Genomic DNA, 44,038 nt, shown 5'->3' with positions numbered 1-44,038 from the left:
GACGGTCCGCTCGCCATCTCGCAGCAGATCAACAATGCGCAGGCGAATGGGTTCTCCCAGCGCTTTTAACTTTTCTGCACATAAATCGGATTGGAGCCGATCTTTAGACATAACTGTACCATCGCCCGCAAAATGAAAGATCTCCCCCGTTCCATCGACGAGCTGAATTGCCGGGCAATCCGCATTCGCGGGGAATTCGATTCAGATTGTAGCAAAAAAATGGCGGCAGGACAGCTCCAGAAAATGCTCCGCGCGAGTTTCTGACACATTTCTCAGCGCAGTATTCCACAGCGAACCATACATCAATGGCCGTTAATAGAAGCGAATTCGACTGTACTGGCTGGCAAAACCCTGTTTAACTCTTATTCGGTTGACTGGCACAGGAGACCGGTCGTCTCAGCACCACCACCCCACAGGATTTTAAACATGCTCGCAGCCGATCTCCGGCAAATTTCAATTCTTGACAAAAAACAACTTACCAAAACGGTCTGATTCACCATAATGAAACAGAACAGGCATCGAATATAAGACGAACGATAGAAAGAGATATGAACTGGCTCGAATGGTATAACACGCTCTCAAAACCGGAATGGACGCCTGCCCCGGCGACCATCAGTCTGATCTGGCAGATTCTGTATCCGATCATTCTGATCTCGTTTGGTTATGTATTCATCCAGGCGGGCAGAGGCCGGTTTCCACGCAAGACAGTCATTCCTTTTGTGTTGAACCTGATTGCGAATCTGAGTTTCACACCTCTGTTATTCGGACTGAGAAACTTACCCCTGGCCACCCTGGATATTCTGATCGTCTGGTCGACCATTCTCTGGATGTGCCTTGCGGTCTGGCGATATTCCCGCTGGGTGGCATTGGCACAGGTTCCTTATTTCATCTGGGTCTCGATCGCCACCGTGCTGCAGATCAGTATATTCTGGTCGAACTGGAAAGTCTGAGCTGTTGAAGAACCCCGCAAATATCTCGTCTAACATCCGACTGGGACTCTGTTGCCAGTTCCTGAACGAGCCGATCAAATTCCGCAACACGACTGTCAAAGCCAGCAGCCAGATGGAACGCAAAGCTGCTTTGGAAAAGCTGTCCCGACTCTGCCGGGAAAATGCGCTGGCACTTCAGTCTTCACTCGAATTCTGTGCCGCCCATCGCATTGGCTGTTTTCGTATCAACAGCCAGATTCTGCCTTTGAAAACGCATCCGGAATGTGGATACCAGATGAGCGATCTGCCTGCAGGAGCAGAAATCGTCGAACTCTTTCAGAAATGCGGGGCCTACGCCCGCGAACATGATATTCGCACCTGTTTTCATCCGGATCAGTTTGTGGTGCTGAATTCTCCACGCCAGGATGTAGTCGAACGATCAATAGCGGAACTGGAATATCAGTCTGAAGTGGCGGAATGGGTCAATGCCGATGTGGTCAACATTCATGGCGGCGGTGGATACGGCGACAAGCCGGCTGCCCTCAAACGCTTTGCGAAAAACCTGAAGCATCTGTCTCCCCGGGCACGAAGCCGCTTGACGGTCGAAAACGACGATAAGACTTATACCCCCGCTGACCTGCTCCCCCTGTGCCAGGAAACCGGAATCCCCCTGGTCTACGATGCCCATCATCACCGGTGTCTGCCCGATGCCCTCTCTATTGAAGCAGCCACCGAGCAGGCGTTAACCACCTGGAACCGCGAACCCCTGTTTCACATCTCCAGTCCCCTGGAAGGCTGGCAGGGCCCCAGACCAAACCGGCATCACGATTTCATCGACATCCAAGATTTTCCCCTCTGCTGGAAGGGACTTCAGCTGACGGTCGAAGTGGAAGCCAAAGCGAAAGAACAGGCTGTATTGAATCTGATGCAGTTACTGCAGCGGTGTCGCACCTGATTTTTTCCCAAAACAGCAGATTCCAAGGCTGACCAGAAAAATCAGCCATTCTCCGACCGCCAGTGAATAGGTCATTGAAGCGATGTCGGCAAAGATCAGAAATCCAGCAGAGCGAAACAGAACCAGGCAGCCATGTATGATCACGCACACGACCAAAGCATAACGCGTGACTTCCCGCTGCCAGATTGGCCAGAAAAAGATGATCCCCAAAGCCAGTTCCAGCCCGCCGTAGATGACCAGGAACTCGGACTGTCCGGAACCGGGCTGCAGGGTAAAACCGACCGAACGCGAGGTCGAAGCGGGATCAACGCTGCACCAGAGAGCCAGCAGGAGATAGACCAGGCCCACTATCGCCAGGAAAAAACGTGCCATCAAAAACTCCTGATTCAGTAAAAACGACGGGATAGTGACAGACCACAGTCTACCATACGCGAGATATCCGCCTGTGGTCAATTCCAGGTGAACCTGTCCGCGGTTCGATTTGTCAGTTCTGCATCAGACACATTCCCTCAAAAACGGTTCAAGCGACTCCCTTTAACTGACGATAACATTCCGCATGAAACCAGCCATTCACACCTGTTGTCCCTGCTGCTGTCGAAGAACGGCTTTCGTTCTTTCGGGGGGCTTGTGTTGATTTCACTCCGGACTGAAACCAGTCCCACTTAAATCTTCCCACAACATCCGAAGAGTTGAAAGCCAAACGCTTTCAACTCTTTTTTTATTGGTTCACCCCAAATACATACTGGAAACATTGATGAGTCTCGAAGCCTGGTTTACGGTTACGATTGTCGGACTGCTGTTTATCGCACTGGTTAAAAATCTGGCGCCTCCCGATGTGATCTTTCTGGCAGCAACCACGGTGCTGGCAGTGGCAGGCATTATCACCCCGGAAGAAGCCTTTGCCGGCTTTTCCAATACGGGAATGCTGACGGTTGCCGTGCTGTTTGTGGTAGTAGCAGGATTAAGAGAAACAGGCGTACTGGATTATATTGGTCAGCATCTGCTCGGCAAATCCAGAACCGAACGCGGCGTGTTATTGCGGCTCTCTGGTGTTGTCTTGCCCCTGTCGGCATTCCTGAATAATACTCCCATCGTGGCCATGTTCATGCCCGTCGTACTGGACTGGAGCCGTCGCAATCAGGTCTCCCCTTCCAGACTGTTGATCCCACTTTCTTACCTGGCAATTCTAGGGGGAACCTGTACGCTGATTGGTACCTCGACCAACCTGGTCATCAATGGACTGATGATCGAAAACGGTATCCCCGGACTGTCCCTGTTTGAAATTGCCAGAATCGGAATTCCGTACGCAGTCATTGGCATCGCCTATCTGTTTGTCACAGGAAGCATACTGCTGCCGGAACGCAAAGAACTGCTGGAACAGTTGGGAGAAAGTCGGCGTGAATTTCTGGCGGAAATGCAGATCCAGGCTGGCTGCCGCCTGATTGGCCAGACAATCGAACAGGGCGGTTTAAGACAGTTACCGGGACTGTTTCTGATTGAGATTGACCGCAATGGTCAGATCATTGCACCCGCCCTGCCCGATCAGCGGCTCGAACTTCACGATCGACTGATCTTTACCGGAATCATCAGCAGTATTATCGAACTGGAAAAGATCCCGCAGTTGGTGCCCGTGGCCGACCCCGATTATGAAGTGTCGCCCCGCAAACAGCGTCGTCGCCGTTTGTGTGAAGCCGTCATTTCAGAAAATTCCCCGCTGAGGGGAAAAACGATCCGCGATGCTGAGTTCCGTGCCGTCTACGGGGCTGCAGTAGTCGCCGTGCATCGCTCGGGGAAACGGGTCGAAAAGAAAATCGGGGATATCACTCTGCAGTCCGGCGATACCCTGTTGCTGCAGACACAACCTCACTTTCAACGGGCGCATCGTCACGATCCGGCTTTCTACCTGATCAGCGATGTCGAAAACTGGCGTCCACTGCGATCCGACCGGGCCTGGATTGCTGTCTCACTTCTGCTGATGCTGATTCTGCTGATGACCACCGGCGTCATGCCCATCGTCCTCTCTGCGACTTTGACGGCGGTGCTTATGGTCGCGCTGGGCTGTATTTCTGCCGGCGATGCGCGACAGAGCGTGGAATGGCAGGTGCTGATCACCATCGCTGCCGCGTTTGGTGTGGGAACTGCTCTGCAGAATTCAGGAGCGGCAACCGTGATTGCTGCTTCCCTCGTCGAAGCGACTCGCGAATGGGGGCCGATCGCTGCCATCGCCGTGATCTATCTGCTGGGCTCAATCATGACCGAACTGATCACCAACAATGCGGCTGCCGTCCTGATGTTTCCCTTCTGCCTGGAAACCGCACGCCTCTACCAAGCCAGCCCCCTCCCCTTCCTGATGACCCTGATCCTGTCCGCCTCCGCCAGTTTCATGACACCTATCGGCTATCAGACCAACATGATGGTCTATGGCCCCGGCGGTTATCGCTTCACCGATTTCCTCCGGATCGGTACACCGCTCAACCTGCTGCTGTGGATCGTCGCAGTCGTCATGATCCCCTGGATCTGGCCGTTTTGAGATTATCCCGATTTAAATAGATACCACATGGATCCTTGCAATAGATCCTAGTGCTGTTTGATTGAGATAATTTTCGACATTTGAAGATCTCTTACACAGACACAATTGACCAGACAGCTCAAAATCCGGTAGAAAGAATCTTATCAATCTGTCCCATTCAGAATCAGATAAACGCACAAGGATGTGACAATTATATGACCAGCAACGTATTCTCCCCCGGTCCCACTCCCGACACCGTCAAAGCCGCGGATGGTACTATTCACACGATCCCGGTCGGCTGGTCTCTGTTGCCTCCCGGTGATGCCGGTTTGACGCGGCGGGTTAAGGCTGCTGGTGACTTCTGGAGCGTGCAGGAGAAGAAAGGAAGGCGAACCTTTTCCCAGGGCATCTGGGCACCTGAAGAGACGATCGAACGGCTGCGAGCAGAACTAAATGCGGAACGTGCCACCCCGGCGTATGCGAAAAAGCAGGCTGCCGCTGCAGAGCGTCGCGATAAACAACAGGCTGAATACGTCGAAGATTTTCATGAGTCGGTCCTCAACTTTCTGGCATTTCATCCAACGCACGCGAAACTGGCACAGCAACTTGCACTGGCGATTACCGCGCATGCTACCCCGGTCGGCAGTGGCACGGTGGCTCGCACGAAACGCATCCCCGTAGAACAACGGGCGGAAGCCGCCGTCATCGCCTGGATGAGGCATCAGACCACGGCCTACGATTCGATGAAAATCCCCCGTGTCAAAGGGAAGCGTCGCGAAGTCAGACGGATGCTGGCGCAACGCTCGAAAGAACTGTTGAACCACTATCGCAGTCAGTCCACGCCCCCTGCGCGTTGCCCCTTACGCCAGGCACTTTCTGAGAAAACGCCAGCTTCACATGTCGAGGCGGACAATCTGTCTTAATCGAATTTTTTCAGTAAGCTTTCATCTCCTGTCCTTTAAGCAGGGGCACCCTGCAGGATATCATGAAAGCAGAGTCATATTTTTTCGTCCTCGAACTGCAGGGAGAAAGAGCCAATGCACAAGCAACAGCTGATTGATACGGCCCATGCGCTCGTCGCCGACGACAAAGGCCTGCTGGCAATGGATGAAAGCACACCCACGTGCCACAAGCGTTTCGACAAACTGGGCATTCCCCAGACGGAAGAATATCGTTTTGCCTATCGCGAATTGATTGCGACAACTCCCGGACTGAGTGACTCGATCAGTGGAGCGATCCTCTATGACGAAACCATCCGTCAGTCGACTTCCGACGGTATCCCGATTGTCAATGTGCTGCAGAACAGCGGCATCATCCCCGGCATCAAAGTCGACGCCGGCGCAAAGGACCTGGCCGGTCATCCGGGAGAAAAAGTCACTGAAGGGCTGGACGGATTACGTGATCGACTGGCCGAATATGCACAGCTGGGTGCCCGTTTTGCCAAGTGGCGGGCAGTGATAACCATCGGCCCCGGTCTGCCTACGCCCGGCTGTTACGCCGCCAATGCCCATGCACTGGCCCGGTATGCGGCCCTCTGTCAGGAAGCGGGACTGGTGCCCATCGTGGAACCGGAAGTTCTGATGAACGGAGATCACAGTCTGGCCCGCTGCTTTCAGGTCACTGAAGATGCATTACGAGCTGTCTTTCGGCAGTTGTATCTGCAGCGTGTCCTGCTCGAAGGCATGATTCTGAAACCGAACATGGTTGTGCCGGGACTCGATTGCCCGATCCAGGAATCCGTCGAAGAGGTCGCAGCTGCTACCATCGAATGTTTTCAGCACAGTGTGCCTGCCGCCGTCCCAGGGGTAGCTTTCCTGTCAGGGGGGCAGTCCAGCGAACTGGCTTCCGCCCGTTTGAATGCCATGAATGTGAAATATCAGTCCCAGGTCCCCTGGGCGCTGTCTTTCTCGTTTGCCCGGGCGATTCAGCAACCGGCAATGGAACTCTGGGCCGGCAAAGCGGAAAATACGCAGGCTGCCCAGAAAGCGTTATACCATCGTGCCAGATGTAATCGTGAAGCACGCCGTGGCGAATACGATCCGCAAATTGATGCCGTCGACGCATCCTGAATTCACACTACTACGAGACAGTCAGCCAACAGGATTTCTCAGCATGCAAACGGGTCTTTATCGTCATTACAAAGGGAACAACTACACCGTGATTGGCGTTGCGCGACATAGCGAAACGGACGAAGAACTGGTCGTCTATCGACCGGAATACGGCGAACGGAGACTCTGGGTGCGTCCTAAAGCCATGTTTCTGGAGTCTGTCGAAGTGGACGGAGAACCGGTGCCCCGCTTTGACTATCTTGGACCTGCGGAAGAGTAACTGATTCCCCAATCACACAGTGTTATTCACCGGCAGTTTTACTCACCGGCAGCCCAGATGCGTACATTACCATCTGGTTCTACCTGTAAATGAATGACATTGGGATGACAGCAGACAGGACAGTCTTCGACATATTCCTGATCAGTGCCGGCTGTCAGATCGACGGGAATCACGATCTCCTCGCCACAGGCATCACAGAGATAACTGGCTTCATCCTGCATGGGATTCTCCTTCAAAATGTATTCTATCAAATTGCATCGGAGATGGGTATAATAGCATTCGCATTTTGTCGGCATCGGTTCCTGACCAGTAAAAGCAGGATCTGCTGTCGGTAGACAATAGATCAATCCCACTCAAATAAACTTATAACTATCGGAGAATTGCCAGATGGCAAAGAATAAACTGCAGAAAAAGAAAGAACGTGAGAAGCGGGTCGCCAAGAAGAAACTGGCCGAAAAAGCCACGCGGGCCGCTCAGGAAAAAACAACCCAGGAATCGCAAAAGAAGATTCCTCAGCGGGCGCAACTGATGCGTTCAGCAGTGCCGAAAGCCGAGAACCCTGCCAATACCAGTAAGAAAAGCACCTTCACACAGCGGCGTACAGGGGGTTGAACCGCCTGAGGATGACACATCGGTTCTACTAAAACCGACAGGACCGATCATCCAGCGATGACAGTTCATTCTGTCTGGAGAGCCTGCATGCGAGAAATTCTTCCCAACCTGCTCTGGATTGGCAATGCCCACGATGCGCGCGATGTAAAAAGGGTTCTGGACCTGGGGATTGCGGCTGTCATCGACCTGGCGCTGGAAGAACCGGCAGTCCCATTAACGAGGGAAATCATTTACTGTCGGCTCCCTTTGATCGATGGTGCAGAAAACCAGCCAGTCATTCTGGAAACCGCAGTCAAAACCGTAGCCCGGCTGATCAGTGAAGAAATACCCACACTGGTCGCCTGCAGCGCCGGGATGAGCCGTTCACCGGCCATCGTGGCGGCGGCGCTGTCACAGGTTCGGCACACTGATTTTGAAGCAGAGCTCAAACAGCTGGCACTGAATTATCCCAGTGATGTCGCTCCTGGATTGTGGAACAAGCTGAAAGAACTGCTGCAGGAAAGTTGAGACGTTCAGAATTCTACCGCCAGCATCAGGCATTGATCATGGGGCGGGTGGACCACTTGCAGGCGAGGATCGATTTTTCAATCTCTTCCCCGCAAATCGGTTTCGAATAATAATACCCCTGCCCCAGTCGACACCCCAGTCCCTGCAGAAGCTGCAACTGTTCGATATTTTCGATGCCTTCGCCAATCACTTCCAGTCCCAGTTTTTCTGCCAGAATGATCAGGGCATGAATCAGCAGGACTTCGCGGTCGCGATCGGATCGTTTGATAAATTCGCGATCCAGTTTTAAGACGTCAATGGGAAAATCACACAGGCAGGATAAGGAGGAATAGCCGGTTCCGAAGTCATCGACATCCAGCTTGACCCCCAGTTTTTTTAAATCATTCAAAGTCTCAATCGAAGCATCCCGGTCGTGCATGATAATGCTTTCGGTTACTTCCAGATGCAGACACTTCGCGGGAATGTCGTACTTTCTCAAAGCTTCTGCCACAATGGAAACCAGCGTGGGATGCTCCAGCTGTTTGCGGGACACATTCACATGCAGGTTCTCCGGTGCCTGTGTTCCCAGTGTTTTACGCCACTGGGCCAGCTGTCGGCAGGCTTCGTCTACGACAAAATTACCGACGGGAATAATCATGTCCATTTCTTCTGCTACCGAAATGAATTCGTCGGGGGGAATCAGGCCGCATTCGGGGTGAAACCAGCGAAGCAGCGCTTCCACGCCTCGTAACTCACCGGATCCCAGATCGATAATGGGTTGATAGAACAGTTTCAGTTCGTCGCGGGAGATGACATCGCGCAGCTGGTTCTCAATATAAAGTCGTTTTTGTGCTTTATCGCGTAACACACGGTCGAAAACAATCGGACGATCCTGCTTGGTGGCCTTGGCTTCATACATCGCTAAATCAGCATCGCTGAGCATTTCACTGGCGGTCTCGGAACGATGTTCGCTGGTCACAATGCCGATACTCGCGCTGGAATAGATCGTGTAACCGCCGAGAATATAGGGCCGCGCCAGGGTCTCCAGCAGTCGATTTGCCACCAGGATGGCATCATCGGGCGAGGAGAGATTTTCCAGCAGGACGACAAATTCGTCGCCCCCCAGTCGCGCTGCCTGGATTGTATCAGAGGCACGCACCGTTTTGCGGAGTCGGTCGGCAATCGCTTCGAGCAGCTTATCACCGACATCATGTCCCAGACTGTCATTGATCAGTTTGAAGCGATCAAAGTCCATGAACAACAAAGCAAAATGTCTGCCCGATTTGCGGTCAATGACTTTCTGAATAGACTCCAGAATCGAAACACGGTTCGGGAGTCCCGTCAGCGGGTCATGGTGCGCCAGATGCTGCAGACGCTGCATTAGTCGCTTCTGCTCACTGATGTCAATCCGCAGAGCGAGGTAACCATCAATCTTTCCCTGCTCATTAAACATGGGAACAATCGTCGTATTCACCCAGTACAGTTTGCCGTTCTTGGCTTTGTTACAGATCTCACCCCGCCAGGTTTTGCCGCGGCGGATCGTGCGATACATTTCTCGAAAAAACAGGTTGGAATGCTGATCGGAACGCAAAATGCGATGATCAGCGCCAATCAGTTCCTCGCGGGTATAACCTGAAATCTGACAGAAGTTATCATTGACGTCGAGGATCCTGCCCTTCGTGTCGTTGATCGCCACGATGCCGGCTTCATCAACGGCATCGCGAAATGCCTGCAGATAGCTCAATTCGGAATGAATGTCTGTCACTTGTTTAGCCCCTGCTTAGATCACTTTTGCTGAATGGCCACACCATCCAGACTGCGCTGTCTTTCTCTGTCACACTCCTGGAATACATCCGCTCTGCCTGTCTGGTCCGCAACAGGTGGAAATATTTCCATCGTGGACCGTGTTCAAAGTCTAGGACAGAATAAAAACACAATCCGATTATTTACCGCAGAGAAGAGAGATCACCCCGTCGATCGCAGGGTTAAACAGGATCATGCAGGTTGTAAGGCCTGTCTGCGGCGATTTTGAGCGGGAAATGACTCGCTAATGCAACAGGCGGCAGGGCAGTCAACCCGGGCCGGGGAAATCTGCCGGAAGAGTTCTCTCTATGAAAACAGCCCGGAAGACTTCCTGATGCAGGTCTTCCGGGCTCAATCGGATTCAATAATGGAACAGCTATTCTCAGCGGGTCAGTTTCCCCACCATTTCTGCCAGGGTTTTGCCGAGACTCTCCACATTCTGCTGGAGTGAAGCATCTTTCAGCTGGCCTTCGTCATCGAATGCCTGCCCTGCATTGGAAATCGCAATCTGATCTGGCAGGACTGTGACCTGGATATTACCCAAAATGGAGCGGACGTGAACCAGTCCCCTCAGGCCTCCCAGTCCTCCCGGTGACGCAGACACCAGCGCAGCCACTTTGCCCCGATAAGCCTGCAGCGGCGTTTCCCCTTCTGCTTTTCGCGAAACCCAGTCGATCGTATTTTTCAACAGGGGCGTAATCGAACTGTTGTATTCAGGCGAAGCAATCAACAGTCCCTCATTCTCAAAGAACAACTGTTTGAGCTGGGTGGCCTCTGCGGGGATCCCTTCTTCCCGTTCCAGATCTTCATTCATCAGGGGAAGCGGGTAATCTTTCAGATCGACGACAGTGACATCGGCACCGGCGGCACGGGCACCCGCGACAGCGATCTGCAGCGCCTGTCGGTTATAGGAATTTCGACGGGTGCTTCCCGCGAAGGCAAGTATTTTAGGTTGAGACATGCGAATCGATCCCTTCTGATTGGATGTATTAAGTTGAAACGGGTTCGTACTTTTTTTCGAACGGGTTTATGACACGGTTGCTGGTTCCGATCGGGACCGGGATGCCAGCGCATTGTCCAGACTCATTTTACCCGCTCCATTCGACATCACAAATAACATACTGCCCATCAGTGCCAGGTTTTTCATAAAGTGAATCATCTGCCCCTGCTTCGCCTGCGCATCTTCAATGGTCCAGAAGTCATGGAAATAGTAGGTGGCTAATAACAGGAACACAAACAGCAGACCGGCTCCCAGCCGCGCCTTGAAGCCGGCAATCAGCGACAGACTGCCTGCAATCAAAAACACGATTGCGCCCGCCAGCATGATTTTCGGCAGGGGCACGCCTTCCGCAGCCATATAGCCGGAGATACTGTCGAAGTTAGGAATCTTATTCCCGACAGCACTCATAAAAAATATCGTCGCCAGCATAATGCGACCGAGCAGACTCGCCAGACCTTGAACCGGGTGCGATGACATCACTTTCTCTCCTTGAATAAAATGGGATATTCTGTTGATTTCGTTTCGCTACTTATGCCAGATCAAACAGCATGATCTCGGCATTCTCTGTTGCGGAGATTGTCAACTGCTCCACATCGCTCACGGCAGCCCCGTCGCTGACCTCCAACGGCACATCATTCAGACGAACTGCGCCCCGCAATACCTGCAGCCAGGCATGACGCCCTTCCAACAGTGTATGAGCCACCTGCTGGCCGGAGTCCAGCTTCGACAGATAAATCCGCGCATCCTGATGAATCATCAACGCCCCTTCTTCTGCCTGGGGTGAAGCCACCAGCCGCAGCTGATTCTGCTGCTCGCTGTCGGGAAAACGTTTCTGTTCGTAACTGGGCTCAACTCCTTTCCGTTCCGGATACAACCAGATCTGATACAGGTGCACGGCTTCACTGTCGGAGGGATTAAATTCACTGTGAGTAATTCCCGTTCCTGCTGACATCCGCTGAAACTCGCCTGCATGCAGCACTTCGCCATTGCCCATCGAATCTTTATGTTCGAGTGCTCCTTCCAGTACATACGTGACAATTTCCATGTCATTATGCGGATGCGTTCCAAATCCCTGACCAGGCAGGACCACATCTTCATTCATCACCCGCAAGGCACGAAACCGCACGTGCTCCGGGTCCTGGTAGGTAGAAAAGGAAAACGTGTGATGCGTTTTGAGCCAGCCATGATCAGCGTGCCCACGTTCTTTTGACTTTCGGACCTGAATCATTATAAAACTCCTCTCATGAATAATACAAATATAGTTTACATGTAAACTATGTGGTTAAAAAAATTTAACCTGCAATTTCCCTGATTGCGGCGGACTTTCTGGCTTTCACCAGCAGTCGGCTTAACGTTTTAAGTTCTGTCCTGGTCAAGTGGCCGATTAACCGCTGATGCAGTTCCCGTCCCGGTTCATCAATCTCTTTTAATAAAGAGTCCGCTTTCTCTGTCAATGCGACATACACAACACGCCGGTCGGCAGTACACCGTTCCCGGGTCACCAGCCCCCGTTTCTCCAGTCGGTCAATCAGACCGGTAATCGCGGGGACGACCTGAATCATTCGGCTGGCAATCTCCAGGCTGGGCAGTGGCTGGCCTTCCCCACGCAGAATTCGTAATACATTATACTGAGAACTGGTCAGACCATATTTGCGAAACAACTTGCCGAGACGGTTCTGATACTGATCGCTGGTACGCAATACGTTCAAAACCGCCTCGACCTCAGGGGACTCGAAGGCCTGCTTCTTTTTCAGTTCCTGTTGCAGTTGTTTGTATGTCATGATTTATTCCTTACATATATACTTTATATATAAACTATCGTCACGTCAATATAGATTCTGGACTTTTTCTGAAAAGTTCGGGGATTACAACTGCCCTGGGGATTCCGAGGGAACCGTTTACATTTAGATCGTGTCATTTCTGGAACACAACTCTCCACAAGGATCTCAATTGGATGCACAAAAAGCCCTGGTACGATCTGAAGGAACTTAAATATCTGAATTCAGATTTGAGTCACAGAATCGGCAGTAATCCCCCCTTTCACGGCAGTTTTTCAGAACGGAACCGATTCAACATCCCAGGTCCTTTTTATGGCGCCGAAACAGACTCCTGTTTAACTGGCCCGGCTGAGGCACCTCAAAATATCATGGTCGATGAAAAGGGACAGGAATTTGTTTATCGTCAACCTGCCAGCCTCGCAGAATTGGAGTGTGTACTGAGAGCGACCGAGGTTGACCCTTTTGAAGGATATGGCGCCAATGGCGACCAGCATTGGACGCTCCCCCTGGTACGCGACTGGTGGAACACACGTCATGACCTGCTGGCCGAAATGGATTCCTTACGCAAATGGAATGATAACGTAGATGAATGGCATAGATATCTACACGGCCCGGCAATTGACTATCTCAGACAGTACGTTTTTTTTATTGAAGAAGGCAAACTGCCTCAAGTATGGGATTCATTGCCCATGTTGTAATATTTGAATACATACCGATTTTCGAATTTGCTTGTGAGTCCGAGAAGCGCATCCTAAAATGAAATATCTTCTCATCTCAATACATTTACTCGAAAGACGCTCTTGATTCATTTTCCTACTCTCAGAATAACAGGCATCGCGAAACCATTTTTGCTCAGTCGTCTGTTCGTAATCTGTCTCGGCATTGGGGTCATTCTGATACAAACAGGTCATTCAGATTGTCTGGTTATCAGGCTGTTGTCGATATTATGAAACAAATTTCCCTGTTCACCGCCGCTCTCCTGCTGGTTCTGCCAGCAACTTCAGCAGAAGCCTGTATGAACTGCGTGAACAGTGTCACTGATGCCCAGACGCCGTTTCTGAACGCTCTGACCGGCGTTTTTTTCGGCTGGCTGTGCCTCCTGCTGATATTCAATCGGCCGCTCGCTAAAGGAACCAGACGCTTTCTCTATTTTGGAGTACCAGTGTTCGTGCTGGGGTTTCTGCTGATCATTCCCCTGGGGGTTGGCCTGGTTGTCCTGTTCTGCTGGATCATTTATCTGTTGTACCGGATCCTGCAGGTTCTCATCAGGAAAGAAGCCACGATCCGGCAGAACCTGGTTCCGTTCGGCCTCAATACGGTGGCGCTGACACTATCAATGGTCCTGATTTTTGTCACAACAACCCAGGCGAATTCAACTCCCGGACTGATCCAATCACTGGGGCATGTTTCACCGTTCTACCCGGGAACCGTTCACAATCTGATGTCACGACTGATTCAGCGCGGACCGGGCGTCGTCGCTCCCTTAAGTGAGTCTCTGGAACAAAACCTGGAGAGCAAACAGGTCAATCCGCTCCTGGCGACGCGCATTGCCTACTGTCTGTCACAGATCGGCGATCCCCGGGCAGAAGCCGTTTTGAAACAGGTGGTTGAAGAACATATCAATCTGAACGACAATGAAAACACGAAATGGGAAGCCGCCGTCTGCTCTCTGTACGCCGAATGTGCCGGATCGCGGGCGGCACCGGTATTGCAGAAACTCCTGAATGATTCTGAAGAGCAGCCGACTGCCCCCCTGTCATTCATCCCCCTCTGTGCGCTGGTTCGAACCGGAGACTTAACTGCCGTGCACACGGTTCTCAATCAGGTCGAGGTATTGCAGCACCAGTTGGAAGACCCCTTTACGAACCGCGGTTCAGCAGCGATGATCAGGCTCACACTGCAGGCACTGGCGGAAGGTCAAAACCGGGACGATCTGAAAGCAAGTCCCATCTATCACCGCATGCTGCTGGGGTTGCGGCCCGATCACCACACCCAGACCGGCATCGTCTGGAATCAACAGTGGAACGGGGAACTCGACATACCCGCACTGAAAGATCACTGGTCGCAAATTCTCAATCAGCAATGGGTGATCGAACAACAGGCCGCCCAGGGGAATCCGCTGAATATCATTGCAGAGGACGATCTCCCTCTCGAAGCCAGGAAGCCGGATTAATTTGCCACTGACCTGGTCTCGCCTTCCTCTTCTGTTCCGGCCCAGTGAGGATCATTCAGACCGAGGTTCATTTTGAACTCCTTGTAGGCAGCAAAAATCACCGGAACAACAAACAGTGTCAGCAAGGCCACCGACATCCCGCCGATCACAGGCCAGGCCATCGCTTTGGCGACGTCAGAACCCCGTCCGGTCGAAAAGATCACCGGCAGCAGCGCAATGATCGTCGTAAAAGTCGTCATCAGGCAGGGACGGATGCGTTTGAGCCCCGCTTCCACTACCGCATTGCGAATATCAGTGGTATTCGTCAACCGCTTGCGTTTGAAAATCTGATCCAGGTAGGTGGCCATCACCACGCCATCATCAACGGCAATCCCAAACAGTGCAATGAATCCAACCCAGACAGCGGTATTGATCTGAATGTCATTGACTGCCAGCAGAATCATGCCCCCGGCAAAGGCAACCGGAATCCCGGAGAAAACCGCCAGTGCGATCGGAAAATTACGGAACTGCAGGTAGATAATAAACAGGTTGGTCAAAATCACCAGGGGCACCACCCACATCAGGCGGTTGTTCGCTTCCACCTGGTTCTGAAAGGAGCCCACTGCCTGCAGCGCATAACCCGCGGGGAGATCCAGTGCCCCCTCTGACTGGGCAGTCCGCAGACTCTGTTCGACGGCAGCCACCGTTTCCAGCGCGCCCTCCTGCCCCGATGAGGAAAACGAAACGTGCGCCACCAGGCGGGCATCTTCACTGTTGATCACACCGGGGCCCCAGGTCGTTTTCATTTCTGCCAGCAGCGAAAGAGGAATGATCTCGTCCGAATGTGTGACGACGGGCAGGCGGCTCAATTCATCAATCTGCTCACGCAGGTTTCGCTCATAGCGTACTCGAATCGGATAACGTTCGCGTCCTTCAACCGTGCGGGTAACATTCGATCCTCCCAGGGCTGTCTCGATGATCTCGTTGACCATCGCAGTCGACATCCCATACCGGGCCGCCGTTTCGCGGCTCACATCAAATTCGACATAGGGTTTTCCCAGCACGATATCCGGGTTTACCGTGGAGCCATTTACCTGGGGAATCTGTTTCAGGTGATCGGCAACGGCAATCGAAGCTTTCGCGAGCCCGTCCAGGCTGTCGCCGTAAATGCGAATGGCCATCGGCGCTTTGATACCGCTTTGCAGCATAATCACCCGTCCTTCGATCGGCTGTAAGGGAGAAGCTGGCGTAACACCAGGGAGAGTGGCGACGGCATTGATCTGTTCCCAGATCTCTTTTGAAGTCATTCCTTCCCGCCACTGCTCGACTGGTTTCAGCATCACGTAGGTTTCAATCATCGCAGCCGGCGCCGGATCGAGAGCCGAATCGATACGGCCGATTTTCCCGAGTACGTTTTCCACTTCAGGAATCTCTTTGATCAACGCATCCTGTGTCTGCAGTACTTCCATCGCCTGGGAGAAGCTGGCAGCAGGGTACAGGGTCGGCATATAGAACCAGCTTCCTTCATCCAGGGCAATCCAGTCGTTGGATGCCAGTCCTGGAAACAGGTGTTTGGTTTCAACCCAGCCGGGCACTTCATCGGCATCGACGCCCAGGAAGCCGGCAACCTTTTCAAACGGCTTCAGCACCATGGGCATACCGACCCAGGCCCCCATCCCCATTAAAACGACGAGAGTGGGAAACGAGAAAAAAAGCAGCTTATGCTGCATGAAGAAGCGCAGCGTGGGTTCATAGAGAAAATGAATCAGCTTCCCGATCGGATTTTCATCCACGGGCCGCAACCGTTCGCTCAATAACCAGTAGCTGCCGATCCCCGCAGCGAAGACTGCTACCAGAATTAATACCGTGGAATTGAGGGAGGTCAGACTGACTAGCGTCCCCCTCGCAGACCAGACCAGCATGCCACAAACCAGCGCAAACACAACCGAAATCAGGGCCCGTTGACGGTGAGTCCGTTGCTGGGATACCAGAAACAGACGGCTTAACAGCGGAACCAGTGTGATCGCCACGATCAGGGCCGCGGTAATGGAAAATGTTTTCGTCCATGCCAGGGGAGCGAAAAGTTTATAATCTCGCCCCGTCAGCATGAATACCGGAAAAAAACTGACGATGGTCGTCATCACGGCTGTCACCACGGCAGGAGCCACTTCCGCCGCTGCTGTATTAATCACAGTCAACCGCGCTGCCTTCCCTCCCGGTTTCCCTTTCGCTTCCCACTCCGCCAGTTGATCGTAGATCGATTCTGAAACGATAATCCCCATATCGACCATGGTCCCGATGGCAATCGCGATGCCGGCCAGTGACATGATATTCGCATCAATGCCGAACACATTCATGGCAATGAACGCCATCAGAACCGCGATCGGTAATGTGATTGCCACCACGAGCGAAGCACGCAGATGCAAGAGAAACAGCAAAATGACAACCGCCGTAATGATGACTTGCTGAGTGAGTGCCGTGCTCAGCGTGCCGATGGTCTCATTGATTAACCCCGTACGATCATAGATCAGATCAAATTGAACGCCTTTCAGGCTGGGCTCGATCTGCGACATTTTTGCCTTGATCCGGTCAATCACCTGGCGGGGATTCTCACCAAACCGCATCACAACCACTCCCCCCACGGCTTCGGCACCATTGAGATCGATAGCGCCGCGGCGAAACTCCGGACCGAGCTGCACACGCCCCAGATCGCGGATTCGAATCGGCACTCCCTCTCGGGAACGAACCACGGTCTGTTCAATATCGCTGATGGCCTTACCGGTATCCTGATCGGCGCCGATGAAGCCACGACCGCGTATGATATATTCCATGCCCCCTGATTCCACGGTTTTGGCACCGACATCAATATTTGATTTTCGTACGGCATCAATGACCTGGTCGAGGGGAATATCATGAAAGCGGAGTTTGTCCGGGTCGATTTCAATCTGATACTGTCTGACGTAGCCGCCCACGCTGGCCACTTCACTCACGCCGGGCACTGCCTGCAGTTCATATTTCACCACGAAATCCTGCAGGCTCCGCAAGTCGGCCAGGTTCATCTCGGGGGGAGGCTTCAACACGTAATAGAGCACCTGCCCTAACCCGGTGGCATCCGGTCCTAAAGTGGGTACGACCCCTTCCGGCAGGAGGGCAGCCGCGGTTCCCAGTTGTTCGGCAACGCGGGAACGGGCCCAGTAGAAATCGGTACTGTCTTTAAAAGTCACCTGCACAAAACTGTAACCGAACAGACTTTTCCCGCGGACCGATTCCGCATCGGGAACGGCCAGCATTGAAACCGACAGGGGATAGGTCACCTGGTCTTCAACATCTTTGGGAGAACGTCCCGGCCAGGCTGTGAAGACGATCACCTGGTTCTCACCAATGTTGGGAATCGCATCGATGGGAACTTCGCGCACACTGATCCACCCGAACCCGATCAGCAGCGCAGTCGCGCAAAGCATGAGCAGTGGTTCGCGGATGCTGAAAGATATCAAGGCGCGTAACATGCTTTATTCTCCTTGGGGCCTTGATAAGGTTTTGCTTTTCGTGCTCTCCGATTTCTGATCGGCTTTGGTACTGTTGGATGCCAGCGGGTCAAGAGTATTGACCAGTTTTCCACAATGCAGCATTTTGCTGCCGAAATAGGGATTCAACAGTTTGTCATCCTTCTGCAGCCAGTCTCCTTCGCCCTGTGATACCATCGGGCAGAAAAACTGATAATAAGGCTGTTCTGCACCGTCACCACGCACTTGAGAGGCCAGCTTGACCACCGCATGACTGATCAGTTTGAATTTTTTGCGGCCTTCCTCCAGTGAGAGATGATGCAGATGCCCTGCATTGGCTGCCACCTGTTCCAGTTCCTGGCGCAGGGTCTGCTCGAGTTGGGAATCCTGAGCAAGTTCTGTCGCCAGTTTATTGAGTGTCGTTGCCTGTTGTTCCGAGATTTTCTGGTCGGCAGCGAACTGCTCTTGAATCGTAAAATAGACAGAATACAGGCGCTCCAGAGTCTGGCCTGGTTGACCGGACAGTTTTTCAACAGGGAGGGAATCGAACTGCAGTGGCTCGTTTCGATAAGCGGGTTTCCGGTTGCCTGGTACATATTTTGTCGGGTCAATCAGACTGGGTTTCCCCGAGAGTTGCATTTGTGAATCGATCAGGAAGTTGCCGGCAGTGGCAACCTGCTCTCCCGGTTTGACGCCGTCCAGGATCACGGCACGGTCGCGTAACATCGGGCCGAGTGTCACATTCCTGAGCTCGAAACGTCCCGGTTCTGTTTCCACATACACGACACTGTGCTCCCCGGCCAGCAGCACGGCGGAACGGGGAACGGTGATGGCAGCACTCTGTTTGACGGGCTGTTCGGAATAGCCATAACGCGATGTCGGAACCAGCTTCATGCCACAAATGGGACAGTCGCCCGGTTGATCACGGATCACCTGGGGATGCATGGGGCTGATCCATTTTCCCGCCAGTTCGGAATCATACACCTTCCCCTGGGGACCAATGGGAACGGTGATCTTTGCTTTGGCATAATCACCGGGTCTTAACTGGCCATGCTCATTACGGAACTCCACACGGACGCCGACGGTTCTGCGCGTCTGGTTGACTGTCGGGTCAATGAAGACCACTCGTCCTTTCAGGGTCTTGCCCGGCAGGGACTGCAGCTCCGCTTCGACCACCTGCCCGAAGCGGATGCGGGAAGCATCTTCCGGGTAAAGTTCCAGCATCAGCCAGACCGTTGTCAGGTTGGCAATCCGGTAGATGGGATCACCCGCTTTAATATATTTTCCTTCTTCAGCCAGCTTTTGTGTGACGGTTCCACCAAAGGGCGCATAGATGGTGAGTCTCGATTCGGCTTTCCCGCTCGTCAGCAGTTGATTGATCTGCTCGTCGGTCATCCCCAGTTCAACCAGTTTCTGACGTGAATTTGTCACCAGTTTTTCCTGCACTTCTCGCACGGCAGCCAGTGATCCCGAGGTCATCTTTTTCAATGCATTGCCGGCTTCCAGTAATTCGATCTGGGCAGAATAAAGTTCCGGGCTGTAGACAACCGCCAGGTGATCCCCTTTATCAACTTCGACGCCGGTGTAATCAGCAAACAGTTTTTCTATTCTTCCATCAATGTAAGCGGCAATTGTTGCCTGCCGACTCTCGTCGATTTCGATCGAGCCTACTGTTTCAATGATCGAACTAACCGGCTCTGCTTTTACGGTTTCAGTCTGTATATTAGCCAGTCTGCGTTGAGTCGGTTCAATATTGATCGCCATCTGGTCAATATTGCTGCCCGACCTGGCAGCAGGAACCAGCGCCATGCCACAGATGGGACATCTTCCGGGAGCAGGCTGACGAATCTGGGGATGCATCGGGCAGGTATAAATCGACTGTTTGCCATCAGAAGACGTCGCGACGCCTGCTGGGGAACCGGCCTGAATCCAGCCGAGACGCTGGGCCACACCAGTCAGCACAATCAACAGCAGTCCCACAGCCAGAAATAATCCTGCGGGCAGCAGTTTACGCAGCCACCAGCGGCCCGATCTGGCATCAGGCGGTGAAGGCAGATTACCGGCTGGTGGCTCTGATTGATTATCCGCAGAATTCATCGTTCTACCTCTGATATTATTTTGAAATGAGCAGCTGGCCAGAAACAGTTCACCAGCATTGGACCGTGCCGGAAAAAGCTGACCAGCCACTCAAACTTCGATCCACTTAAAAGATCAACACAGATAGAGACCCCGGCTGCAGACACAATCCAGACCAGGACATTTAAACCGGAAAAAGAGGCTCAACAGACAGCACGCAACTGAGTCCAGATGACATCAGGCAGCGTAATCCGTATTAGATCAAAGCAACACAGTACAGAACCTGTGCATATCTTTGAGAGTGAGGAAAAGTGACAGCCACGTCACCGATTTGACAGGACGTTATTGCCGCTTGAGAAAAGCCCACGAAACAGGCAGGCTGCAGATTGAGATCATGCAACAGTATTTCCAGTGCGGTCTGCGAACGGTCAGGTAAAGCAGGCAGTTCATTCTGGCTGCAGGAACATCCGGTGGTCTGGAATTCGCATTTCCCATTCTCAGTTTGTCTGGCTTTCAGATGGCAGCAGACACTCTGAGCGGGTTCAGCAGGCCTTGTTTGACAGCAGCTGAGCTGGGCGGGATCTGTCTCTGAATTCGTTTGACAGCAGCAGGCAGACAGGTTTGCCGTGCAGACAGTCTGAGCGCACAGCATGACTGCTGTCAACCAGATCATTAAAGCGCGACACTTCCTGAACATGAAACGACACCTGCAGAATAGAGTAACAGACCTGCAGTTAAATATATCGCCTGAGATACTGGAAGTCCATACCGAACTTTTCCACTACTCTTGTGGCTGTTCCGGAAGTTCTGTTGCTGGTGCTGGTGCGAGTTTGACATCCTGGCCCGCAATACGACTCAGTTGCGACAGCGAAACAGCCAGCTCGCCGACTGCGGAATGATAACCGAGTTCCAGGGTGAGCAGATTCCGGTAGTCTCGAATCACACGATCAAATTCCACTGCGCCGCGCGAATACGATTCCTGGTCGGCTCTCAGCGTCTGACGCGCTTGTGGCAGAATCGTATGCTGATACAGTTTCGCTGTTTCATCCGCGCGGCGGGCTTCCGCCAGCAGTTCGGTAATCAGTGCATCATAGCGATCACGCAGTTCGGCTTCGTTGTCGGTAGAAGCAAGATGTTTCCAGGTCGCTTCGTCTTCCAGGGCATCATATTTATCACGCCAGAGTGGAATACTGACTTGCGCGCCCAGTGACCACGGATCCTCTCCAACCTGGTACAGGGGGGAAGCAGGTCGATTGTTATCAGTGAAAAAGTAATTCGCGGAAACCGTCAGTTCCGGTCGTCTGCTTAAATGGGCGACTTCGATTCCCCAACGCGATGCCTGCGTCCGTAACTGTGCGGCCTGTATTTCTGGCTGTGATCGCAATGTCGTCTCATAGATCTCCCGTGCTGATAAAACAGGAAGCGAGATTTCCAGTTCCCCAGGAACCGCAATTGGCAGATCGGCATCGCGAGCCAGCAGACGATTCACTTCCGCCTGGACCGCGACCCGCAGTTTGCGATAGGTCAGCAACCGCTCTTCCAGTTTGCTGAGCTCCAGTGTTCCCAGCAGCACATCCCCCTGGGTGGCTGTGCCTGTGGCAATCTGTGCATTGGCCACGTCGATCAATGACCGCAGCAGTTCCTGTTTGGCATTCGCGGTTTCAATCTGCTGATCAATCACATAAAGTCTGTACCAGCCTGTCCGCACGGCTGCAATCACTCGCAAGCGTTCTGCCATGTAATCGGCGCGCACTGCAAATGCTTCAAAGCAGGCCCGCTGTTCTTCCGCGTCTAATTTTCCCAGCCACGGAATCGCCTGACTGGCGCTCAGGACAGCACGTTGTGAACCAGAGGCAGTCTGAATGGGCGCCCCGAACACATTCGTCCCCACCTTGGGATCCGGCAGTTTATTCACATAACGACTGCGCGAAGAGGCTGCATTATACTCCCGGTAAAGCTTCACCAGCCGCGGATTCTGCTCGACGGCCAGCATCTCCAGTTCGACCAGAGACTGAGTCAGCGGTGGCTGTGGAATGACTACAACTGACCGGGCTCCCTCTGCAAATTCACCATCGAACGCTTCCGCACCAGTCTGCACGATCTCCGCCGGAGATTCCTGTTGTTCTTCAACCGGTATGTCTAAATCAACCGACGTGCGCGCAGCGGAACTCGCAACGTCCTCTGCATTCGCTGGAGCCGACTTCTGAACAGATGCGGTATGCGAGGCACAGCCTGTGATTGTTACGATCAAAAACAACAGACCGAAACCGCATACAACAAGCGAGGGATGATCCTTCATCCTGAAACCTTACTGAAATCCATAAGATCAATGTTCCCACACTGCAGGAAACTGATCATCAGTGGTCTGAATTAAAATGGCACGGTCCAGAGAGTAAATCGACCTGAAGAACAGTCCGTCTGTGTGAGTAATGCCGATTTCAAGGACCGTGCCGGAATTTTGTCAGGGTTCGTGCTGGTTATAGGGAAAGATGCAGTCAGGTAATGAGCGCCTGAAGTACGCCTGGTTTCCGCTGCCACCTGCTGAATCAATGCGGGACATCCGGTAAAAGTAAAACTTTGACAAACCGGAGCCGATGATAAAACGGATTAGTGAATCTGGATAAAAATTGACGGTTTAACCAGACTCGGATACACTGCCTGTCAATCCAGTGCCATAGCAAAGCGTGTCTTCCCTGCAGGGAAAAAACGTTCTAAACCAGAAGCGCAAACGTTTTATCTTTGACACTCCGCATGCACTTCAACCGGTAACCAGAAGCGAGACTGATGAATGGGAATGATCAAAGAATTTAAGGAATTCGCGGTTCGTGGTAACGTTGTCGACATGGCCGTGGGAATCATCATCGGAGCGGCGTTCAGTAAAATCGTCTCTTCACTGGTCAAAGATGTGGTCATGCCCCCTATCGGAATGTTACTGGGCAAAGTCGACTTCTCTCAACTGGCGATTGTACTCCGCGAGAAAACTGACACTGCCGAAGCGATTACCATCAATTACGGTCTCTTCATTAATACGGTCATCGACTTTGTGATTGTTGCGTTTGTCATTTTCCTGGTGATTCGTCAGATGAATAAAATGAAGCGGCAGGAGGCCCCCAAGCCGGATAACACAAAAGCCTGTCCCTTCTGCAAATCGACCATCGATCTCAAAGCGACACGCTGTCCTCAATGTACTTCCGAACTGGCAGAACCAGATGTCTGAAGCAAACGAAACCGTGCGGGATGTCAGTTCCCAACACACATCAAGGGAATCTGATTTGTCGAACAGTTTGACGGTGCGCATAAAAAAAGCCCTAACTCATTATAGAGAAAGGGCTTATCAGTGGACGATACTGGATTCGAACCGGTGACCTCCACGATGTCAACGTGGCGCTCTAACCAACTGAGCTAATCGTCCTGAGGTTAAGCAGGGTAAGCATCCCTGAAGATATCGTCAAGTTCCAGAACACTTTCTGTAAAAAAAACTGCTGAAAGGCACAGTCACTCGACGTGTGTGGCCGATCATAACAATTTCAATGGTTTCGCAGCATTTGATTGCAAGAGAGCGAACATTGACGGCGGCATCTGCTGTCGAATATAAAGACCGTACCTCCTTCGAACTGCCTGAGCAGTGAGCCCTTTGTAACGGCGACTGTGGTGGTTCCGACTTTAGATGAAATTCTGAAAATCGAATGATTCAAATCAAATTACCCGATGGAACCGTAAAAGAGTATGCCGATGACAGTTCTGCTTTAGATGTCGCCCAGTCCATCGGCGAACGACTGGCCAATGCCGTCGTCGCAGCGGAAGTGGATGGAACCGTTTGCGATGCGTTCCGCCCTTTAAAAGACATCACTGATTCCAATGAAATCTCGCTCCGTCTGCTGACCGAGCGCGATGCCGAAGCGCTCGGCGTCATGCGTCACTCCTGTGCGCACATTATGGCACGGGCCGTCATGCGTCTCTGGCCGGGCATTCAACTTGCCTTCGGGCCGACACTGCCCTATGGTTTCTATTACGATTTTGGCCTGGAACACACCATCAGCGAAGATGACTTCCCCAAAATCGAAGAAGAGATGAAGAAGATCATCAAAGAAGAAGAGCCCTTCGAACGGTTCTCACTTGATCGGGACGAAGCCGTCTCATTCGTCAATGAAATGGACCAGCATTCCAAAGCCGAACACATCCAGACCGGTCTTGCCGATCACGGAAAGCTCAGCTTCTATCGCCAGGGCGAATTTGTCGATCTCTGTCGTGGCCCGCATATTCCCAACGCCGGTAAAGTCAAAGCCTTCAAACTGCTTTCCATCGCCGGGTCGTACTGGAAAGGGGACGCGGGGAATAAACCACTGCAGCGTCTGTATGGGACTGCCTGGTTCAATAAGAAAGATATGAAGCAGTACCTGGAACAGGTCGAAGAGGCCAAGCGCCGCGATCACCGGGTGCTGGGCAAAAAGCTGGGGCTGTTCTCGATCAACCCCGAAGTCGGCCAGGGGCTCTGCCTCTGGCTGCCCAAAGGGGCCACCATCCGGGCGGTGCTGGAAGACTTCATCAAAGTCGAACTGACACGCCTGGGTTACCAGCCTGTCTATTCTCCCCATATCGGACGGGTCGAACTTTATGAAACCAGCGGTCACTTTCCCTATTATCGGGATTCCCAGTTTGCACCGCTGTTTGGTCACGATGCCGGCCAGCTGGTCGATTTCTGGGTGCGGAAGCTTGAAGAAGACAGCCTGTCTGCAGAAGACGAAGAGCTCTTCTTCAAGTCATCCCGGGTGATGAACTGCGACTTTGAATTTCCTCCCGGTGCAAGCCGAGAAGAGAGGCTCAAAATCCTCAAAGCCTGGGAACACAAACACGAGCGCTATCTGCTGAAGCCGATGAACTGTCCGCACCATGCGGAGATGTATAAGTCGATGCCGCGCAGCTATCGGGATCTGCCCGTGCGTCTGGCTGAGTTTGGCACCGTGTATCGTCATGAGCAGACCGGGGAATTGAACGGCATGTTACGCGTACGGGGACTGACCCAGGATGACGCGCACATTTTCTGTACTCCCGAGCAGGTCGAAGAAGAATTCCGTGCCACCCTGGAACTGGTAAAATTCGTACTGGCTTCCGTCGGACTGGATAATTTCCGCGTACAGCTCTCACTTCGCGAACCTGGCAGTGATAAATATGTCGGCAGTGAAGAAAACTGGCAGCATGCGGAAAACAGCCTGCGCAAAGTGCTCGAAGCCTCGGGCATGTCGTACAGCGAATGCGAAGGCGAAGCCGCCTTTTATGGCCCCAAAGCCGACTTCATGGTCTCCGACTGTATCGGCCGCGAATGGCAGCTGGGAACCGTGCAACTGGATTATAACCTGCCGGAACGCTTCAAGCTGGAATATACCGGCTCCGATAATCACCCGCATCGTCCCGTGATGATTCACCGCGCGCCCTTCGGTTCGATGGAGCGTTTCACAGGTATGTTGATTGAACACTTCGCAGGTGCATTTCCACTGTGGCTCGCGCCGGAACAGATTCGCGTCCTGCCCGTCAGTGATAAAACGCTGGACTACGCCAACGAAGTGGTGGCGCAACTCCGCAAGAACGGGTTCCGAGTGTCCATCGATACCCGCAGTTCGAAGGTCAACGCTAAGATCCGAGATGCCCAGCTGGAACTGATCCCGTACATGTTCATCGTCGGCCCTAAAGAAGCCGAACAGACTGCGGTCGCCGTGCGTGACCGTATCGACGGTGACCTGGGACCGATGCCACTGGCGGACGCGATTGCCAAACTGAAACAGGAAGCCGACGAACGGCTCGTGCGACAGGTGGCAGAAAACACGTTTGCCGGCGTCGAAGGACAGACAGAGAAAGCGAACGAATACTAACAAACGAAACAGGGCAACTCCGGGTCTGATCCGGGGTTGTCTCTGTTTCTGGTTTTGTACAGGGAAAGTTGTCTCCCTTGCTCGGCATTCTATCTCTGATCACTTTGATCTTTGCCCCTGATTGCGATATAAATAAATCACACGGGACTGGTTCCTGCCTGCAGGTTCACCATTCCGTATGCCCCCCGATTTCTGAATTGAATCTGAATATTTTCTTACTTTTACAGTGAGTTCCATGCCATGAGCCAGGCCGTAGGACAGCAGATTGAAGCCGACTTTTTTGCTAAATTCCCCACGTCGGCAAAGATGTATCAGCAGGCGTGCACCCTGTTCCCCAGTGGCGTGACGCACGACGGTCGCTACATGAAGCCGTTTCCGATTTATGTCGATCATGCATTGGGAGCCCATAAATACGATGTGGACGGCAATGACATCATTGACTACTGGAGCGGTCACGGCTCATTGATCCTGGGGCACAGTCATCCCGCGATGGTCAAAGCGGTTCAGGAACAGGTGGCGAAAGGGACCCACTTCGGTGCCTGTCACGAACTCGAACTGGAATGGGGCGAACTGGTTCGTCAACTGGTCCCATCCTGCGAAATGCTGCGATTTACCAGCAGCGGTACCGAAGCGACGATGATGGCCCTGCGTGTCGCGCGGATTGCAACCGGAAAAACCAAAGTCATCAAATTCGCCGGCCACTTTCATGGCTGGCATGACCTGCTGGCACAGGCGGCAGAACCACCCCATGATGACAAAACCTACGCCATGCCCGGAGTAACCGACGGCGTTTCTGAAGAACTGATCATCCTGCGTCCCAACGATCTGGATCTGGTCGCACGTGCGATTGCCGAGCACGACCCGGCCTGCCTGATTATCGAAGCCACGGGAAGCCGCTGGGGAGTCGTTCCACTGGCTGAGGGTTTTCTGCAGGGATTGAGAAAGCTGACAGAGGAAAAAGGCGTTCTGATGATTATGGATGAAGTCATCAGTGGCTTCCGTGTCGCTCCCGGCGGCATGCAGGAAGTGCGCGGTATCGTGCCCGACCTGACCTCGCTGGCCAAAATCGTCGCCGGTGGTCTGCCCGGTGGCTGCCTGGCAGGTCGTGCCGATCTGATGCAGGCGATTGCCTTTGACAATCCGTTCGGCCAGAAGATGAAACATCCGGGAACATATAACGCCAACCCCCTTTCCGCGGCGGCCGGCATTGCCGTCTTAAAGCAGATCGCTGACGGGGAACCCTGCCGCCAGGCAAGTGAAAGTGCCGCGAAACTGCGGGCGGGAATGAATGAAGTCCTCACCCGCAAAAATGTGGACTGGGTTGTTTACGGGCAATTCTCGATCATCAAGGTCTTCCCCGGCTACGACGGACCGCGGCCCACCGATGATTCCTTCGTCCCTTATGAGAACGACTTTGATCGACTCGATCGTAAACACGATGCACAACTGGGACATGCTTTCCGCTGTGCACTGCTGTTGAACGGTGTTGACTGGTTCGGCTGGGGAGCCATGACGACCGCGGCGCACTCTGATGCAGAGATTAAATTTACCGTCAACGCCTTTGAACGCGCCATTGATGCTCTGCGCAATGACGGGTATATCGAGTAGGGTCAAGTCGGGGAGATTGGAACGCGTGGAAGAAATCTGGAAACCAACGCCACAGCAGTTGGAACAGGCCATTCATAAACAGCTTCCCGACCTCATCGAACCTGATTTAAAAGCGTTGTTCGTCGGCACCAATCCGGGGTTGTACTCTGCTGCGGTGGGACATCACTTTGCCCGCCCCGGTAATCGCTTCTGGCCTGCCATGCATCGCGGAAAGATTACCGAACGACTCTATTCGCCGTTCGAAGATGATAAACTGCTCGCGCGGGGAGGCGGACTGACCAACATCGTCAGTCGCGCCTCGAAGCGGGCGGATGAACTTTCGAAAGCAGAACTCGACGCAGGAGCTGATATCCTGACAAAGAAAGTCCTGAAATTCTGTCCGCAAAAAGTTGTCTTTCTGGGAATCATATCCTACCGCAAGGCGTTTGGCAGGAATAAAGCCCAACTGGGACTCCAGGCAGAACGGATCGGTACGGCGGAGGTCTGGGTGCTTCCCAACCCCAGCGGTTTGAATGCCCACTACCAGATCCCCGAACTCGGGAAAATCTTTGCCAGGATGTGGCGCTAAAACCCACCCCATTTTACCTGTTTTACGCGATGAGTATGTTTTCCCCGCTGATGTTTTCTTTCGAGGGGAATTGATTGAATCCCGCGGATTTGTCTCGTCGATGAATCTTTCAGAGAGGTAGAGATGCTGCGCACCAGATGTCAGCAGTTTTTGAGTTCTCTCGTACGACATCACTTTCGTTCAGGTTAATTCATGCATCGTCAAATCCGATTTCGCTGGTCTCGAATCATGCTGTTGCTGCTGACCGTAGCGCTGCTGAGCCAGCAGGGGTGCGTGCATCGGAAGAAATACAGCCTGTCGAGCATGTGGATGGATTACAACACGCTCAGGGCGCCTGCCATCTTCTTCGAGAAACGGGAGCATTTCCCGTACAAGGCCGACCAGGTGTCATTGTTTCACTGGCAGTACGGGGTCACACCTGGTCGCAATGTGAAATACGTCCGTCCTGATCTGGTGGGTGGAAACTTGGCTTCCACGAACCCCTACGATGCCGTGATGAATGTGAGTGCCGAAACCGAAGTCTACCCGGCGGACATGCAACCCCTCCCGATGGGGGCAGCCAACAGCAGCATGAGTGTCGATACGCCGCACGGGACAATGCTGCCTCAGAAACCGCATCCGACAAAAGCACCGATCAAAAAAAACGCCCGCTTCTCAATTGAAACGATTCCGCCTCCCCCTGCTCCGCCGGTTCCATAATCGACGCCGCAGTTAACGGGTTACAGGCGAAACGCGGGGCGTGAAGACGGTAATCCAGATGAAGGGTTGCCCGCGTTCATCGATCACGAGTTTCCGGGTGAGACCATCCCGGCCAATGGCGTTTCGGATCAGGATGCCCCAGGTCGTCCTTTTTTTTGCGACGGTGACTTTGATCTGATCCAGGTCAACCCCTTTCTTATCAATCGCGTATTCATCGGCGATCATGGGAATGCCTGATGCTTTCGAAGCCGCCATTAACACATCCCGCAGCGGTACGTTATTGAGTTCGACCGGAATTAACTCAAAGTAACGGGGCGCGGTTTTCTGGCGGGAGAGTTTCAGATCCCAGCCGATGGGCCAGGGTGAATCTGTCTCCTCCCAGGGAGTCACCAGCAGTTCCAGTGAACCAGCGGGGGTCCGCAGTGGATAGAATGCAAGCCCGTACTGTTTGAGGGCAATCGCCAGCGCCGTCCCTTTGGCCAGTTTTTCCAGATCGGCTTTGATAGTGAGATCAGGAGAAGCTTCTGCCAGTCGTTTCTGTGCATCAACGTCGAAGCGGATCGGAAGTGAATCGGGGAAATCCAGTTTGTCGAGGGCCGCTTTTAATGTGAGGCCCTGCACACTGGCAGGAGATTTCTCAGCAAGCGCATCGAATACCGTTTTGAACTGCTCATTGGACAGGCCCCACAGCGGTTTACTGTCGGGTGAGCCTTGCGCTCCGAATGTTTTAAGTTCGTTGAGCCATTCTGTGAGCCGTCCCAGATCACCGCGGGTAAAGCGATGTCCGGGGAACTGAATTTCGCCATTTCCGCTCAGCGTGCCTGTCAGACGGACTTCACGCAGGGTGCCCCGCAGATCCTGTTCGATCGCCGGTTTGTCATCCAGTACGGAGCGGCGTGTGCGGATTGAGATTCCCAGATCGCGAAATGTCTGTCCCCACTGCTGGGCAAACAGCGCCGCGCTGTTATCTTCCATCAGCAGCGTGACGGTGACAGTGGTTTTGATCGGCGCGCCTTCGAACTTCTCCTGCTTCGGAAAGGTGAGCTGCGCAGACAGGTCCGCATTCGCTGAGAAGAGCACCAGGAGCAATACAGGGAGACTGATGAGCGATATTTTGTGTTTCATGGTTTGTGCAGGCTGTTGAAAGTCAGAGGGTCTGAAAAGGCGAGGCTTGAGCCTCAATGACTGATTGTAACAGACCGAATTTAATTTGATGAGAGCAATCTGGGAGTAAATCGCATGCCGGTTTTTTCGCTGAATCACGTAAAAAACCGGCGACAGGAGTTCCTCGAAAGAGCGCTACCATTGATTAATCGTCACTCCAACAGAGAAATCGCCTACTCACGCATTAAACGCGTGGATCATGTGTTCAACGTTGCCTTTCCACTCGGGATACTCGGTGCTGTTTTCTGACCAGAGTTCATTCAATTCCGAATTCTCGGAGAGCACGCGGTTCAATGCCAGTACACAGACTGGTTTCAAGTCGGTCACATCCAGCCCCCGATGGTTCTGGACCCATTCCTGAAACTTCTCCGGCGGATTGTCCCGGACTTCAAATAAAAGTGCATACACCGTTTCCGCAGCTCCCAGGATGGAACAGCAGTCATCATACTCCAGGTAACCATCGGCTGCTTCCGGCGTTAATGATTCGCGCAGAAACGGAACCGCCTTCTCAGCATCGTATAAATCTTCAGCCCAGTCACACGTGCTGTCATCTTCAAAAGTACGATATCCCCAGGCGCCCATCCGTTTCTCCACTCATGTTGTTTAACAATCTCAGAATTCTGTCTCTGGAGCTTTATGATATGGATTTTCTCAAAAAAACATAAGATGAATAATGAACTGTTACAAAAAATTAAGGCCGAATTCTCTACTGCGAAACAGAAATTAATAAAAAAACAACCCGGACTTTTGATCCGGGTTGCTGTCGTGTGAATTCGGGCTGATCTGTTTCGTTTGTGGACTATTGGTTGATCAGCGCTTTCACTTTATCAAGTTCCTGCTTCGCTTTCTGCAGGTTCTGTTCTGCATCAGCGATGTCTTTCTTTTCCGAAGCCAGTGTTTCTTCTGCATCGTTCACAGCTTCCTGTGCATCTTCTTTATCGGCTTCACTGGTTTCACTCAGTTTCTTTTTCGCAGCAGCAAGGGCCGCTTCAGCTTCAGTGACTTCAGCCTGTTCTTCTTTCAAAGCTTTTTCGGCTTCCATCACGTTTTCCTGTGTATTCTTCAAAGCTTCCACTTTCGTTTCAGCCAGTCGGTTTCGAGCAGCATTCACTCGCTCTTCCGCTTCAGTTTTCGCTTCGGCGACATCTTCTGCTTTGGCTTTTTTCGCCTGTGCCAGCGATTCGTCCAGTTCACGCTGAGCTTCCTTAACGTCTCTCATTTCTTCACTGACGTCAGCCGCTTCTTCGTTTCCGACACGCGCCTGTTCGACGTCTTTCATTTCTTCCTGGATATTTTCGGTACCCATACGACGGGCTTCACGCACCTCAGCGGTCCCTTCCTGTTCAGCCTGGGCGATCTCCTGCTGGGCTTCCATTTTAGCTTCGTCTACGTTTTCTCGAGCCTGCTCAATCGACTCGGAATTTGTCTCGCAACCGACCAGAACCAGAGCAGCCAGTGCGGTTGCAGAACTGAGTTTCAAAAATGACATGATTGTCTCCTCGTAAATGTTTAACAATATTTGGCTGGGGCATTCCCTTGTGACCTAAGTTTGTATCTGGTGATATCACCTGTCACCCACTTTGATGTAAAAATAGAGATGCAGTTTCCATGCCAGTACACGACAACACTGCATAAACAGGCATTTTGTCGGTGTTACCCTTAGAAAACGCCCCCCGGCATCGAACGGTCAGCATCCAGACGGGTCGTTCAGCGAACAGAAAACAGGGTTTTTAGTGGAAGCAAGAGAATGGAAGATATTATTTTCAGAAGACAATGTTTGATTCGAATTTCCACATTCCCTACGATTTGTCAGTCGAGATCCTGGAGTGAATCAGGCATCAGCTCCATCACATATAATCTGATCATGAAATGAGAACGATGCGGCAGTGTTTTTTCACCAGTTTGTTGATGTCACTCAGTTTATCGATTCTTCCCTCTCTGCTACGGGCGGAAACGACTCTGATCCCCTTTGGAAACGAGACCCGCTGGCGGTTTCAGGATGGCCTGCATCCCGTGCCTGCCAACTGGTTTGAGCCGCAATTTGACGATTCAAAGTGGCAATCCGGCGTCGCTCCGCTCGGGTATGGGGAATCGGACGTCAGTACCACGCTGAGCTTCGGCAGTGATCCACAACAGAAACCGATCACAGCCTGTTTTCGGCACTCGTTTTCTGTTAACAACGCCAGCCAGTTCAAGCAACTGGTCTTCATGATTCGCAGCGACGATGGCATGATTGTCTATCTGAACGGGAAAGAAATCATCCGACACAATCTTCCTGAAGGCCAGGTCACACAGGAAATGCGGGCTTTGAAACGATCCGATGGGCTGGAGGAACGACTATATCAGAATTTCAAAATCGAGACGCCACTACTGGTCACCGGCGCAAACGTTGTCGCAGTCGAAGTACACCAGGTAGACCCCCGCAGCAGTGACCTATTTCTGGACCTGACTCTGCGAGGTTATCGCGAAGGAGACTCCCTGCGTCCTCAACTGAAAGAAGCCGCGCGACAGGTAACCGTTGCCTATCATTCAAAACATTTTGTCGGGCCGAAAATCAGGATCATGGATGGCTACGTTGACGGCGGCCGGGGCATGAAACTGGATGAAAAAGGTCAGGCAACTTCCCGACGGGAGTTGATCGTTGTCGACCGCCAGCGTGATGCGGCTCTGAAACAGCACCTGGAATTCGCCCGCTCCGAAGAATTGAAGGCGTTAGAGCCATTCCAGCGGGCAACGCGACTGGCGAAATACGTGGACCAGAATATGTCACTCGACAAAGACAACCGCTGGAGCACTCCTGCCGTCGTGCTGCTGACCAGAGAATATGCAAACGAGGGAGTCCTGCTCGGCGAAGTCACCCGTATTTGTGGAGCCGGCGTCTGCCGCCATCGGGCGCTGCTGTTCAAACTGCTGGCCGACGAAGCGGGTCTGGACGTCTCGCTGGTTCGCGGCAATTATGGTGATGCCAGCCGCGCCGGAGGACATGCCTGGAACGAATTGTACCTGACTGACGGCAGACGCTTCATCATCGATACCATGCAGCGCCGCATCGAGTTACTGGGCACAGACGGCAGCCAGACCAGCAGCCGGTACCTCACCGTCAAAAATAAACCGGGGTACCCGAAATCAGAATCCGAAAAGCCAGATCAGCCCCCGGAATCGGCGAATTAACGGTTCCCCTGCTCTTCAATACAGGTTCTTCTTCAGCACATCCAGCGGATAAATCGTATCGCGCCAGCGGACGCCGCCGTTTTTGATCGTGATATATGCCGACCGCCAGATGGCAAAGGCGAGTGCCAGCGAAGAGAAGAACAACAGTGGCGTCACGCGGAGCCCCGAAGAAAATAGAACGGCAATCGTGGCATAACAGAGATGCAGCAGGCCGACGGTGATCAGAAAGCCGATCGTCTGTGAGAGTGGATACAGAAACGGGACGATAAAGGGTGCGATAAAAAACAGGAGAAAGACCAGTGTCGCCAGCGAGACCCGCAACAGCGAGTAGTGAAACGAGGCGAACGAGTTTTTTTCGACGCCGGTAATCACGCCCCACGCGGAAGGCTGCCAGCGAACCTTGAGCTGTTCGATGCCCAGGTAAAAGTCCTGTTTATAATAATAGTTCTTGATCAGTTTACCGAGTTTGATGTCATCCAGCACATCCAGCTTGATCGCAGCGTGCCCGCCAACCTGTTGATACACTTCGGTGCGGACCAGGTTGAAGGCGCCGATGCCAATATAGGCGAAGTGCCAGCGGGTCGGGATGAGCCAGAGAAACATGCCCCCGGTCAGCAGAAAGCCAAAGAAGGTAATGAATGCCATTTCCAGCAGACCGCCGCGCGCCAGTTGAGGCAGCAGGCAGAGATGATCGAGTTTCTGCTGCAGAAAGACACGTGTCGCTTCTGAAATCGCGCGGGGATTGAAAATAATATCACCGTCGGTAAACAGTAACAGTTCGCCCGTCGCCTGTTTTGCCGCCTGATGCATGGCGTGTGATTTCCCCAGCCAGTCCGCCGGCAGTTCTGTGATATGAACAATCTGCATGGAGACGCGGTCCTGCTCTGAGGCGGCTTGCGCGACCCGTTCCATGATCGCCCCCGTTTCGTCGGTCGAGCGATCATTGACGGCGATGATTTCCAGCCGGGGATAGTCGGATGCCAACAGCGAGTTGAGTGTCAATTCGATGGTTTCGGCTTCGTCTTTGGCGGGCACAATGACGGAGATCGCAGGCCAGACTTCAGGAGTCTCCGTCCCAGGCAGACAGCGGGTGATGCGTTTACGGATCATCATCAGTAACGAAGGCACCAGCAGGACCGCCCAGAAGACAACGGTGGCATACCCCCAGTAAGTGATGATCGAAGCCGGCATTAACGCTGTTCTTTCTGTTATTGAATCCGGCGGGCCAGCAGATCCGTGATCATCGAACCGATCCGTAATGACGAAGTGGCTGCCGGTGAAGGGGCATTTAAAACATTGATCATGCGATCCGATTCATCAATCATAAAGTCGTCCACGAGGGTTCCATCCGGCCCGAGTGCCTGGGCACGCACACCCGCGGGGGCCGCTTCGAGGTCGGCAGCTTTAATTTCGGGAATCAGCCGCTGCAGTTCATGCACGAACGCCGGCTTGCTGAAGGACCGCCACATCTCTTTCAGGCCGGTCTTCCAGTATTTGAAAGCCATCTTACGAAATCCTGGATAAGTGGCCGCTTCCAACAAATCGCCGATATTGATACGGGTTTTCGTATAGCCTTCTCTCGCAAAAGCCCAGACCGCATTCGGGCCGCATTCGACGCCGCCATGAATCATTTTAGTGAAGTGCACGCCGAGAAAGGGAAATTCGGGATTGGGGACCGGATAGATCAGGGCTTTGCAGAGATGTTCCGCCGCTGGTTTGAGTACATAATATTCGCCGCGAAAGGGAACGATTTTGCATGCGGGTTTCGCCCCCCCCATGCGGGCCAGGCGATCGCTGAACAGCCCGCCACAGTTGATGACCTGTTTTGCGGAAATGTCCCCCTGTTTTGTATTCACGGTAATCGAGTCGGCGTGATGCCGGATACCTGTGACTTCGGCCCCGGTCAGAATCTGGTTATCCTGCTCCTGAATACGTGCGGCCAGTCGCAGGGAGACCTGTGTGTAATCGACGATGCCGGTTTCGGGAACATGGATGCCTCGAATCCCGGCCACGTGTGGTTCCAGTTCCTTGACGCGGTCCTCCCCAATCATTTCACAGTGGACGCCATTCAACTGCCCCCGTTCATAGATGCGATCCAGGGCAGGAAACTCCCGTTCGTCGACGGCCACGATCACTTTGCCACATTGATCCCAGGAAATTTCTTCCGCGTCGCAGAACTCTTCCATCAGGCGTTTGCCTTCGCGACAGTTGATGGCCCTGAGCGAGCCCGGCTTGTAGTAGATTCCGGAATGCAGCACTCCGGAATTATGGCCGGTCTGATGTTGTGCCACCTGGTTTTCTTTTTCGAGAATCAGAATTGATTGACCGGGGAACCGCCGACTGATCTGCCAGCCGGTCGCCAGGCCAATGATTCCCCCTCCAATTATTACAACATCTGCTGTTTTCATGGATGACTTCTATACTCAAATGATCCACGGGGACTTATACTCAGAGTTCACAACATCATTCGCCGAGTCTCTCTCACCTTCAATGTATCATAACTTAGCAGGATCAAGGTTACAGGAAAACAATGGTTGAGCAAGTTCGCAGCTATTTAGAGCAACATCAGGATCAGGCCGTCAGTGAACTGATCGAATTCCTGAAAATTCCCAGTGTGAGTGCCGACTCGACTTTGAAGTCGGAAACGAGACGGGGAGCCGAGTTCGTACTGAAACAGCTGGCAGCGGCGGGCATCGAAAGCCGACTGGTGGAAACCGCCGGTCATCCGATTGTTTACGGGGCCTGGAAAAAAGCAGCCGGAAAGCCGACCGTACTGATTTACGGTCACTACGATGTGCAGCCTCCCGATCCGCTCGACCAATGGACGACACCTCCCTTTGAACCGGACATCCGCGAGGGACACATTTACTCCCGCGGCGCGACCGATGATAAAGGGCAGATGTATACGCACATTAAATCGGTTGAAGCCTGGATGAAAACGCACGGCGAACTGCCCGTCAACGTAGTCTTCGTGATTGAAGGCGAAGAAGAAGTGGGCAGCGACAACCTGGACCGTTTTCTCGCAGACAATAAGGATCTGGTTGCCAGCGATATCGCGGTCATCAGTGATACCAGCCAGTACGGACCGGGCATTCCTGCCATTACCTATGGACTACGGGGCATCCTGGCCTGCGAAGTGATTGTCCGCGGCCCCCGACAGGATCTGCACAGTGGTGTGTTCGGTGGTGCGGTAACGAACCCGGGCAATGGACTGGCAAAGATGGTCGCCGCCTTACACGATGACCAGGGACGGGTACAGATCCCCGGTTTTTATGATGGCGTACTGGAACTGACTCAGGAAGAGCGTGATCAGTTTGCCGCGCTGCCGTTTGAAGAAGCGACGTTCATGCAGAACCTGGGCGTGAATGCGGTCGCCGGTGAAGCAGGCTTTACCACGCTGGAACGCCGCTGGGCGCGACCGACGTGCGATGTGAACGGCATGATTTCAGGATACACGGGCGAAGGGCCCAAGACGATTGTACCGGCTCAGGCACGCGTCAAAATCAGCTGCCGCCTGGTACCGGACCAGGATCCCAAAGCATTGACGAAAGCGCTGGAACAGTTTCTGCGCGATCAGCTGCCGCCGGGACTGACGATGGAATTCATCGACTTCCACGGCTGCCGCGGTCTGGTCTTTGATTTCAACAGCCCTTACATGTCGGCAGCCCGGACGGCCATCGAGCAGGCATTCGGAACCGCGCCGGTCATGATTCGCGAATGAGGCTCGATACCCGTCGTCGAGACATTTCAGTCGCTGGTCGGCGTAGAAACCCTGCTGCTGGGCTGGGGACAGAATACGGACAACCTCCATAGCCCGAACGAACGCTTTTCGCTGGAATCATTTCGACAGGGAACCCTGGCCAGTGCCCTGCTCTGGCAGGAACTCTCGCAGATTCAAGTGTGATCGCTGGTTGAGATCCTGCTGGGAGTAAATGTTTTTTACTCTTACAGGGTCACTTCGCGAATCCACTGATCGCTTCGGTCGTTTCGCAGGCTGCCCGGTTTGCGTTCTTGGGAATCGTCCCTCATTTCCGGGTACTCAACGAAGACAGCTGCCAGTAATTTTTCCTGTTCGGGAATGCCGAGGTACTGGAACATCTCCGGTCCCTTCAGTTTTCCCCCACTCGACCAGTAGTTTCCCATACCGTGCGCGGTCAGCATCAGTAACAGATTCTGGACCATCGCTGAAGCCGCAGCCAGGTGCTCTTCGTCTCGTGCCAGTAACGTTTCACGTTCGACTTTTGCATCCTGCTGTACATCAGCAGCAGAGACCTCGGGCAACCAGGTCACGAGAACCAGCGCGCTACAGGCGGCTGCCAGCCGGGGCTCTTTTGAGGTGACGTTTAATTCATCGCGCAGGTAAATCGCCGCCTGTTTTGCCTGCTCATGCCATAAAACATAGGCGCGCCACGGTTCCGCTAAATTATCGACTTTGCGTGGATAGTGAAACGGAGCCCAGCCCGCGGTCTTAATCGCCTGGAGTACGATTTCACGATTGCGTTCTGCGATGTCAGCGGGAACAGGCCGATGTGCCTCAATATCACAGAGTACTTTTTCCGTCTTGCGATTTCGGATAATGGTTTCTACGGTCTCTGGCGTCGATTTGTCGGACATCGTCAATCCTCAAAGCTGCTTCGCGTAACAAAGCAGGCGTCTGTTATTTCGTTTTGATAATCACTGTGAATTGAAAGTGTATTTAACAGAATTTTCAGAGACAAGGACAGCGAGTGATTTTTGAAGACTGATATTATATTTCCTGTGTTTGCAAGAGACCTGCTCAAATCCCTGATCGAAATCGCTGCTGCCGGGTGGGAGACAAAACGCCGATCACTGGCGAAATCTACACGAACGATTTTCGCTGAAATCGTTTCGGCAGGAAATTCCGATCTGAGCTCAGTTGCTTTCTGGTACAATGAAAGGCCGACTCCCCATTTTAAACTGGGTCCCGGTTTACGATAGCGTCTCCAGGGATATATGGGCTGATAATAATAGATTGAAAGACGCGATAGTGAAATGTGACGCGATTCTTCATCAACGTCAAACCGAGAGTCAAGACATTTGCCCGAAGCTCCTGGTTGAAAAGATGCTTCATTTTGAGTCAGGCGCAGTTCTGTCGCGTTTCGAGGCTGAAAGTCACAGCTCAGGGCTCCCTAAGGGAACGGAATGCGTACCAAAGCGGGTTGACAGGTAGTGAACCTTTTGAACAAGAGCCGGAAAATGAGAGAAAAAAACGATATTACAAGAGACTTTTATAGTACTGAAATCGGCAGGGGGAAACTGTTCCCTATGTGAAATACCATGCTACGCGCGCGACGCATAACTCGTAGTTTCGGAAAGGGCGCGACGGCGTCAAGTCGAAAAAATGCACTGCGCATTGGTCCCCTGATTACACGGAATCAATTTCTACACCGATGGATTCGAAAGTCACGAAACTGGCGACGATTGAGAGTACCATGAAGGGCAAGATATGAAGTCCCGTTTCTCACGCGAAGAGACAGGGGACTTCCCCTGCATTGCCTGCAGAACTCAATGTATTTTCCGGTAAATCAGCTCAGACCAGTTCGGGCATGACTTTATACTGGTTCGTATCGACCAGATAGCGGGGGCGTCCCTGCAGGTCGGTGACGGTACTGGTTTCGACATTGATGCCCAGATTGTGATAGAGGGTGGCAAAGACTTCCTGGAAATGGACCGGGCGGTCTTCTGCATATTCGCCGAGTCGATTGGTCGAGCCGATGACCTTACCGGTTTTCATGCCGCCGCCAGCAACAACGGCAGTGGAGACACGAGGCCAGTGATCGCGGCCGGAGTTGGCATTGATCTTGGGAGTCCGTCCGAATTCACCCCAGACGACAACGGTGACATCATCCAGCATCCCACGATGTTCGAGGTCTTCCACCAGCGCGGTCACCCCCTGATCGAGCATCGGCATGTCTTCGCGACCGCGTTTGAAGTTACCGCCATGCCAGTCCCAGCGACTGAAGGCCAGCGTCACACAACGTGCCCCGGCTTCAATCAGACGACGGGCGGTGAGGAAATCATCGAGCAGTTTGGGGCCGCCATCTGCGCGGAGCTGTGAGGTTCCCCGGCCATATCGATCGCGGAGTTTCTGATCTTCTTTGGAGAGATCAAGGGCATCCGCCAGTTTGCTGGAGGTCAGAATGCCAAACGCCTGTTGTGTGAACGAGTCGAGCCCTTCCATCATGCCGGACGCATCGACTTTACTGCGGAACTGATCGAGAGAATTGAGTACTTTTTTACGGTTATCCAGTCGATCCAACGAGATGCCATTGAGGGTCATATCAGCCATGCCTTCACCATTGGGACGGAACGGCGCATGTGACAGACCCAGGAAACCAGGGTCTCCGGCGCGGGCCCATTCCATGTGCCCCATTTTAGGAGAGAGACCGAGGAACGGAGGAATGGAGGGGTCGACGGGGCCATACTTTTGCGAAAGGACCGAACCTAAACTGGGCCAGCCTCCCAGGGGCTGGTTTCCAAAGCGTTGACCGGTGAGACACTGAAAGGCATCGTGTCGACCATCCGAACCCACCATTGAACGGATGAAGGCGAACTTGTCAGCCATCTGTGCCATTCGCGGAAATTGATCCCCGATTTCAATGCCGGGTACGTTGGTGGAAATGGCGTTGAATTCGCCTCGAATTTCGCTGGGGGCATCGACTTTAATATCCCACATATCCTGATGCGGAGGACCTCCCGGCAGGAAGATCATGATGATGCCTTTGTGGTTCTTCCGCTGGGGGGAAGAATTTTCCGCCTGTAAAATTTGCGGCAGCGACATGCCACCTAAAGCGAGGCCACCAATCTGGAGAAAGTTGCGGCGTGTTATCTGATCACAAAACTTAGCTTTTTGAGAACCCAGGATCTTGAGCATCGTGTCAGGTCTCCAAATTCGAAAAGGTGGGAGGGCGAAGGCAGGCAAGACTGACTGAACCAAATCATCATTGTTTGATTTCGAGCAGTCCTATTAAAAATATCGGCGAGCCCTTATCTATTAGTATAGACGATTTTTACTGGAAATCCAGCGCAGATTGCAAGACATGAACGATTCGTTCAGTATCCCCTTGATATTCAGAGAGGTTCAGCCGGGGAATCAGGGGTAAATCTTCAAATTTTGTGGATGACATCGGAGACCCCAGCCAGGCAATTAAAGTTGGTTCCTGGAAAGCAGATTCGGTTGAATCTTGCAATTCCCAGCTGGAAAACAGGACTTCAGGGTACCGTTGCTGCAGATTTTCTATCAGAGAATTCGTTTCTTCAGGCGGGAGCCCGGCCAGAACAAATCGAAACGGCGTTACCAGCAGACGCTGCCGCAATTCCTGAATGGTGATCTGTTTCTCCGGATGAATGACGTCGGCGGCGATTTCAGCCAGGGGATCCAGTACAAACCGGCGATACCAGCAGGCCGGATGCGGAACGATCAGATCGTCGGTTGAAATGATTCGCTGATCATAGAGTAACAGATCCAGATCGAGCGGCCGGGCACCCCAGCGAACCTTTCTGATACGGCCCCATTCTGCTTCCAGCTGCTGCAGTTCTAACAGCAGTGATTCGGGAGAAAGTGATGTCGAAAGCTGCGCAGCACCATTCAGAAAAGGATCGCTCGTCTGATCGCCCACCGGTGCGGTTTCGATCCACGTACTGGTCTGGATGACAGAAATTTCCGGGTGCAGATTGAGGTGTTCCAGTGCCCGAGCGAAGGTTTCACGGACAGAGCCCTGATTTCCACCGAGTGCAATATAGCAATCTGGCATAGCGGTTCCGGGAGTTGGGGATCGAAACAGAAGTCTGTGATTACAGCAGTTTAATGGTATGCAGTTTAGTGGAATGGAATCTTAATGAAATGCCGTAGAAGTGCAATTCTGCAGGACGCAGTCGGGATTCGAGGGGTGAGGATCAATATTGCAATTAGATCAGACGATTACATGCCGTGATTCTGCATTTCGGTCGTCGCATTTTCAAACAGGGCATTCGTGCGGGTTCCGATCGCGGCGATCGCGGCGATACAGACCATCACGATCGCGGCCAGCATCACAGCATACTCGACAGCGGTAGGACCATCTTCTTCTACGAGAAATCTTTTAAGATACTGCATGACTACAATCCTGTCAGATGTGTGACAATCTGAAAGTTGCCTTCCAGATCAACGGACCGACAATTGATATGTTTCACTTTCCATAAGCAGGGCCCGATTTAATAAAGCCTACCTCACGTTTGACGACTGATGCCGGGAAAACTCGTTCTCCCCTCTTAAAATTCGTTGAATCGGCAAATCTACAGGGATTTCCCTGCCTGAATCAGAGGTTATATAACTTGCGGGTCTGTTCAGACTGGCATATTTGACCTCTCCCTGTCACAATAAGTGGCACAGAGAACTCCCGAAAGTCTTTCATCAGGCTGAGACAGGAGTTAGGTTTATGCGAGATGTATCGCTTATTCCCGTATTAAGAACTTTATTGGACAGGATACAATTGTTATGGCCAAAGAAGAGGCCATTGAAGTCGAAGGTACAGTGACCGAGGCACTGGCAAACACTCAGTTTCGAGTCGAACTGGAAAACGGACACCAGGTTCTGGCGCATGTAGCCGGCAAGATGCGAAAGCACTTTATTCGTATCGTCCCGGGTGACAAAGTCGTGGTCGAGGTCTCCCCCTATGACCTGAATCGTGGACGTATTGTCTATCGAGAACGATAGTCGCAATAGAGCGCTCCGCTTCTTTCCCAGAATTCATCAGGGCTGATTCTACGCTTATGCGTAGTAGCCTCTGCAGTTGTTGTTTGTACCGGGACTCAAATTCGAGTCGTCGTTTATTTCTTGCCAGGCGTACGTTTTCAGTATTATGACTGATGATGCAGCAAATCAGGATGCGCTCCCGTTTGTGCAGATCTTTACCGATGGTGCCTGCAGGGGAAATCCGGGTCCGGGAGGCTGGGGAGTCATTCTGAGACATCCTTCCACGGGAACGGAAAAAGAGTTTTCCGGAGGCGAGGCAGTCACAACCAATAATCAGATGGAGTTGCAGGCGGTCATTTCCGGGCTGGAACTTTTGAAACGACCTTCCCGGGTGGAAGTGATTACGGACAGCGTGTACGTTGCCAAAGGCTCAAAGGAATGGATGCCAAACTGGAAAAAAAACAACTGGCGTCGACGGGAAGGGAAAAGCTGGAAGCCTGTCAAGAATGAAGAACTCTGGCGGAAACTGGATATCCTGCTGGAGCGACACACAGTGAACTTCACCCAGATCAAAGGACACAGTGGTCATCCGGAAAATGAGCGCTGTGATGAACTGGCAGTAGAGTTTGCACTTAAAATGCAAAGTGAGTCTGAATATTAGACTGCGTCCCGTTTTACTGTGGCGTTTCCAGAGAGATTGGGACCGTGGATAACACGACGAGAGACGCTATGTTAATATATGATGCGTTCTGCCTGGCATCGGGCAACACATCAAGAAACTGATTCATATAACTCGGCTCGAACGGTTGTAGAATACGATGACCGAATCTCCTCTGCAGACTCCCGTTCAATTTCTTAATGGAGTGGGGCCGGAACGTGGTGAACTGCTCGAAAAAATCGGAATCCAAACGGTAGAGGACCTGCTCTGGCATCTGCCCCGCAGTGTACTGGACCTGACTGATGTGCGACCGGTGAATGAGCTGGAAGAAGATCTGCCCGCTTCCGTCTGTGGAAAAGTCGTGGACCTGGATGCCCGGACGATCTCACGTGGCCGGACAATTACTGCAATACTGCTGGATTGTGGCACTGGTTTTCTGAAGGGAACCTGGTTCAATCAGCCCTGGGTCATCAAACGTTTTTTCCCCGGGCAGTTGCTGATGTTTTCCGGCAAACCTAAACGCCGCTCCGGAAAGTGGGAGATTTCCCATCCCCAGTTCCAGGTACTGGAAGAAGACCTGGATGATCCCCAGGGACTGATCTTACCCCGGTACAGCCTGACCGAAGGCATCAAAATGTACCAGATGCGGCGTTTCGTTCGTGCTGCCGTGGAGGAATATGCGCAGCTGATCCCCGACTATCTGCCGGAGAATTTTCGGGAAACGCAGTCGCTGATTCCCTTAAGCCAGGCCGTCATCCAGATGCATAAGCCCCGGACCATGGACGAATATCAGGCGGGCGTGCATCGAGTCATCTATGATGATCTGCTGGAATTTCAACTGGCACTGGCGATGCGCAGGCGACTCTGGACCTGCGTTGATAATGCCCCCCTGGTTAAGGTCACAGCGAAAGTCGACGCCCGCATCAGGCGACTGTTTCCCTACGATCTGACCGAGGGGCAGAATCAGGCGATTGAAGAGATCAAAACCGATCTGGCTTCGGGCCGGGCCATGCATCGCATGTTGCAGGCGGACGTGGGGGCAGGCAAAACCGCGATTGCGATTTATGCGATGCTGGCCACGATTGCCTGCGGGAACCAGGCGGTTCTGATGGCTCCCACGGAACTGCTGGCTGTGCAGCACTGGGAAACCATCAATCAGATATTGAAACACAGTCGGGTAGAACGCTGCATCCTGACCGGCAGCCTGTCTCCCTCCGAGCGAAAAGCGACCCTGGAAAAGATCGCTGCTGGAGATCAGCAACTGATCGTAGGCACGCAGGCGGTCGTCCAGAAAGATGTCCAATACCATAACCTGGGACTGGTGATCATCGATGAGCAGCATAAGTTTGGCGTGATGCAGCGGGCGCATTTCTCCAGCGATCAGAATACCCCCCACATGCTGGTCATGACGGCGACCCCCATTCCCCGCAGTCTGTGCCTGACACAGTTTGGCGAGCTGGATATCTCAATCAATACC

At 52.8% G+C, this 44,038-nt stretch carries 39 protein-coding genes and 1 tRNA gene; 20 read left to right on the top strand and 20 right to left on the bottom strand.

All coding sequences use genetic code 11. The annotated features are described in order from the left end of the window. Positions 1 to 548: 548 nt before the first annotated feature. Positions 549 to 950: a TspO/MBR family protein gene (locus AACZ40_RS08780; protein ID WP_291179599.1), complete on the top strand. Its 402-nt coding sequence runs from the start codon at positions 549 to 551 to the stop codon at positions 948 to 950. Positions 951 to 954: 4 nt separating this feature from the next. Beyond that, positions 955 to 1,884, top strand: a complete 930-nt coding sequence (gene uvsE, locus AACZ40_RS08775; RefSeq protein WP_291179602.1) for a UV DNA damage repair endonuclease UvsE — start codon at positions 955 to 957, stop codon at positions 1,882 to 1,884. Here the strand turns inward: uvsE and AACZ40_RS08770 are convergent. Next, positions 1,861 to 2,256, bottom strand: a complete 396-nt coding sequence (locus AACZ40_RS08770; protein WP_291179605.1) for a DUF4345 family protein — start codon at positions 2,254 to 2,256, stop codon at positions 1,861 to 1,863. The genes uvsE and AACZ40_RS08770 overlap by 24 nt on opposite strands. A 382-nt stretch (positions 2,257 to 2,638) precedes the next feature. Between AACZ40_RS08770 and AACZ40_RS08765 the strand changes: the two genes are divergently transcribed. From AACZ40_RS08765 to AACZ40_RS08750, 4 genes are all read left to right on the top strand, one after another. Further along, positions 2,639 to 4,414, top strand: a complete 1,776-nt coding sequence (locus AACZ40_RS08765; RefSeq protein ID WP_291179608.1) for an SLC13 family permease — start codon at positions 2,639 to 2,641, stop codon at positions 4,412 to 4,414. Between the two features lie 194 nt (positions 4,415 to 4,608). Beyond that, the gene (locus AACZ40_RS08760; RefSeq protein ID WP_291179611.1) at positions 4,609 to 5,316 is read left to right on the top strand and encodes a DUF2293 domain-containing protein; all 708 of its coding nucleotides are present in this window, start codon (positions 4,609 to 4,611) and stop codon (positions 5,314 to 5,316) included. 114 nt (positions 5,317 to 5,430) lie between these two features. Continuing rightward, a complete protein-coding gene (locus AACZ40_RS08755) occupies positions 5,431 to 6,462 on the top strand; it encodes a class I fructose-bisphosphate aldolase (RefSeq protein WP_291179614.1) in 1,032 nt (343 codons plus the stop codon). 43 nt (positions 6,463 to 6,505) lie between these two features. After that, positions 6,506 to 6,721: a DUF1653 domain-containing protein gene (locus AACZ40_RS08750; RefSeq protein WP_291179617.1), complete on the top strand. Its 216-nt coding sequence runs from the start codon at positions 6,506 to 6,508 to the stop codon at positions 6,719 to 6,721. Between the two features lie 38 nt (positions 6,722 to 6,759). On the opposite strand, the gene AACZ40_RS08745 is transcribed toward AACZ40_RS08750, so the two are convergent. After that, positions 6,760 to 6,942 carry a CPXCG motif-containing cysteine-rich protein gene (locus tag AACZ40_RS08745; protein WP_291179620.1) on the bottom strand — a complete coding sequence of 61 codons (183 nt, stop codon included), beginning with the start codon at positions 6,940 to 6,942 and terminating at the stop codon, positions 6,760 to 6,762. Between the two features lie 166 nt (positions 6,943 to 7,108). Here AACZ40_RS08745 and AACZ40_RS08740 point away from each other — a divergent pair, with 166 nt between their 5' ends. Both AACZ40_RS08740 and AACZ40_RS08735 read left to right on the top strand, forming a co-directional pair. Continuing rightward, a complete protein-coding gene (locus tag AACZ40_RS08740; protein WP_291179623.1) occupies positions 7,109 to 7,333 on the top strand; it encodes a hypothetical protein in 225 nt (74 codons plus the stop codon). 87 nt (positions 7,334 to 7,420) lie between these two features. Then, complete coding sequence (locus AACZ40_RS08735) at positions 7,421 to 7,840, top strand: dual specificity protein phosphatase (RefSeq protein ID WP_291179626.1); 420 nt, start codon at positions 7,421 to 7,423, stop codon at positions 7,838 to 7,840. 25 nt (positions 7,841 to 7,865) lie between these two features. On the opposite strand, the gene AACZ40_RS08730 is transcribed toward AACZ40_RS08735, so the two are convergent. The 5 genes from AACZ40_RS08730 to AACZ40_RS08710 form a co-directional block, all read right to left on the bottom strand. After that, positions 7,866 to 9,584, bottom strand: coding sequence for an EAL domain-containing protein (locus tag AACZ40_RS08730; protein WP_291179629.1), 1,719 nt, complete (start codon positions 9,582 to 9,584; stop codon positions 7,866 to 7,868). A gap of 420 nt (positions 9,585 to 10,004) precedes the next feature. Next, on the bottom strand, positions 10,005 to 10,583 hold the full coding sequence (locus AACZ40_RS08725) for an NAD(P)H-dependent oxidoreductase (RefSeq protein ID WP_291179632.1): 579 nt from the start codon (positions 10,581 to 10,583) through the stop codon (positions 10,005 to 10,007). 66 nt (positions 10,584 to 10,649) lie between these two features. Next, the gene (locus AACZ40_RS08720; RefSeq protein WP_291179635.1) at positions 10,650 to 11,099 is read right to left on the bottom strand and encodes a DoxX family protein; all 450 of its coding nucleotides are present in this window, start codon (positions 11,097 to 11,099) and stop codon (positions 10,650 to 10,652) included. Positions 11,100 to 11,151: 52 nt separating this feature from the next. Beyond that, on the bottom strand, positions 11,152 to 11,850 hold the full coding sequence (locus tag AACZ40_RS08715) for a pirin family protein (RefSeq protein ID WP_291179637.1): 699 nt from the start codon (positions 11,848 to 11,850) through the stop codon (positions 11,152 to 11,154). A 64-nt stretch (positions 11,851 to 11,914) separates the two neighbouring features. Further along, entirely contained in the window at positions 11,915 to 12,403 is a 489-nt protein-coding gene (locus AACZ40_RS08710; protein ID WP_291179640.1) for a MarR family transcriptional regulator, read from the bottom strand. Positions 12,404 to 12,576: 173 nt separating this feature from the next. Here AACZ40_RS08710 and AACZ40_RS08705 point away from each other — a divergent pair, with 173 nt between their 5' ends. Then, positions 12,577 to 13,098, top strand: a complete 522-nt coding sequence (locus AACZ40_RS08705) for a hypothetical protein (protein WP_291179643.1) — start codon at positions 12,577 to 12,579, stop codon at positions 13,096 to 13,098. A 248-nt stretch (positions 13,099 to 13,346) separates the two neighbouring features. Continuing rightward, positions 13,347 to 14,573 carry a hypothetical protein gene (locus tag AACZ40_RS08700; RefSeq protein ID WP_291179646.1) on the top strand — a complete coding sequence of 409 codons (1,227 nt, stop codon included), beginning with the start codon at positions 13,347 to 13,349 and terminating at the stop codon, positions 14,571 to 14,573. Here AACZ40_RS08700 and AACZ40_RS08695 read toward each other — a convergent pair. The 3 genes from AACZ40_RS08695 to AACZ40_RS08685 all read right to left on the bottom strand — a co-directional run bounded on the left by AACZ40_RS08695 (position 14,570) and on the right by AACZ40_RS08685 (position 22,430). Further along, positions 14,570 to 18,058: an efflux RND transporter permease subunit gene (locus tag AACZ40_RS08695; RefSeq protein ID WP_291179649.1), complete on the bottom strand. Its 3,489-nt coding sequence runs from the start codon at positions 18,056 to 18,058 to the stop codon at positions 14,570 to 14,572. The two genes, AACZ40_RS08700 and AACZ40_RS08695, sit on opposite strands and share 4 nt — an antisense overlap. A 3-nt stretch (positions 18,059 to 18,061) precedes the next feature. Further along, entirely contained in the window at positions 18,062 to 20,152 is a 2,091-nt protein-coding gene (locus AACZ40_RS08690; RefSeq protein ID WP_291179652.1) for an efflux RND transporter periplasmic adaptor subunit, read from the bottom strand. 760 nt (positions 20,153 to 20,912) lie between these two features. Next, positions 20,913 to 22,430, bottom strand: a complete 1,518-nt coding sequence (locus AACZ40_RS08685; RefSeq protein ID WP_291179655.1) for a TolC family protein — start codon at positions 22,428 to 22,430, stop codon at positions 20,913 to 20,915. 495 nt (positions 22,431 to 22,925) lie between these two features. On the opposite strand from AACZ40_RS08685, the gene mscL reads away from it, so the two are divergent. Then, entirely contained in the window at positions 22,926 to 23,348 is a 423-nt protein-coding gene (gene mscL / locus AACZ40_RS08680; protein ID WP_291179658.1) for a large-conductance mechanosensitive channel protein MscL, read from the top strand. A gap of 121 nt (positions 23,349 to 23,469) precedes the next feature. Here the strand turns inward: mscL and AACZ40_RS08675 are convergent. Continuing rightward, positions 23,470 to 23,543: transfer RNA gene (locus AACZ40_RS08675), tRNA-Val, on the bottom strand. 274 nt (positions 23,544 to 23,817) lie between these two features. Between AACZ40_RS08675 and thrS the strand changes: the two genes are divergently transcribed. From thrS to AACZ40_RS08655, 4 genes are all read left to right on the top strand, one after another. Beyond that, positions 23,818 to 25,998 (top strand): threonine--tRNA ligase, encoded by a 2,181-nt coding sequence (thrS, locus tag AACZ40_RS08670; RefSeq protein WP_291179661.1) that lies wholly within the window; start codon positions 23,818 to 23,820, stop codon positions 25,996 to 25,998. Between the two features lie 240 nt (positions 25,999 to 26,238). After that, positions 26,239 to 27,606: an aspartate aminotransferase family protein gene (locus tag AACZ40_RS08665; protein ID WP_291179664.1), complete on the top strand. Its 1,368-nt coding sequence runs from the start codon at positions 26,239 to 26,241 to the stop codon at positions 27,604 to 27,606. A 25-nt stretch (positions 27,607 to 27,631) separates the two neighbouring features. Beyond that, entirely contained in the window at positions 27,632 to 28,174 is a 543-nt protein-coding gene (locus AACZ40_RS08660) for a mismatch-specific DNA-glycosylase (protein ID WP_291179667.1), read from the top strand. A gap of 192 nt (positions 28,175 to 28,366) precedes the next feature. Continuing rightward, a complete protein-coding gene (locus AACZ40_RS08655) occupies positions 28,367 to 28,873 on the top strand; it encodes a hypothetical protein (protein ID WP_291179670.1) in 507 nt (168 codons plus the stop codon). Positions 28,874 to 28,885: 12 nt separating this feature from the next. Here AACZ40_RS08655 and AACZ40_RS08650 read toward each other — a convergent pair whose 3' ends face one another. From AACZ40_RS08650 to AACZ40_RS08640, 3 genes are all read right to left on the bottom strand, one after another. Continuing rightward, a complete protein-coding gene (locus AACZ40_RS08650; protein WP_291179673.1) occupies positions 28,886 to 29,998 on the bottom strand; it encodes a hypothetical protein in 1,113 nt (370 codons plus the stop codon). Between the two features lie 216 nt (positions 29,999 to 30,214). Next, entirely contained in the window at positions 30,215 to 30,619 is a 405-nt protein-coding gene (locus AACZ40_RS08645) for a DUF4259 domain-containing protein (RefSeq protein ID WP_291179676.1), read from the bottom strand. A 217-nt stretch (positions 30,620 to 30,836) separates the two neighbouring features. Then, on the bottom strand, positions 30,837 to 31,526 hold the full coding sequence (locus AACZ40_RS08640; protein WP_291179678.1) for a hypothetical protein: 690 nt from the start codon (positions 31,524 to 31,526) through the stop codon (positions 30,837 to 30,839). A gap of 389 nt (positions 31,527 to 31,915) precedes the next feature. Here AACZ40_RS08640 and AACZ40_RS08635 point away from each other — a divergent pair, with 389 nt between their 5' ends. Further along, entirely contained in the window at positions 31,916 to 33,208 is a 1,293-nt protein-coding gene (locus AACZ40_RS08635; protein ID WP_339674054.1) for an EDR1-related protein, read from the top strand. 15 nt (positions 33,209 to 33,223) lie between these two features. On the opposite strand, the gene AACZ40_RS08630 is transcribed toward AACZ40_RS08635, so the two are convergent. Both AACZ40_RS08630 and lhgO read right to left on the bottom strand, forming a co-directional pair. Beyond that, positions 33,224 to 34,399, bottom strand: coding sequence for a glycosyltransferase (locus tag AACZ40_RS08630; RefSeq protein ID WP_291179684.1), 1,176 nt, complete (start codon positions 34,397 to 34,399; stop codon positions 33,224 to 33,226). Positions 34,400 to 34,416: 17 nt separating this feature from the next. Beyond that, positions 34,417 to 35,616 (bottom strand): L-2-hydroxyglutarate oxidase, encoded by a 1,200-nt coding sequence (gene lhgO / locus AACZ40_RS08625; RefSeq protein ID WP_291179687.1) that lies wholly within the window; start codon positions 35,614 to 35,616, stop codon positions 34,417 to 34,419. Between the two features lie 122 nt (positions 35,617 to 35,738). On the opposite strand from lhgO, the gene AACZ40_RS08620 reads away from it, so the two are divergent. Then, complete coding sequence (locus AACZ40_RS08620) at positions 35,739 to 36,929, top strand: dipeptidase (protein WP_339674050.1); 1,191 nt, start codon at positions 35,739 to 35,741, stop codon at positions 36,927 to 36,929. Positions 36,930 to 37,153: 224 nt separating this feature from the next. Here AACZ40_RS08620 and AACZ40_RS08615 read toward each other — a convergent pair whose 3' ends face one another. From AACZ40_RS08615 to AACZ40_RS08600, 4 genes are all read right to left on the bottom strand, one after another. Beyond that, the gene (locus AACZ40_RS08615; protein ID WP_291179693.1) at positions 37,154 to 37,822 is read right to left on the bottom strand and encodes a nitroreductase family protein; all 669 of its coding nucleotides are present in this window, start codon (positions 37,820 to 37,822) and stop codon (positions 37,154 to 37,156) included. Between the two features lie 937 nt (positions 37,823 to 38,759). Further along, positions 38,760 to 40,103, bottom strand: a complete 1,344-nt coding sequence (locus AACZ40_RS08610; RefSeq protein ID WP_291179696.1) for a DUF1501 domain-containing protein — start codon at positions 40,101 to 40,103, stop codon at positions 38,760 to 38,762. A gap of 136 nt (positions 40,104 to 40,239) precedes the next feature. Then, a complete protein-coding gene (gene folK / locus AACZ40_RS08605; protein ID WP_291179698.1) occupies positions 40,240 to 40,983 on the bottom strand; it encodes a 2-amino-4-hydroxy-6-hydroxymethyldihydropteridine diphosphokinase in 744 nt (247 codons plus the stop codon). Positions 40,984 to 41,150: 167 nt separating this feature from the next. Next, entirely contained in the window at positions 41,151 to 41,324 is a 174-nt protein-coding gene (locus tag AACZ40_RS08600; protein WP_291179701.1) for a Flp family type IVb pilin, read from the bottom strand. 381 nt (positions 41,325 to 41,705) lie between these two features. On the opposite strand from AACZ40_RS08600, the gene infA reads away from it, so the two are divergent. From infA to AACZ40_RS08585, 3 genes are all read left to right on the top strand, one after another. Next, complete coding sequence (gene infA / locus AACZ40_RS08595) at positions 41,706 to 41,924, top strand: translation initiation factor IF-1 (RefSeq protein ID WP_002643979.1); 219 nt, start codon at positions 41,706 to 41,708, stop codon at positions 41,922 to 41,924. 145 nt (positions 41,925 to 42,069) lie between these two features. After that, a complete protein-coding gene (rnhA, locus tag AACZ40_RS08590) occupies positions 42,070 to 42,564 on the top strand; it encodes a ribonuclease HI (RefSeq protein ID WP_291179716.1) in 495 nt (164 codons plus the stop codon). A gap of 157 nt (positions 42,565 to 42,721) precedes the next feature. After that, positions 42,722 to 44,038 (top strand): DEAD/DEAH box helicase (locus AACZ40_RS08585; protein ID WP_339674038.1); only part of this gene is annotated, 1,317 nt, incomplete at its 3' end.

Origin of the sequence: uncultured Gimesia sp., assembly GCF_963972345.1 — a bacterium.
In the GTDB taxonomy this organism is placed as follows: domain Bacteria; phylum Planctomycetota; class Planctomycetia; order Planctomycetales; family Planctomycetaceae; genus Gimesia.
Note: the sequence above shows the minus strand (reverse complement) of the source record. Positions and strands in the feature narration are given on the sequence as shown.

What these genes read in the sequence shown, in the direction of transcription:
- AACZ40_RS08780 (WP_291179599.1), top strand. Translation starts at nt 549, where the DNA reads ATGAACTGGCTCGAATGGTATAACACGCTCTCAAAACCGGAATGGACG.
- AACZ40_RS08770 (WP_291179605.1), bottom strand. Translation starts at nt 2,256, where the DNA reads ATGGCACGTTTTTTCCTGGCGATAGTGGGCCTGGTCTATCTCCTGCTG.
- AACZ40_RS08765 (WP_291179608.1), top strand. Translation starts at nt 2,639, where the DNA reads ATGAGTCTCGAAGCCTGGTTTACGGTTACGATTGTCGGACTGCTGTTT.
- AACZ40_RS08760 (WP_291179611.1), top strand. Translation starts at nt 4,609, where the DNA reads ATGACCAGCAACGTATTCTCCCCCGGTCCCACTCCCGACACCGTCAAA.
- AACZ40_RS08755 (WP_291179614.1), top strand. Translation starts at nt 5,431, where the DNA reads ATGCACAAGCAACAGCTGATTGATACGGCCCATGCGCTCGTCGCCGAC.
- AACZ40_RS08750 (WP_291179617.1), top strand. Translation starts at nt 6,506, where the DNA reads ATGCAAACGGGTCTTTATCGTCATTACAAAGGGAACAACTACACCGTG.
- AACZ40_RS08745 (WP_291179620.1), bottom strand. Translation starts at nt 6,942, where the DNA reads ATGCAGGATGAAGCCAGTTATCTCTGTGATGCCTGTGGCGAGGAGATC.
- AACZ40_RS08740 (WP_291179623.1), top strand. Translation starts at nt 7,109, where the DNA reads ATGGCAAAGAATAAACTGCAGAAAAAGAAAGAACGTGAGAAGCGGGTC.
- AACZ40_RS08735 (WP_291179626.1), top strand. Translation starts at nt 7,421, where the DNA reads ATGCGAGAAATTCTTCCCAACCTGCTCTGGATTGGCAATGCCCACGAT.
- AACZ40_RS08725 (WP_291179632.1), bottom strand. Translation starts at nt 10,583, where the DNA reads ATGTCTCAACCTAAAATACTTGCCTTCGCGGGAAGCACCCGTCGAAAT.
- AACZ40_RS08720 (WP_291179635.1), bottom strand. Translation starts at nt 11,099, where the DNA reads ATGTCATCGCACCCGGTTCAAGGTCTGGCGAGTCTGCTCGGTCGCATT.
- AACZ40_RS08715 (WP_291179637.1), bottom strand. Translation starts at nt 11,850, where the DNA reads ATGATTCAGGTCCGAAAGTCAAAAGAACGTGGGCACGCTGATCATGGC.
- AACZ40_RS08710 (WP_291179640.1), bottom strand. Translation starts at nt 12,403, where the DNA reads ATGACATACAAACAACTGCAACAGGAACTGAAAAAGAAGCAGGCCTTC.
- AACZ40_RS08705 (WP_291179643.1), top strand. Translation starts at nt 12,577, where the DNA reads ATGCACAAAAAGCCCTGGTACGATCTGAAGGAACTTAAATATCTGAAT.
- AACZ40_RS08700 (WP_291179646.1), top strand. Translation starts at nt 13,347, where the DNA reads ATGAAACAAATTTCCCTGTTCACCGCCGCTCTCCTGCTGGTTCTGCCA.
- AACZ40_RS08695 (WP_291179649.1), bottom strand. Translation starts at nt 18,058, where the DNA reads ATGTTACGCGCCTTGATATCTTTCAGCATCCGCGAACCACTGCTCATG.
- AACZ40_RS08690 (WP_291179652.1), bottom strand. Translation starts at nt 20,152, where the DNA reads ATGAATTCTGCGGATAATCAATCAGAGCCACCAGCCGGTAATCTGCCT.
- AACZ40_RS08685 (WP_291179655.1), bottom strand. Translation starts at nt 22,430, where the DNA reads ATGAAGGATCATCCCTCGCTTGTTGTATGCGGTTTCGGTCTGTTGTTT.
- mscL (WP_291179658.1), top strand. Translation starts at nt 22,926, where the DNA reads ATGATCAAAGAATTTAAGGAATTCGCGGTTCGTGGTAACGTTGTCGAC.
- thrS (WP_291179661.1), top strand. Translation starts at nt 23,818, where the DNA reads ATGATTCAAATCAAATTACCCGATGGAACCGTAAAAGAGTATGCCGAT.
- AACZ40_RS08665 (WP_291179664.1), top strand. Translation starts at nt 26,239, where the DNA reads ATGAGCCAGGCCGTAGGACAGCAGATTGAAGCCGACTTTTTTGCTAAA.
- AACZ40_RS08655 (WP_291179670.1), top strand. Translation starts at nt 28,367, where the DNA reads ATGCATCGTCAAATCCGATTTCGCTGGTCTCGAATCATGCTGTTGCTG.
- AACZ40_RS08650 (WP_291179673.1), bottom strand. Translation starts at nt 29,998, where the DNA reads ATGAAACACAAAATATCGCTCATCAGTCTCCCTGTATTGCTCCTGGTG.
- AACZ40_RS08645 (WP_291179676.1), bottom strand. Translation starts at nt 30,619, where the DNA reads ATGGGCGCCTGGGGATATCGTACTTTTGAAGATGACAGCACGTGTGAC.
- AACZ40_RS08640 (WP_291179678.1), bottom strand. Translation starts at nt 31,526, where the DNA reads ATGTCATTTTTGAAACTCAGTTCTGCAACCGCACTGGCTGCTCTGGTT.
- AACZ40_RS08635 (WP_339674054.1), top strand. Translation starts at nt 31,916, where the DNA reads ATGCGGCAGTGTTTTTTCACCAGTTTGTTGATGTCACTCAGTTTATCG.
- AACZ40_RS08630 (WP_291179684.1), bottom strand. Translation starts at nt 34,399, where the DNA reads ATGCCGGCTTCGATCATCACTTACTGGGGGTATGCCACCGTTGTCTTC.
- lhgO (WP_291179687.1), bottom strand. Translation starts at nt 35,616, where the DNA reads ATGAAAACAGCAGATGTTGTAATAATTGGAGGGGGAATCATTGGCCTG.
- AACZ40_RS08620 (WP_339674050.1), top strand. Translation starts at nt 35,739, where the DNA reads ATGGTTGAGCAAGTTCGCAGCTATTTAGAGCAACATCAGGATCAGGCC.
- AACZ40_RS08615 (WP_291179693.1), bottom strand. Translation starts at nt 37,822, where the DNA reads ATGTCCGACAAATCGACGCCAGAGACCGTAGAAACCATTATCCGAAAT.
- AACZ40_RS08610 (WP_291179696.1), bottom strand. Translation starts at nt 40,103, where the DNA reads ATGCTCAAGATCCTGGGTTCTCAAAAAGCTAAGTTTTGTGATCAGATA.
- folK (WP_291179698.1), bottom strand. Translation starts at nt 40,983, where the DNA reads ATGCCAGATTGCTATATTGCACTCGGTGGAAATCAGGGCTCTGTCCGT.
- AACZ40_RS08600 (WP_291179701.1), bottom strand. Translation starts at nt 41,324, where the DNA reads ATGCAGTATCTTAAAAGATTTCTCGTAGAAGAAGATGGTCCTACCGCT.
- infA (WP_002643979.1), top strand. Translation starts at nt 41,706, where the DNA reads ATGGCCAAAGAAGAGGCCATTGAAGTCGAAGGTACAGTGACCGAGGCA.
- rnhA (WP_291179716.1), top strand. Translation starts at nt 42,070, where the DNA reads ATGACTGATGATGCAGCAAATCAGGATGCGCTCCCGTTTGTGCAGATC.